This is a genomic window from Rheinheimera mangrovi, from assembly GCF_003990335.1.
Classification (GTDB): Bacteria; Pseudomonadota; Gammaproteobacteria; order Enterobacterales; family Alteromonadaceae; genus Pararheinheimera; species Pararheinheimera mangrovi.
Genome location: NZ_CP034683.1, coordinates 1991657 through 2049327, shown reverse-complemented (window position 1 = coordinate 2049327; position 57671 = coordinate 1991657). Strand labels below are relative to the sequence as shown.

General features: G+C 47.2%; 59 protein-coding genes (2 of these 59 running past the window's edge). 12 read left to right on the top strand and 47 right to left on the bottom strand.

Features of this window, described 5'->3' with window-relative positions:
* The 3 genes from EK374_RS09265 to EK374_RS09255 form a co-directional block, all read right to left on the bottom strand.
* Positions 1–1607 carry the 5' portion of an efflux RND transporter permease subunit gene (locus EK374_RS09265; RefSeq protein ID WP_127022341.1) on the bottom strand. The gene continues 1516 nt to the left of window position 1, outside the view, so only the first 1607 of its 3123 coding nucleotides appear in the window; the start codon lies at positions 1605–1607; its stop codon lies off the left edge, out of view.
* Between the two features lie 3 nt (positions 1608–1610).
* The gene (locus EK374_RS09260; RefSeq protein WP_127022338.1) at positions 1611–2753 is read right to left on the bottom strand and encodes an efflux RND transporter periplasmic adaptor subunit; all 1143 of its coding nucleotides are present in this window, start codon (positions 2751–2753) and stop codon (positions 1611–1613) included.
* Positions 2754–2954: 201 nt separating this feature from the next.
* On the bottom strand, positions 2955–3104 hold the full coding sequence (locus EK374_RS09255; RefSeq protein WP_127022335.1) for a BON domain-containing protein: 150 nt from the start codon (positions 3102–3104) through the stop codon (positions 2955–2957).
* Between the two features lie 107 nt (positions 3105–3211).
* Between EK374_RS09255 and EK374_RS20765 the strand changes: the two genes are divergently transcribed.
* The 5 genes from EK374_RS20765 to dacB all read left to right on the top strand — a co-directional run bounded on the left by EK374_RS20765 (position 3212) and on the right by dacB (position 7512).
* Positions 3212–3352: a hypothetical protein gene (locus EK374_RS20765; protein ID WP_206099320.1), complete on the top strand. Its 141-nt coding sequence runs from the start codon at positions 3212–3214 to the stop codon at positions 3350–3352.
* 9 nt (positions 3353–3361) lie between these two features.
* Positions 3362–3580 carry a BON domain-containing protein gene (locus tag EK374_RS20760; RefSeq protein ID WP_206099319.1) on the top strand — a complete coding sequence of 73 codons (219 nt, stop codon included), beginning with the start codon at positions 3362–3364 and terminating at the stop codon, positions 3578–3580.
* 274 nt (positions 3581–3854) lie between these two features.
* Positions 3855–5249, top strand: a complete 1395-nt coding sequence (locus EK374_RS09245) for a Na+/H+ antiporter NhaC family protein (protein WP_127022331.1) — start codon at positions 3855–3857, stop codon at positions 5247–5249.
* The gene (locus EK374_RS09240; protein WP_127022328.1) at positions 5246–6004 is read left to right on the top strand and encodes a M15 family metallopeptidase; all 759 of its coding nucleotides are present in this window, start codon (positions 5246–5248) and stop codon (positions 6002–6004) included. The genes EK374_RS09245 and EK374_RS09240 overlap by 4 nt, the downstream gene beginning before the upstream one ends.
* 11 nt (positions 6005–6015) lie before the next feature.
* Positions 6016–7512 carry a D-alanyl-D-alanine carboxypeptidase/D-alanyl-D-alanine endopeptidase gene (dacB, locus tag EK374_RS09235; RefSeq protein WP_127022325.1) on the top strand — a complete coding sequence of 499 codons (1497 nt, stop codon included), beginning with the start codon at positions 6016–6018 and terminating at the stop codon, positions 7510–7512.
* Positions 7513–7560: 48 nt separating this feature from the next.
* Here the strand turns inward: dacB and EK374_RS09230 are convergent, their stop codons facing one another.
* Complete coding sequence (locus EK374_RS09230) at positions 7561–9483, bottom strand: methyl-accepting chemotaxis protein (RefSeq protein ID WP_127022322.1); 1923 nt, start codon at positions 9481–9483, stop codon at positions 7561–7563.
* A 513-nt stretch (positions 9484–9996) separates the two neighbouring features.
* Here EK374_RS09230 and EK374_RS09225 point away from each other — a divergent pair.
* On the top strand, positions 9997–11634 hold the full coding sequence (locus EK374_RS09225; RefSeq protein WP_233280376.1) for a sodium:solute symporter: 1638 nt from the start codon (positions 9997–9999) through the stop codon (positions 11632–11634).
* A complete protein-coding gene (locus tag EK374_RS09220) occupies positions 11634–12812 on the top strand; it encodes an exo-beta-N-acetylmuramidase NamZ family protein (RefSeq protein WP_127022319.1) in 1179 nt (392 codons plus the stop codon). Before EK374_RS09225 ends, EK374_RS09220 begins: the two co-directional genes overlap by 1 nt.
* Before the next feature lies 1 nt (position 12813).
* Here the strand turns inward: EK374_RS09220 and EK374_RS09215 are convergent, their stop codons facing one another.
* From EK374_RS09215 to EK374_RS09195, 5 genes are all read right to left on the bottom strand, one after another.
* Positions 12814–13326 (bottom strand): GNAT family N-acetyltransferase, encoded by a 513-nt coding sequence (locus tag EK374_RS09215; protein ID WP_127022316.1) that lies wholly within the window; start codon positions 13324–13326, stop codon positions 12814–12816.
* Positions 13327–13446: 120 nt separating this feature from the next.
* Complete coding sequence (gene efp, locus EK374_RS09210; protein WP_008899474.1) at positions 13447–14007, bottom strand: elongation factor P; 561 nt, start codon at positions 14005–14007, stop codon at positions 13447–13449.
* A gap of 18 nt (positions 14008–14025) precedes the next feature.
* A complete protein-coding gene (earP, locus tag EK374_RS09205) occupies positions 14026–15180 on the bottom strand; it encodes an elongation factor P maturation arginine rhamnosyltransferase EarP (protein ID WP_127022313.1) in 1155 nt (384 codons plus the stop codon).
* Between the two features lie 10 nt (positions 15181–15190).
* Positions 15191–15562 (bottom strand): hypothetical protein, encoded by a 372-nt coding sequence (locus tag EK374_RS09200; protein WP_127022311.1) that lies wholly within the window; start codon positions 15560–15562, stop codon positions 15191–15193.
* Positions 15559–16086: a hypothetical protein gene (locus EK374_RS09195; protein ID WP_127022308.1), complete on the bottom strand. Its 528-nt coding sequence runs from the start codon at positions 16084–16086 to the stop codon at positions 15559–15561. The genes EK374_RS09200 and EK374_RS09195 overlap by 4 nt, the downstream gene beginning before the upstream one ends.
* 62 nt (positions 16087–16148) lie before the next feature.
* Here EK374_RS09195 and EK374_RS09190 point away from each other — a divergent pair, with 62 nt between their 5' ends.
* The gene (locus EK374_RS09190; RefSeq protein ID WP_127022305.1) at positions 16149–16772 is read left to right on the top strand and encodes an START domain-containing protein; all 624 of its coding nucleotides are present in this window, start codon (positions 16149–16151) and stop codon (positions 16770–16772) included.
* Here the strand turns inward: EK374_RS09190 and EK374_RS09185 are convergent.
* The 12 genes from EK374_RS09185 to EK374_RS09130 all read right to left on the bottom strand — a co-directional run bounded on the left by EK374_RS09185 (position 16762) and on the right by EK374_RS09130 (position 31600).
* The gene (locus EK374_RS09185; RefSeq protein ID WP_127022302.1) at positions 16762–17076 is read right to left on the bottom strand and encodes a rhodanese-like domain-containing protein; all 315 of its coding nucleotides are present in this window, start codon (positions 17074–17076) and stop codon (positions 16762–16764) included. The genes EK374_RS09190 and EK374_RS09185 overlap by 11 nt on opposite strands.
* Positions 17073–18137: a DUF6136 family protein gene (locus EK374_RS09180; protein ID WP_127022300.1), complete on the bottom strand. Its 1065-nt coding sequence runs from the start codon at positions 18135–18137 to the stop codon at positions 17073–17075. The genes EK374_RS09185 and EK374_RS09180 overlap by 4 nt, the downstream gene beginning before the upstream one ends.
* A complete protein-coding gene (locus tag EK374_RS09175) occupies positions 18109–18741 on the bottom strand; it encodes an ABC transporter ATP-binding protein (RefSeq protein WP_127022297.1) in 633 nt (210 codons plus the stop codon). Before EK374_RS09175 ends, EK374_RS09180 begins: the two co-directional genes overlap by 29 nt.
* Entirely contained in the window at positions 18742–19356 is a 615-nt protein-coding gene (locus EK374_RS09170) for a LysE family translocator (protein ID WP_127022294.1), read from the bottom strand.
* Positions 19357–19433: 77 nt separating this feature from the next.
* Positions 19434–20282, bottom strand: coding sequence for a substrate-binding periplasmic protein (locus EK374_RS09165; RefSeq protein WP_127022291.1), 849 nt, complete (start codon positions 20280–20282; stop codon positions 19434–19436).
* 103 nt (positions 20283–20385) lie between these two features.
* Positions 20386–22047, bottom strand: coding sequence for a glutamine--tRNA ligase (gene glnS, locus EK374_RS09160; RefSeq protein ID WP_127022288.1), 1662 nt, complete (start codon positions 22045–22047; stop codon positions 20386–20388).
* 102 nt (positions 22048–22149) lie between these two features.
* Positions 22150–22554 carry a VOC family protein gene (locus EK374_RS09155; protein ID WP_127022285.1) on the bottom strand — a complete coding sequence of 135 codons (405 nt, stop codon included), beginning with the start codon at positions 22552–22554 and terminating at the stop codon, positions 22150–22152.
* A gap of 66 nt (positions 22555–22620) precedes the next feature.
* Positions 22621–24279: a phosphoethanolamine transferase gene (locus EK374_RS09150; RefSeq protein ID WP_127022282.1), complete on the bottom strand. Its 1659-nt coding sequence runs from the start codon at positions 24277–24279 to the stop codon at positions 22621–22623.
* Positions 24272–24970, bottom strand: coding sequence for a phosphatase PAP2 family protein (locus EK374_RS09145; protein WP_127022279.1), 699 nt, complete (start codon positions 24968–24970; stop codon positions 24272–24274). Before EK374_RS09145 ends, EK374_RS09150 begins: the two co-directional genes overlap by 8 nt.
* A 145-nt stretch (positions 24971–25115) precedes the next feature.
* Positions 25116–27122 (bottom strand): LTA synthase family protein, encoded by a 2007-nt coding sequence (locus tag EK374_RS09140; protein WP_127022276.1) that lies wholly within the window; start codon positions 27120–27122, stop codon positions 25116–25118.
* A gap of 112 nt (positions 27123–27234) precedes the next feature.
* Positions 27235–30360 (bottom strand): multidrug efflux RND transporter permease subunit, encoded by a 3126-nt coding sequence (locus EK374_RS09135; protein ID WP_127022273.1) that lies wholly within the window; start codon positions 30358–30360, stop codon positions 27235–27237.
* 10 nt (positions 30361–30370) lie between these two features.
* On the bottom strand, positions 30371–31600 hold the full coding sequence (locus EK374_RS09130) for an efflux RND transporter periplasmic adaptor subunit (RefSeq protein ID WP_127022270.1): 1230 nt from the start codon (positions 31598–31600) through the stop codon (positions 30371–30373).
* Positions 31601–31694: 94 nt separating this feature from the next.
* Here EK374_RS09130 and EK374_RS09125 point away from each other — a divergent pair, with 94 nt between their 5' ends.
* Positions 31695–32252 (top strand): TetR/AcrR family transcriptional regulator, encoded by a 558-nt coding sequence (locus EK374_RS09125; protein ID WP_127022267.1) that lies wholly within the window; start codon positions 31695–31697, stop codon positions 32250–32252.
* Between the two features lie 37 nt (positions 32253–32289).
* On the opposite strand, the gene EK374_RS09120 is transcribed toward EK374_RS09125, so the two are convergent.
* The 15 genes from EK374_RS09120 to EK374_RS09050 form a co-directional block, all read right to left on the bottom strand.
* Complete coding sequence (locus EK374_RS09120) at positions 32290–33015, bottom strand: hypothetical protein (protein ID WP_127022264.1); 726 nt, start codon at positions 33013–33015, stop codon at positions 32290–32292.
* Positions 33012–33743 (bottom strand): hypothetical protein, encoded by a 732-nt coding sequence (locus EK374_RS09115; RefSeq protein WP_127022261.1) that lies wholly within the window; start codon positions 33741–33743, stop codon positions 33012–33014. Before EK374_RS09115 ends, EK374_RS09120 begins: the two co-directional genes overlap by 4 nt.
* Positions 33733–34140, bottom strand: coding sequence for a cupredoxin domain-containing protein (locus EK374_RS09110; protein ID WP_127022258.1), 408 nt, complete (start codon positions 34138–34140; stop codon positions 33733–33735). Before EK374_RS09110 ends, EK374_RS09115 begins: the two co-directional genes overlap by 11 nt.
* Positions 34137–35438, bottom strand: a complete 1302-nt coding sequence (locus EK374_RS09105; protein ID WP_127022255.1) for a sensor histidine kinase — start codon at positions 35436–35438, stop codon at positions 34137–34139. The genes EK374_RS09110 and EK374_RS09105 overlap by 4 nt, the downstream gene beginning before the upstream one ends.
* Positions 35439–35470: 32 nt before the next feature.
* Positions 35471–36136, bottom strand: a complete 666-nt coding sequence (locus EK374_RS09100; protein WP_127022253.1) for a response regulator — start codon at positions 36134–36136, stop codon at positions 35471–35473.
* A gap of 109 nt (positions 36137–36245) precedes the next feature.
* Positions 36246–36890, bottom strand: a complete 645-nt coding sequence (locus EK374_RS09095) for a tetratricopeptide repeat protein (protein WP_127022250.1) — start codon at positions 36888–36890, stop codon at positions 36246–36248.
* Between the two features lie 10 nt (positions 36891–36900).
* Entirely contained in the window at positions 36901–37686 is a 786-nt protein-coding gene (locus tag EK374_RS09090; RefSeq protein ID WP_127022247.1) for an SDR family oxidoreductase, read from the bottom strand.
* On the bottom strand, positions 37683–38375 hold the full coding sequence (locus EK374_RS09085; RefSeq protein ID WP_127022244.1) for a TenA family transcriptional regulator: 693 nt from the start codon (positions 38373–38375) through the stop codon (positions 37683–37685). Before EK374_RS09085 ends, EK374_RS09090 begins: the two co-directional genes overlap by 4 nt.
* A complete protein-coding gene (locus tag EK374_RS09080) occupies positions 38350–39837 on the bottom strand; it encodes an AMP-binding protein (RefSeq protein ID WP_127022241.1) in 1488 nt (495 codons plus the stop codon). The genes EK374_RS09085 and EK374_RS09080 overlap by 26 nt, the downstream gene beginning before the upstream one ends.
* Positions 39837–40550 carry a thermostable hemolysin gene (locus tag EK374_RS09075; protein ID WP_127022238.1) on the bottom strand — a complete coding sequence of 238 codons (714 nt, stop codon included), beginning with the start codon at positions 40548–40550 and terminating at the stop codon, positions 39837–39839. The genes EK374_RS09080 and EK374_RS09075 overlap by 1 nt, the downstream gene beginning before the upstream one ends.
* A gap of 141 nt (positions 40551–40691) precedes the next feature.
* Entirely contained in the window at positions 40692–41045 is a 354-nt protein-coding gene (locus tag EK374_RS09070) for a DUF7010 family protein (protein WP_127022235.1), read from the bottom strand.
* 125 nt (positions 41046–41170) lie between these two features.
* On the bottom strand, positions 41171–41827 hold the full coding sequence (locus tag EK374_RS09065) for an HAD family hydrolase (RefSeq protein ID WP_127022232.1): 657 nt from the start codon (positions 41825–41827) through the stop codon (positions 41171–41173).
* 170 nt (positions 41828–41997) lie between these two features.
* Complete coding sequence (locus EK374_RS09060) at positions 41998–42138, bottom strand: DUF2200 family protein (RefSeq protein ID WP_127022228.1); 141 nt, start codon at positions 42136–42138, stop codon at positions 41998–42000.
* 13 nt (positions 42139–42151) lie between these two features.
* On the bottom strand, positions 42152–42550 hold the full coding sequence (gene fos, locus EK374_RS09055; protein WP_127022225.1) for a fosfomycin resistance glutathione transferase: 399 nt from the start codon (positions 42548–42550) through the stop codon (positions 42152–42154).
* Between the two features lie 75 nt (positions 42551–42625).
* Entirely contained in the window at positions 42626–42943 is a 318-nt protein-coding gene (locus EK374_RS09050) for an antibiotic biosynthesis monooxygenase family protein (RefSeq protein WP_127022222.1), read from the bottom strand.
* A gap of 310 nt (positions 42944–43253) precedes the next feature.
* On the opposite strand from EK374_RS09050, the gene EK374_RS09045 reads away from it, so the two are divergent.
* On the top strand, positions 43254–44360 hold the full coding sequence (locus tag EK374_RS09045; protein WP_127022219.1) for an SGNH/GDSL hydrolase family protein: 1107 nt from the start codon (positions 43254–43256) through the stop codon (positions 44358–44360).
* Between the two features lie 37 nt (positions 44361–44397).
* Here the strand turns inward: EK374_RS09045 and dhiA are convergent, their stop codons facing one another.
* Both dhiA and EK374_RS09035 read right to left on the bottom strand, forming a co-directional pair.
* Positions 44398–44904 carry a type II toxin-antitoxin system antitoxin DhiA gene (dhiA, locus tag EK374_RS09040; protein WP_127022216.1) on the bottom strand — a complete coding sequence of 169 codons (507 nt, stop codon included), beginning with the start codon at positions 44902–44904 and terminating at the stop codon, positions 44398–44400.
* Complete coding sequence (locus EK374_RS09035; protein ID WP_206099318.1) at positions 44898–45107, bottom strand: DUF4160 domain-containing protein; 210 nt, start codon at positions 45105–45107, stop codon at positions 44898–44900. Before EK374_RS09035 ends, dhiA begins: the two co-directional genes overlap by 7 nt.
* Before the next feature lie 184 nt (positions 45108–45291).
* Between EK374_RS09035 and EK374_RS09030 the strand changes: the two genes are divergently transcribed.
* Positions 45292–46308 (top strand): IS110 family RNA-guided transposase, encoded by a 1017-nt coding sequence (locus EK374_RS09030; RefSeq protein WP_127019137.1) that lies wholly within the window; start codon positions 45292–45294, stop codon positions 46306–46308.
* Positions 46309–46552: 244 nt separating this feature from the next.
* Here the strand turns inward: EK374_RS09030 and EK374_RS09025 are convergent, their stop codons facing one another.
* From EK374_RS09025 to sdhC, 9 genes are all read right to left on the bottom strand, one after another.
* Positions 46553–46882, bottom strand: coding sequence for a hypothetical protein (locus EK374_RS09025; RefSeq protein ID WP_127022213.1), 330 nt, complete (start codon positions 46880–46882; stop codon positions 46553–46555).
* A 575-nt stretch (positions 46883–47457) separates the two neighbouring features.
* Positions 47458–48330: a succinate--CoA ligase subunit alpha gene (sucD, locus tag EK374_RS09020; RefSeq protein ID WP_127022210.1), complete on the bottom strand. Its 873-nt coding sequence runs from the start codon at positions 48328–48330 to the stop codon at positions 47458–47460.
* A gap of 10 nt (positions 48331–48340) precedes the next feature.
* Complete coding sequence (sucC, locus tag EK374_RS09015; RefSeq protein WP_127022207.1) at positions 48341–49507, bottom strand: ADP-forming succinate--CoA ligase subunit beta; 1167 nt, start codon at positions 49505–49507, stop codon at positions 48341–48343.
* 146 nt (positions 49508–49653) lie between these two features.
* The gene (odhB, locus tag EK374_RS09010; RefSeq protein ID WP_127022204.1) at positions 49654–50832 is read right to left on the bottom strand and encodes a 2-oxoglutarate dehydrogenase complex dihydrolipoyllysine-residue succinyltransferase; all 1179 of its coding nucleotides are present in this window, start codon (positions 50830–50832) and stop codon (positions 49654–49656) included.
* Positions 50833–50949: 117 nt separating this feature from the next.
* The gene (locus EK374_RS09005) at positions 50950–53757 is read right to left on the bottom strand and encodes a 2-oxoglutarate dehydrogenase E1 component (RefSeq protein WP_127022201.1); all 2808 of its coding nucleotides are present in this window, start codon (positions 53755–53757) and stop codon (positions 50950–50952) included.
* A 235-nt stretch (positions 53758–53992) separates the two neighbouring features.
* Positions 53993–54712, bottom strand: coding sequence for a succinate dehydrogenase iron-sulfur subunit (locus EK374_RS09000; protein ID WP_127022198.1), 720 nt, complete (start codon positions 54710–54712; stop codon positions 53993–53995).
* Positions 54713–54724: 12 nt separating this feature from the next.
* Positions 54725–56497 (bottom strand): succinate dehydrogenase flavoprotein subunit, encoded by a 1773-nt coding sequence (gene sdhA / locus EK374_RS08995; protein WP_127022195.1) that lies wholly within the window; start codon positions 56495–56497, stop codon positions 54725–54727.
* Positions 56498–56845 carry a succinate dehydrogenase, hydrophobic membrane anchor protein gene (sdhD, locus tag EK374_RS08990; protein WP_127022192.1) on the bottom strand — a complete coding sequence of 116 codons (348 nt, stop codon included), beginning with the start codon at positions 56843–56845 and terminating at the stop codon, positions 56498–56500. It abuts the gene before it with no gap.
* Positions 56836–57213 (bottom strand): succinate dehydrogenase, cytochrome b556 subunit, encoded by a 378-nt coding sequence (gene sdhC / locus EK374_RS08985; RefSeq protein ID WP_127022189.1) that lies wholly within the window; start codon positions 57211–57213, stop codon positions 56836–56838. Before sdhC ends, sdhD begins: the two co-directional genes overlap by 10 nt.
* Before the next feature lie 370 nt (positions 57214–57583).
* Here sdhC and gltA point away from each other — a divergent pair, with 370 nt between their 5' ends.
* Positions 57584–57671 carry the 5' end (the start) of a citrate synthase gene (gltA, locus tag EK374_RS08980; RefSeq protein WP_127022186.1) on the top strand. It continues 1190 nt past the right edge of the window, so only the first 88 of its 1278 coding nucleotides appear in the window; its start codon is at positions 57584–57586; the stop codon falls past the right edge of the window.

The window sequence follows — 57671 nt, the reverse complement described above, 5'->3', positions numbered from 1 at the left end:
ATCCACATCGACTTACGGTGTTTTAACGCCCAGCCAATCAGCTTGGAATAACGCTCAGCCTGATGATCAAACCAGATATTAAAGCCTTGCAACACTTTACCCAGACCACGGCGTTTGGCATTTTTATCATGATCCGGATCGTGCCAGTAGGCAGACATCATAGGGTCGAGCGTAAAGGAGATAAACAACGACACCAATACAGAACAGGCCACTGTTAAACCAAAAGGTTTAAACCACTGACCGGTAATACCATCCAGAAAGGCAATAGGAATAAACACAGCCACAATAGACATAGTGGTCGCAATAACGGCCATACCAATTTCACGGGTGCCGTCGCGGGCCGCCGTCATATTGTCTTTGCCCATTTCCATATGGCGCACAATGTTTTCCCTTACCACTATGGCATCGTCAATCAGAATACCTATAGCCAAGGACAAGCCCAGTAACGACATAAAATTCAGTGTAAAACCACAGGCCCACACCGCAATAAAAGACGCCAGTACTGAGGTAGGTAACGCCAGCGAAGTAATTAAGGTGGAGCGCCAGGAATTCAGGAACACAAAGACGGTGACAATGGTCAGTAAGGCGCCCATGGATAAGGCTTCTGTCACGTTGCGCATACTGGCGGCGACGTCTTCACCTGAATCACGCACCACCACCAGTTCAAAATCAGCAGGTAAAGTTTTCTTCAGCTCTTCAATTTTTACTTTGATGTCGTCCGTCACGCTAATGGTTGACGCATCACGGGCTTTAACTACATCTATACCCAATGACGCCACGCCATTAAAAATGGATAAACGGCGCTGCTCAGCGGCCCCATCCACTACATCTGCAACCTGCTCTAAACGAATTGCCTGATCACCACTACGTTTCACCACCATTCGTTCAAATTCACGCACATCGCGCAAGCGGCCCTGAATACGAATACCCTGCTCTTCCATGCCATTAACCACACGGCCGACCGGCGCGGCCACGTTTTGCGCCCGTAATGCATTCACCACATCCATAGCGGACACATTGGCTTCACGCATCGCATTGGAGTTTAAGAACACCGTCATTTCCCGCTCTTGTTCACCTTCCAGGTTTACCAGCGCCACCCCCGGCACAGAACGGATTTCGCGGGCGATCTGATGCTCGGCTAATTGTGATAATTCAATAGGGTCCATAGAGGTTGAAGACAACGCCAGCGACATAATGGGCTGAGCATTTGGATCTTCACGGCGCAAGAAAGGCTCTTTCATTTCTGTTGGCAGCTTGTCACGCACCACTGCCACTGCATCGCGCATTTCCTGCGAGGCTTCAATCAAGTCTTTATCAAATTCAAAAATTGCCACTATCACTGCATTAGATTCGCGGGCATAAGAACGGAGCTCACGCATGCCTGTGATAGTCGCCATCGAGTCTTCTACCCTGTTCAGGATTTCCCGCTCTACAGTTTCAGGGGAAGCACCAGGGTAAGGAATGTTCATCACCAATACAGGTGGTTGCACATCAGGGAATTGGTTGGTTTTTAAATTGGTCATCGCAAAATAACCAAAAATCATCATGGCCAGGGTAACAGCCACCACCACCATAGGGCGTTTGATACTAAAATCAGATAAGAACATGGCTTAGTTTCCTGTGCTGACTTTAGCTGCGGTTTGATCCAGCGTTGCAACTCCTGCGACCGCCAGTTCTGCTTTACCGCCATCGGTTAAAGCCCCTTGCGGATGACGTAAAATCTGAGCACCTGATGTGACACCGGACAACACCTCATGAGTGCCCCACCTTTCGTCCTTGCTGCCCAAGTCCACTTCAATCTTTTTCAGCTCGTTGTTGGCAAATTGCCAGACAAAGCTTTTGTCACCTTCACGAATAAGCGCAGATTCAGGCACCATCAGCGCATTGCTGTTTTGTGCTTCGACATGGCCTTCGGCATATAAACCCGCCACTAAAGACTGCTCTTTTAAGTCCATAGTCACCAGCAATTGCACCTGACGGGTGCTTTCGTTGGCTAACGGGTTAATACGTTCTACCGTGCCGGTAAAAAACTGACCGCTGTAACCATTGACTTTAAAAGTGACTTTATTGCCCACTTTAACCTGACCAACCCGATCTGCGGCGACATAACCTTCAAAACGAATACTGGCCGGGTCAATCAGTACCATCAGGCCCTTGCCAATCTGAGCTGTATCACCTGCAGACACTTTGCGGGTCGCAACTACACCGGAAAATGGCGCTTTGACATCGGTTTTTTCCATCTGCTGGCGGGCTTCTACTAAACGGGCGCGGGCTGAGGCTAAATCAGACTGGGCTTGATTGGCTTTGTTTTCAGCCGCTTCCAGTCCTTCCTGTGTGACTAAACTCTGTTTAGATAAAGACTGCATACGTTTGAGTTGACGATTGGACTGCTCCAGAGTGACCACAGCCGAACGTTCAGCTTCCTGAGCAGACAATAATTTGTCGCGATAGGCTGTTTGGTCCAGTTTCACCAGCACGTCACCGGTTTTGACTACATCTCCATTGTCTTTCAACACTTGCATAACAATGCCAGACACTTCTGCATTCAGTTCGGCTTTCACCACTGGCTGCAAAGAGCCCGAAATAACAGGACCACGGGCTAAAGTACTTTCAGATAAGGTCAGTAAATCCTGTGCCACCAGTTGTAAGGGTTTTGCAATTTCTTCCTGCACTTTGGCCACTTCAGGCTTAGAACAAGAGGCCAAAGTTGTTGCTAAACAAAACGCAATAAGTGTTAGTTTTATCGTTGTCATGGTCCAGACCCATCCGGTAAATCAAGCTAGCTTAGATACTTTTTTAGTAAGACCACTATAAAACAGTCGGAGGTTTCATTCCTGCGAAAAGGGTAACAAGTTGTAACCACTACAAAAGCAAAATACAGACTGTAAATCTGTATCTGAATGGAGTGAAAACAATTGCCTTAGGAAGACAAAGGACAGCAATAAAAAGCGGAATTACAACACGTAAATATGATCGGTGACATGAGATACACCCGGAGTGCTCCACACCGATACCAGCGCCTGATCATGCTCGGACCAGCTGTTTACTGTACCGGTCAGAACCACATCAGACTCAATCACTTCCACCACAATAGCAGATTCCATTTTTTGACTTTGTACTGACCCAACGCTTAGGCAAAAAAGGTCAGAGTGCGTTTAGCGGAAGTTTTTCAGGAGTTTATGACGGGTATGAAGTTATTAAGGCGCCAGGTATGAATACAGATCAGCTCAGTCCATACTTACGCCACGATGACATCACCGTCACAGTTGAAGATGGTAAAGGCGGCCCTAGTTATGCTGAGATTATTGACGATGCCGGCATCATGGCAGCAGTAAAGTATAAATTAGTGTAGAGCCGTTATGTGGATAGCAGCACGACTAAAATCACCACCAAAATCAAATCCACCTATATGTATTCTAACAATGTCGATAGTTCGGACATTGCAGTAAACACCACCAAAGGTGTCGTCACTCTTGATGGTATGGTTGACAGCGGTTCTGAAAAAGCACTGGCCGTGCAACTGGCAGAAAACATTAAAGGTGTACAAAGCGTGAAAGCTGGTGGCTTGACCTTTAAATAACTTAGCGCGTGTTGAAGTTTTTGTTTGAATAGCTGCAGATCCAGCCCAAAACTGCAGCTGTGAGAACAGTGAATTAGCTAGTATTCTAATCCAGGTAGTAGCTAATTTTTTTTATTGCCCCTCTTTCATCCTCTCAAGTGCAGTTTTACTACAGATCCCGGATAAAAATCCGCCAATACCCAAAATAAAGAGCCAAAGCTAACTGGAAAGCCACAGCTAATTGCTGCAGTATAAACAGCATCAATAGCTTAACTCCATGTAAAGGAAAGCTGCAGTGCCTGATAGTTTAAGTTTACTACCCGCCATTTTAGCCATAGCAGTCGTCATCTGGCGTAAAGAAGTTGTACTGGCGCTGATTTTAGCCGTCACTTGTGCTGAGGTTTTGTTGTATTTAAAGCAGCCCGAGCTGAGCGTATTTGGCGCTTTGTTGCAAGGCCCGGTGCAAAGTTTAGAACGTATTATCTCTGTCACGTCCTCTGCCGATAACAGCAGGATTTTATTGTTCTCCTTGCTGATAGGTGCGCTGATGGCCTATATGCGCGATTCAGGTGGTGTATCAGCTATGGTGGATTGGTTTATCCGCAAAGGGGTGGCCCGCACTAAACGCCAGGCTGGCTTTATTAGCTACGGCATAGGTATTCTGGTCTTTATCGAATCTAACCTGAGTGCTTTGACAGCCGGTATCGTATCTCGCGGTTTGTACGATAAATTCAAAATGAGCCGCGCCCGTCTGGCTTATATAGTAGACAGCACCAGTGCTCCTATATGTATCCTTGTTTTGCTTAATGGCTGGGGAGCTTATGTGCTGGGATTACTGAGCACCTATAATCTGCCGGAGTCTGCCGTTGCGGTATTAATTGGTTCTATACCGCTAAACTTTTATGCTTTGTTCACGCTTATTGTAGTGTTCTACACCATTTATACTGACAAGGTCTATGGCCCGATGAAGCAGGCAGAAATTGATCTGAATACCGTATCAAGCCACAGTGATATTGATACTCCACCAAGCAACATGTCACTGATGTTAGTCCCTTTACTGACTCTGGTGGTGGGGATGGTTGGTTTTATGCTGTGGACAGGTAATGGCAATTTAATCGAAGGTTCTGGTGCTAAAGCTGCGCTGTACGCCACTACTCTGGCCTGTGTGGTGGCTTATGGTTTGATGGCATGGAGTCGTCGTTTTAGTCACCAGCAACTGGTTAATATTGGCTTCAGAGGCATGGGCGAGTTGCTGCCTTTAGTCAGTATAGTGTTGTTGTCACTGGCCCTTGGCAGCGCCATGAAAGACTTAGGCACCGGGGTTTATGTCGCGTCTTTTGTCAAAGAGTCCACTCCATTAGTGCTTATTCCTGCATTACTTTTTATCGCTGGTGCCATTATCTCTTTTACCACTGGCACCTCCTGGGGGACTTTCGCCATTCTCATTCCTATTGGCATGCCGCTGGTTGAAATGCTGGGATTACCGCCCTCACTGATCCTTGCTGCTATTTTAAGTGGCGGCATTTGGGGTGATCACTGCTCCCCTATCTCAGATACAACAGTAGTCAGTGCCGTCGCTTCAGGCTGTGATTTATTGGAGCATGTAAAAACCCAACTGCCTTATTCCTTGTTCTGTGGCGCTCTGGCACTGCTCGCCTTTTTAATCAGCGGTTGGGTGATGATTGGATGAAAACACAAGCCTTACTGATGAGCTGTTGTTTAGTGCTGTCGTGCAGCAATACGGTGCAGCAGCAAAGTTCTGCGCCAGCAACCCAAACTGCTGCAACACAAATTGTAAAACCACAAGGTCCGGTTCATATTGAGGCAAATAAACCCGCCAATATAGTCGATTTGCGGACAGTGACAAGCAAAGTACAAATTAGCATGGCGTACGCCGGCACGAACAACTTTACCGGTAACCTGGTACCGGGATATCAAGCGAATAGCTGCTACTTAGAAAAAAATGCAGCCGCAGCACTGGCAAAAGTTGCACTGCAGGCAGAACGTTTAGGGTATGTCCTGCAGGTGCTGGATTGTTACAGACCGCAGCGTGCATCAAACCACTTTATGCAATGGGTTGCAGATACCAGCGATCACAGCACTAAAAACAGTTATTACCCAAACTTAGATAAAAGTGTGCTCAATCAAGGCTATATTGCTGCTCACTCAGGCCATAGCCGCGCTTCAACCCTGGATTTAACCTTGCTGCGAAAAAATGCAGCTGGCCAATGGTCTCCTGTAGATATGGGCGGCACTTATGATTTATTTGACCCTGTCTCCCACTTAAACAGCACAGCTATTACCTCACAGCAGAAAGCCAACCGTTTGTTACTCAAAGATTTAATGCAACAACAGGGCTTTGCCGCTTACGAGCTTGAGTGGTGGCATTTCACGCTACAAAACGAAACCTATCCAAACACTTATTTTGACTTTGTGGTGAACTAAAAGGAACTGTAATGCGCCCTCTTCGCCAGTTGCGATCTGGCATAGCATCATCGGCCCTGCTGTCGGCGTTACTGCTCTGTGCCTGCAGCAGTAGTTCTGCAACCCAGCAGGTTAAGCAGCAAGAGCTATTAACTCAACTGTCTGAGCAACTACATCAGGCTCAACTGCCAGCAAATGCTTTGGCTTTTGTCGCTTATCCACTTGATTCGCCAACAGAACAACTCAGTTATCAGCCCAAAAAAGCCATGCAGCCCGCCTCCACTATGAAATTGGTCACCAGTGTTGTGGCGTTGGAGCAACTAGGTCCAGGCTATAGGGCTAAAACTCAGTTGCGCTCTTATGAAGAACTTACGCCACAAATGCAACAGCCTTTGGTGCTGAAGGGGTTGGGCGATATGGACTTTACCGTGCAGCAGCTCTGGTCTTTGTTGCAGCAGGCTTATGATCAGGGCATACGGCATGTACCAGCCATCCAGATTGATCGCAGCTGGTTTAATCCGGCACGGCCTGAACTGACCGCTTTGCCTTTTGATGAAACCCCAAGGGAATACTACAACCTGTTGCCCGATGCGTTGTTTTTGCAACGCAATATGCTCGGCATCCGCTTGCAGTCCACAGCTGACAGCGTCACTGGCTGGTTCTATCCTGCGATACAAGGCCTGGAGCTGGTCACCACTGAAGTTCGTCTTGTCGACGGCGGCTGTGCTGATTGGTATCCGCATCCGCAGCAATTAGCCTTTAAACGTCAACCCCATAGCCTGCAATTGGTATTAAAAGGCGACTTTCCTAAAAGTTGCCAAAAACGTGATTATTTACAGCTGATCAACAGAGTGGATTTCAGCCGCCTACTGGTGCAGCAGTTATGGCAACAAATCTCAGGGCAACAGCAAGTGCCGGTGCTGGAACAGGCGGCACCAGAAGCCTCTGTGCTGCTGGCTGAACATCAAAGCCGCGCATTGGCTGAAGTGTTGCGGGATATCAATAAAAGCTCTGACAATGCCATCACCCGCCAGTTGTATTTGGCCCTAGGGGCAACACAAACTGAAGGTGCAAGTGAACTGACGGCCAAAAGATCAGAGCAACAAGTTCGCAGCTTTTTGAGCAGTATCAAGTTGGATCACAGCAGTCTGACATTAGAAAACGGCTCAGGCCTATCCCGCACTGAGCGTATTAGTCCAGAGCTGATGGCCGCCTTGCTGCAGCATGCTCACCAGTCCCCATATCAAGCAGAGCTTATCAGTAGCATGCCACTCGCTGGAGTGGATGGCACCTTAAAACGCCGTTTCACTCAGGGGCACACCAAAGGCAAAGCACGCTTAAAAACCGGCACTTTGCGTAATGTCACAGCCTTAGCTGGTTATGTCACAGACCAAAGCGGCCGTACCTGGGTGGTCGCCAGTTTTATCAACGACCCCAAAGCAGGACGAGGCCGGGTGGTGCTGGATAGCTTGATTGAGTGGATCACAACACAGTCTTCGACCCACGAGCAGAGCACAAAAACACAATGATAAAAAAGCAGGCCCAATAAGCCTGCTTTCTACTTAGGGTGAGAAGTTTTACACCTTAAATTTCGACAATACAGCGCTAAAATCCTCAGCTATCCGCTTTAAGCCCTGACTGGAGTCTTTTGTCGTGGCACTGTGTATTGCATTTTGTTGTGCCGCCGAATGGATATGGTTGGTTTTTTGGTTTACCCCGTCTGCTACATCACTTTGTTCTGCCGCAGCGGAGCTGATTTGGCTATTCAAATGATTAATTTCTTCTATGGCTTTAAGCACTAAATCCATAGCATGGCTGGCTTCACCGGCTTTTACTTCATTATCTTTTACGGTCGCCTGTGCTGTTGTGTTTAAGCTTTGTACTTCGTTTACCCCCTGCTGCAACTGCTCAATCATACGTTTGATTTCACCGGTAGACGACTGAGTGCGGCCCGCTAACAGACGAACTTCATCGGCAACTACACTAAAACCACGGCCTTGTTCACCCGCTCGCGCGGCTTCGATAGCAGCATTTAACGCCAACAGATTGGTTTGCTCCGCTATGGTGTTAATCACCTCTAGTACTTTGCCTATTTCGGTGCTTGAGGCCGATAAACTGGCAATAGAACGCTGAGACTGCTGAGAATCCAGTAACTGCTGTGCAGCGTTTTTAACTGCAGCGTCCAGAGTTTTCATCGCCCCCTGAGTCAGGCGGGAAGCTTCAACGCTGGCTTGTTCGGCCTGCTCCGCATTCTGAGCCACCACTGAAGCTGTAGTCGCTAATTCATGAATAGAAGAAGCTGTGACTTCTAAATCACAGGTTTGCTTCACAACCTCTGCACTGGACTCTTCAGCCACATGAGCCAGTTCTACTGATGCCTGCACCAGCCCATGAGTCATAGAACGCAGTTCCACTATAGTTAACCGCAGTTGCTCAAGTAACTGGTCAAAACAACGCGCCATTTCACCAAATTCATCAGAGCTGTAATTGGAGAAACGACGGGTTAAATCGCCCTCACCTTCAGTAATGGCTTTAATGGCTCTGATGGTGTCGTTCACTCGAGTGACGACTATGCTGTGGGTTAACCAGTACACGACCAGCAACAAAATAGCAGCACCTACAGCAATGGCAGCTGAGCGCTTAATCACGTTGTCGCGAACTGCAGCACTGAGTTCATCGTTGGGGTACGCTGATACGATCTGGTAACCCCAAGGCGTAAACTGTTCCGTTTGAATGGTCCAGTCCGGGTTTTTCGTTTTCAGAATTTGTTCCAGCTCTTCAGCTTTAATATGGCTGGACTGGGCACGGATAGCGCCGTTTCTGTCGAGTAAAGCGACAAAACCTGAAGTCAGTATACGGCTGGACGCCAGCAATTGATGCAAGGCTTCTAAATCCGCTTTGTAACCCACATACCCTATACCTACCACCGCACCTTGGGCATCGGTCAGAGGTTCATAGCCTGTGACAAAAGGGTTCCCTAAAATATCCACTGAACCATAAAACGCATTGCCTTGGCGTATGGCTTTCATCGCAGCACCAGTGGGGGCTAATAAAGTACCAGTGGCACGACCTGTGTCTGTGACAACGTTGGTGGAGATACGCACAAAATCATCTCCAGTTCGGCTAAAGAGGGTTGCAGTGCCGCCCATAATGCCGGTCAGATCGTCCACCAACTGATATGTGTTGCCCTGCCCTTGGCCTCCAAGTAATAAGTCAGGCACCTGTTGTGAACCAAAAGATAAAGTTTCGCCCTGCGATACAGGCCCCAGTTCCGCAATGCGCTTACGAAACAACTTCATACTACTTTGCACCTGTTGGCTCAATAAAGTATCTGTAAGGGCCAAAATGTTGGTAATTTCCCGGTTCAGCCGGTCTTTATCTGTATTTACAGAGCTTTGTATTTCCTGGTATTTAGTAAACGAAATTACAACTATGGAACCCAGCATCGCCAGTAGAACCAGGCCGGTGAGTGTTAACATAAATTTGCGCTGTACCGACATAAATATTCCTTAGTGCTTTTGTGGCTACCTCAACTAAAGGCGACCTGGATCAAAGTATTGCGTAGAAAAATAGTTTAGCCTGTAGATTTTTATTTCGCAGACGAGGTTTTCTAAAATCAAAAAAAGGCCAGTCACCAGGACTGGCCTTCGCAAACCCTATAGAAAAAGGGTTCTGCTGTTTCAGGACATTCATCAAGAATGCGGGCATACACCCTATTTCCGTAACTAAAATCCATTTTTGTTACGAAATATTTAGCCCGGTCGCACCCGGACTAAAATGATACAGAGCAATCAGCTCTGCTGAATTTTAGTCATTAGCACCGCAAATGAGTCAGCATACCAATAAAATGTTTCAATTTTACTAATGTAACCGTTTGCATAGATACTCTATTATGCCAGAGTCTGCTTTGAAACAGAACGCCAATTGTTAATTTCGTACATTAATTGCACAGGCTTTTACCTGATAATCGTCGCCTGAATCAGTCCTTGCCAACAGATTTTGAATAAGCTTCAATGGCAACTGAAATCAATCAACTGGCCCCCAGAGCCAGCCGAGGAACTATGACCTCCACCTTCACCGCTTTAGACTGGCTGATGTTTGTTATGTATTTTGTGCTGCTGGCCCTGACAGGCTGGTGGATCAACAGTTCTGGTGCAAAAAACAGTCAGGAGTATTTTATTGGCAGCAACAGTATGCCCACCTGGTTGGCTGCAATTTCGGTTCTGGCTACAGCACAATCTGCTGCGACTTTTTTGGGCGGGCCTGATAGTGGCTATCGTAGCAATCTAACCTACCTTGCCAGTAATATTGGTGCCCTGATGGCTGCCTTTTTTGTTGGTTATTTCCTGATCCCCAGATTTTATCGCTACAAAGTCAGCACAGTGTACGAATTACTTGAACTACGCTTTGGCAGCAGAGCAAAAAAACAAGCAGGTTTGATGTATCTGTTTGGCCGTATTTTTGCCAACGGCGCCAGGCTTTATATGGCAGCTATCGCAGTGTCGATGATTTTATTTACCGATATAGCTTTGCATCACGTGATTTGGTCTATCGCCCTGCTTTGTCTGGTCTCCTTGCTGTATTCAATTTTTGGCGGTATTAAATCTGTGATTTATGGCGATGCTTTCCAGTGTTTTGTTTATGTCGGCGCAGCAGTATTGGTGTTGTTGTACTTATGGAGCTCGATTCCAGCCGATTTTTCAACGCTCTGGCAAGCTTTGGAGAATCCGCCACATAACGCGGCCAGCAAACTAACCTTAATAGATACCAGCTGGGATTTTAGTTCAGCCAACGCTTTTACGCTTTACTCCAGTGTCACCGGCTTGTTTTTGCTTTATATCGCCTCTTTTGGTTTGGATCAGGATCTGACCCAACGGGCTTTAACCTGCAGAAATGCCCGTCAGGGTTCATTGGCTATTATCTGGTCTGTAGTTTTAGTGATACCTGTCACGCTGGTTTTTATGTTGATAGGTTTTTTGCTGTATATCTTTTACCAAAGGCCCGATCTGATGTCAGGTTCTGGCGCCGTTATGCAAAGTAGCCAATTCAGCGGTGAAAATATCACTGTGTTTATGTATTACGTTTTGCATGAAATGCCAGCTGGTTTGCGTGGTTTAGTTACAGTAGGCGTAATAGCTGCGGCAGTTTCTACTCTGACGTCCGGCTTAAACTCTATGGCTTCGGTGATTATTCAGGACTTGTATAAGCCCTGGCAGCAACAACGACACACTAAAAGCGAGCAATATTATGTGCGTGCTGCACGTGTTTCTATGCTGTTCTGTGCCTTAGCTTTGGCTTTGATGGCGATGCTGTGTTTTTACTGGCAGCAAAGCAGCGATATGCCACTTTTGCCCTTTGCTTTGGGTGTGATGGTATTTAGTTACAGTGGTTTACTTGGCGTCTATGCCAGTGCGCTCTTTAGTCAGCGCGGCAGTCCGGCATCTGTATTAGCGGCTTTAATTGGCGGTTTTGTTATCACCCTGCTGATGCAGCCTTATCTGCAACGCTATTATTTGCCGACCAACTGGCAGTTTGATTTGGCCTTTAGCTGGCAATTGTGTATAGGTTTTGCCTGCTCTTTTGTGATTTGCCAGTTGGGAAAAAACAGCGATGCAGTGGCACAAAAAGAACTCAATGGAGTACCAGCCTGATGCGTTGTTTGATGCTATTGCTACTCTGTTTAGCGGCGACACACTGTTTTGCTGACACTAAAGAGCTACAAACAGCAGCTCAGCAATTAGTCACTCAGCCTGATAGCTCCCCTATTGAGTTAAAAGCAAAACAGATAGCGCTAGTGGTAAACCAAAGCTCGCTTGTGGGCGACACTCATCTGCTGGAGCTACTGCTGCAACAAGGCTTTGATGTCAAAACCATATTCTCGCCTGAACATGGTTTTCGAGGCACCGCCGATGCAGGAGCAAAAGTGGACAACAGCATAGATCCAGACACTGGTGTCGCTGTGCTGTCTTTGTATGGTAAAAACAAAAAACCAACGCCTGAAACACTGAAAGGCATCGACCTGCTGATTTTTGATTTGCAGGATGTAGGTGTACGTTATTACACCTATTTATCCACTTTGCATTACGTGATGGAAGCAGCGGCAGAGCTAAATATTCCACTACTGGTGCTCGACAGACCCAACCCCAACGGCGCTTATGTTGATGGCCCAGTGCTTGAAAAGAACTACCAGTCTTTTGTTGGCTTACACCCTATCCCACTTTTACATGGTATGACGCTGGGCGAGCTGGCGCTGATGATCAAAGGTGAAGGCTGGATTAATAAGGCTGAGCAATTAAAGCTCTATGTGTTGCCGGTAAAAAACTATCAGCGGAATATGCCTTATGAGTTACCGGTGCGGCCAAGTCCGAATCTGCCGAATGCCCAGGCTGTGGCTTTGTATCCGTCTTTAGGATTTTTTGAAGCCACAGCTTTAAGTATCGGCCGGGGTACTGACTTTCCGTTTCAGGTGCTGGGCTACACCAATCCGCCTTTAGGCAATTTTGCTTTTAGCCCTGTATCCAAAGCTGGCGCTGCACTAAACCCTCCGCTGAAAAACCAATTGGTTTTGGGGCTGGATTTACGCAGCGTAAAAGCCGGAGGTTTGGATTTGAGTTATTTAATTCAGGCGCAGGCCCTTTTTGCAAAACATCAGTTAAAGCTATTTAACTCGCCGGACTTTATGGACAAACTGTCCGGCACAAATAAGCTAAGACAACAGATAGAACAGGGCTTTGGCGAAGCTCAAATTCGCCAAAGCTGGCAGAGTGAGTTAATCAAGTTCAGGCAACAACGCCAGCCTTATTTGCTCTATCCGGATCATCAGCTTTAATTCAAGCTGGGAACAGCTCTGCCATCTGAGTCAAAGTAGCGCCAGTCACCCTGTTAATGCGCCAGTCGTGCAGCATCACAGCACCTAAAGACTGATAGAAGTCGATAGCGGGTTGATTCCAGTCCAACACAGACCATTCCAGACGACCACAGTCGCGCTCTACCGCCAGCTTCGCCAGATAAGTGATCAAGGCTTTGCCCACACCCACACCACGGCAAGCAGGTTCAACAAATAAGTCTTCCAGATAAATTCCAGGTTTGGCTAAAAAGGTCGAGTAGTTATGAAAAAACAGCGCAAAACCTACGTCTTTACCCTGGTAATTCGCCAGTACCACTTCAGCATAACGGCTGTCAGCAAATAAGGTATCGCGCAGTTTTTGCTCAGTGGCTACCACCTGATCCGACAATTTTTCATAGTCAGCCAGTTGCTGAATAAAACTTAAAATAGTGGGTACATCAGCTTCTGTGGCTAAACGCAGTTCAAGGCCATCGATACGGGTTGAAATAATGCTCATCAGAATTCCTTCAAAAAGAAATGGGTCAGAAAAATAACGCCACAAAAACAAAGGGGTCAGAGTCATTGATCCGCTAGCAGCACATCAATGACTCTGACCCCTTGGCCGGCAACGGGCTAATTACTTAGCGCGGCTGCGGTATTCGTCAGTACGGGTGTCGATTTCAATCTTGTCGCCGATTTCAACGAAAGCAGGAACCATTAATTCGAAACCTGTGTCCAGCTTAGCTGGCTTCATCACTTTACCTGAAGTATCGCCACGGGCAGCAGGTTCAGAGTAAACCACTTCACGTACTACGAATGGAGGTAAGTCAACAGAGATAGCGCGCTCGCCGTAGAAAACTACAGAACACTGCATATCCGGAACCAGATATTTCAGTGCATCAGTCATGTTGTCTGCTTCGATTTCGTACTGGTTGTACTCAGCATCCATAAATACATACATTGGGTCTGCGTAGTAAGAATAAGTTACTTCTTTAGTATCTAACATAACTTGTTCGAACTTGTCGTCAGCACGGTACACAGTCTCGAGACCGCCACCAGTTAACAGACCTTTCATTTTCATTTTTACAACAGCAGCGTTACGGCCAGATTTGTTGAATTCAGCTTTCTGAACAACCATTGGCTCGTTGTTGACCATGATCACCTGGCCAGCGCGTACTTCTTGAGCAGTCTTCATCATAATTGAAATATCTTCTTGTTAGGAAAAATTGCGCGACATTATAAGTTTATTTTCAGCAAAACGCACGAGGTTGCTGGCAAGATCTTGCTGTTGAATTAAATATTCCTGCCATTTTTTGTTATGCATCTGAATTTGTTCACTAAAATTACTGAATAAAGCGAATTCTGCACTGATATCCTGCTCCAGATTCCAGACCATATGCAGCTTTTCTATGCAGGCTTTTTGTTCCGCAGGTGCATGCTGCAGGTACTTGTCTAAAAATGCCTCTAGTTTGACTATATGTGCCAGCTCTTCCTGCCGGTAAATTTGCCAGAGAAAAGGTTTGCCCGCCCAATGGGCTCTGATCACTGAGTCTTCACCCCGGACAAAATTAATATCGCAGCAGGCCAGAAGCTTATCGTACATAGGCTGTGGCATAAAATCTAAAATACGGATACTTAAAGATTTATTGTCAAAACGGCCTGTTTTTAGTTCGGAGAAAAGTTGGGTTAAATCTGTCGCCAGCTGCCCTTGTGGCACCAATAATAAGGTCCTTTGTGTAGCGTTCGCTAATTGTTCCAGCCAAGGGCGGATCTGCGCCTGACTATAGGCAAACAAAGAGATTTTTTGCTGATAATCCATAGCATCCAAAAGGCCTAACTTGTGCCAAAACTGCTGTTGTAGCTCAGTTGAATCGGTTAATTCGGTCAGAGCTTCCATCAGGCCTTGCTCTCTTAATAAACCACCGGTTTGTGGGGTAAAACCCGGGAAAAAGAAATACTTTTGTAGTGGTAACTGTGGATGAGGTGATGGCAAGGCATGACAGCCATGCACCCAATCTTCCGCCGACAGGTATTCCAGATTTAGCCACAAAGGTTTGTTGTCAAAAGAAGCCATCCACTGTAAATAAGAAGGCGGAATAGTGCAGGCTAAAGCTTCAATCACCAAATCTGGTCTGTCTGCAGCTGTAAGCTCAGGTAACACAGCAGTCCAATGCCGTACCAGCACGTCATTTTGCAACTGACTGGCGAGATTTGGATTGATACTATGGCAAATTTTCTGAAAGCTGGCTAAATCATCTACCCACAAGGTGACCTGCCATTGATGTTCAGTCTGCAACTGCCGGGCTAAACGCCAGCAAATGCCAATGTCACCAAAATTATCTACCACTGAGCAAAACAAATCGCAGCGCATGCATTACCTTTTAGAGCAGTTGGCTAATCAAAGCTTTCAGTGCTTTGGCCATTAAATACAGGGTGGCGATACTAAGCAGCAGGCATCCCCAAAGCAAGGCTTGGTACCATAATTTATGCGCTGCTTGCTTTAATTTTTGCCAAACACTTTGCGGCTGTTGCCAGTCGGGTAATTGTCGAAACAGCAATAACGTCAGCCAAGCCAATAACACCCACCCCAATAGCACTACAGATAATAACAAGGCAACTTCAAACACCACAGACGGGCCTTGCAGCAGATAATAAACCCCAAAACCAATCGCATAAAAGCCCAGAAAGACCAAGCCAAAACGCCAGACATAAAGCCGTTGAGCCAGTTGCTGCGCTTTACTAAGCAGTTTCACCTTTCCCCCTTTTCCAGCGTCAAAGGATACAAAGGCACAAGCCCAGCCTGCCCTGTCATATCCGCCACCAGCCAGATTTGTTCAAACGGATGTTTGGACGGAATTTGTAATAAATGCGGAGTTTGTTCCAGCTCTTCGGCGTGCCAGTCCGGATGAGCATTACGGATCACCAGCCAGACTTTTTCAGAGTCATAACTTTTTTGCGCCTTGTTCATGATCAGCTTATCCAGCGCCTGCAACAAACGTTCAGCCACAGGAAAATGGCTCAGCGACTGCAAAGCGTCCAGTGTGCCGCCTTTAAGTTCACGACCCAAAATTTTCATGGCTTCAGCTTCGCTGCCATACAAATGGGCAATTTCCAGATCCAGCCGTTGCTGTTCAAGATAACAGGACACATCTGGCTTCGCTGGTTCGTTATGCCAGATATGCTGCATTTTGACGCCGAATTTGTGCTGGTACAGTCGCATAAAAAGTTTGGCGGCCTGATGTTCCAGCGCTATTTTTTCATCGATACTGCTTTTCATCACACCCAACAAAGTTGTGTTTCGTATAAGCTTGTATCTTAACGAAAAAAAGTCAGGTGGTTATGCATTTTTTAACAGCAGTGGTTTTGTGTGTAGTGCTGTCTCTGCCCGCTGTTGCTGCAGAGCCTGATTGGACTTCATTAAAAACCAAAGCAGGCATCAGTTTGAGTTACAGATACAACCCAGAGCTGGAAGTCAAAGCCAGCGCTTTTTATCCCGGCAAACCAGAGAGCTTTTTGCTGTTACTCAAAGACACTAAGTCAGTGCGGCGCTGGCTAAAACAAAGCGAGGACGCCAGGCTTTTGGAGGGAAGCACAGAACATCATTGGAAGGTTTATACCCGCTTTACCTCAGTATGGCCTGTCAGCCCCAGGGATATGGTGACCTGTGCAGATGTCAGTCATATGGAAAAAAGCCTGCTTATTAATATTACCGACTGCTCAGAGTTAGTGCCGGAAACTAAAGGTTATGTGCGCATTCGGGATGTAAAAGCGCTGTGGACTTTAACCTCAAGAGATCAAGGTTATGACATGCAGTATCAGGGCAGTGCTAACCCTGGCGGTGAATTGCCAGAATGGCTGGTAAAACAACTCACATTAAGCTCGTTACGCGCCAGTTTTATCGCCTTTAAAACTGAATTAAAGCGCCCTGCTTATCAGGAGAAAACGCCCCAGGCTAGTCGTTAGATTTAACTTGTTTTTGTTTCAGCTGCTTATAAGCACCGGCGTTCGTCACCTTGCTATAACCCATATTTGTTAAGCTTTCCAGCGCAATACCTGAGCGGCGTCCACTGCGGCAATACAGCTGAATATCGGCCGTCTTATCAGCACTGACAGCTTCAATTTTTTGTTCAATTTCGTCATAAGGAATGTTGATCGCGCCTTCTAAATGCCCTGCGTTGTATTCCTCGGCAGTACGTACATCAATCCACAAGCTTTGCGCTACCGCCATTGGCCCCCACAATAACAGCGACATCAGTAATTTTTTCATGTCCAAAGTCCTTGTCCATTGAGTAACAACAAAAGCAAAAAGCAGCAAAGAGCAGCTGACAATAAACGCAACTTAGAGCAGAAGCTTAACGCAATGGCCAGCACAATTGTGCAAACTGCGGATACCGCATCCAGAAAAAACAGCGCCAACACAGAGCCTGTCAATACAGGTAAAACATTCATTAGTTTTAAAATATTGCGCTGATTTGAAGTACAGCAGCTTAACCAAAAGTAATGCTGCGATAACAACTGCCGCTGCCAAAGTTTTTGCTGGGCATAACACAAAAGTGCTAAAACCCAGATAAATACCGAATTTATAAAAATCAAAGCTTCAGCTTTTAGTGGTTGCACCAGCCAGTATTGCCACAAAGCCAGCACAAAAATAATTAGTAATAACAGTGCTTTATTTTGCTGCTGCCCGATAAACCAATACAACCAATACCGAAATAAAGAACCAGCCGAAAATGGGGTGCCCCTCAACTGATGTTGAATAACTCTTTCCAACAGCATCAAAGCTACTAGCGGTAAGCTCCAAAACGTCATAGCAGGCAGCATAAATACCGTGAAGAGAGCCAGCCAACTGGTCTGGCAGGCATGAAAACTCCAACAGAGCACAAGTAGCACCAACAGCAACTGCGTGGCATCCAGCCATGCCATCGTCTTTCCACTGAACAGCAGATAAACCAATACCGGCAAGGTTAAAAACCAGAAGGGCAACTGGTTTAGCAGCGCCATTAACTTATTGCTAAGCCATGCTACGCCTGCCGAAGGTGCCAGGCTTTCAACAAAATACTGTTCTGCCACAGATTTTTGTTGCCAGGCTATAGAGCCCTGCCAACAGAACATAATGACCAGTAACATTTGCAGATAGGGCCAACGCTCAACGGTAGCCAGCTCTGGGTTAAATAACTGAAACCCTAATAAAACCAAAGGCGCCCAGAGCCCTATCAGCGCATGGCCAGCAATCAGCAACAGCATCAAAGAAAACTGTTTCAGTGGCGCAAAAGCATCCTCAGCCTGTTGCCGAAATAGCTCATAACGGAGCAAAAGATAAGTGCCCACCGGCCTTTAACTCCAGATGTTGACTAAGCTCAAGCTGAAAACTTTGGGGTGATAAATGGCTGGCGATCAGCACCAGGGCCCCCCGATCTTTCGCCGCCTGTAACTGCGTGCAGCAATAGACTAAAGAATCCGGGTCCAATGCGTTAAAAGGTTCATCCAGCAATAGCAGTTGTGGTTTTGCCGCCAAAGCCAAAGTTAAACTCAGCTTCTTTTGTTGGCCTAACGACAATACAGCCACTTTTTGCTGCAACAAAGGCTCTAATGCAAAAGCTTTGGCATGCATTAGCAACTGCTCCATCGAAGTGCCGCGACAACGCGCTACCAACTGCAGCACGCCAAGCACTGTATTGTCCTGCAAAGGCGCCACCGCATCAGCGCTAATACTAACCAAAGCCTGATAAGCAGTGCTGCCAACCTGATGCTGATGAAAGCTGATACTGCCCTGCGATGCTTTATCAAGAGCGGCTAAAATTCGCAACAAACTGGATTTCCCAGAGCCATTAGCACCACTTAACCAGTGTAAACCCGGTTCCAACTGCAGGTTTAAATGGGAGAATAGCTGCTGTTTGCCATAACTAAAACTGAGTTCCTGAACGCACAACATTTACAGCATCCACTCTGCATAAAGCTCAGCCAATACAGGCCCTACTGATAACACCAATAACAGTGCCATAGCCCAGTTAAACATACGCTGATACAAAGGAGTATTGAGCAAGGTACGAAGCAAAGCGCCGCAGGTTAACCAGATCCCCACACAAGGGAAACTAACCAGCAAAAATGCAGCTGTGATTTGAGTCACGTCCCACCAGGCATTGCCAGCTACAGTAGTAAAAGCGGCCACAGCACCTGATGCCATGATCCAGGCTTTGCCATTCACCCATTGAAATAAAGCCGCTTGCAGAAAACTAAAAGGTTTAGCATCAGAGCCTTCAATACTGCTGGGCGTGCTGGAAGCAATTTTCCAGGCCAGCCACAGCAAATACAGCACACCTGCAACTTTGATCCAGATATGTAGCTGGGGGAAGCGTTCAAATACCACACCAAAACCCAGACCAACCAGTAACACCATCAAAGGGAAACCAAAACAAATACCAAAAAAATGCGGCAGACTGGCTTTGACGCCATAGTTCACACCCGACGACAACATCATGATGTTGTTCGGACCAGGGGTGATAGTGGTAGAAAAGGCAAAAAACAATACGGCGAAAAAAACGTCCACTTCAACTCCGGATCTCAAGGGTTTAATGCATTGAATCTAAAGCAGATCAGGGCGAGAACACAATAGAAAAAAAATAGTTAATCCGGCTTGTACCAAAGGATTGATTCCGCCAGCGGAGTTTCAGGTGGTAATAATGGATTCTCAAGCTCAACTAATTTACGTCCCGACAGCTTCATTTTCCTTAACTGACCGTCAAAGTGTTTTTGGAACATTAAATCAAAGCTACCGTCTTTTACGGCTTTGCGTAAACCCAACTCAATTTTTTCTGCCAATTGCGAATTTTTATTCGAAACAAAAAAATACACAGCACCCGGATAATGCAGCAGCCAATCGGTTTCGACATGCAAACCCTGAGCTGCAAAAAGTAACTGCTCGGCTTCTATTTCCATCACACTGCGTGGCACTGCTTCCACTCTTTTATGCAGCAGCATTTGGAACAAACTTTGATAGCTGGAGGCATTTAGTACTTTAAATTTATTATGCCGCAGCACATCCGTATCGACCCAGTCATGTACTTGCGACATTAATTGCTGTTTGAGCGCAGTTTCATCTTTTAAAGCGCTGAACTTGGTCTGATCCTCACCGCGAATAAGCAATAACCTATAGCTGCCAAGACCTTTATATAGAGGAACACGTATGGGTAAAAAACGTTTTTCCCGCTCAATGGACGTCATAGTCCAGACCACATCCACTTCCACCCCGGTTTCTAATAAATGCAAAGCCCGGCTTTTGGACACCCGCGCAGAGGTGCTTTGCAAAGTGGCGGTGCTACCGGCATTTTTCAGGGCAAGTTCAAGTAAAGCAATAGGATAGTTTGAACGCTGATCACCTGCATCTTCGATGGCAGGATAACGCACAGTGTCAGCAAAAGAGCTTAAAGGAAAAAACGTCAGGCAAAGCAGCAGATATAAGCACGATCTGTACATCAGGCATATCCTGAAAAATGAACTGCTTAGAGTCTAGAAGAATTCGGGTCAGAGTAAAATTAGACCAGTAGGTTTAATTTTACTCTGACCCGAATTAAAAGTTTTAGTCTTCGAAGAAGGTATCGCGCAGCGCTACAGTACGGTTAAACACCAAATGATCCGGTGTTGAATCTTTGTTGTCGGCACAGTAATACCCTTCCCGCTCAAACTGGAAGGCTTTTTCCGCTTGCGCTGCTTTTAAGCTTGGCTCAACTACACCTTGCTTCACTGTTAAAGAAGCAGGGTTAATCACAGCTAAAAAGTCTTCTTCAGCGGCAGGATTCGGCACTGTGAATAAACGATCGTAAATACGGAATTCAGCAGGCACAGCTTGCGACGCTTCAACCCAGTGAATTACACCACGCACTTTACGGCCATCCGCTGGATTCACTCCTAAAGTATCCGGATCGTAAGAACAAATCAGTTCAACAATATCGCCTGCTTCGTTTTTAATCACTTCGTCTGCACGAATCACATAAGCGCCACGTAAACGCACTTCGCCACCTGTGACCATACGTTTGTACTTTTTGTTGGCTTCTTCACGGAAGTCCGCTTTATCAATGTACAAGGTACGACCGAAAGGCACTTTACGGCTACCCATGCTTTCTTCTTTTGGATGGTTATGCACTTCTAACCATTCCACATCGGCGGCGTTGTAGTTGCTGATGGTCACTTTTAACGGATCGATCACAGCCATAGCACGAGGCGCATTGGCATCCAGATCTTCACGGATACAGGAATCCAAAGCGCTGATTTCAATCATATTGTCTTGCTTGGTCACACCAATACGTTTAGCGAACTCACGCAATGAAGCTGGCGTAAAACCACGACGGCGTAAACCTGCAATAGTAGGCATACGTGGGTCATCCCAACCTGCGACATGACCACCTTCAACTAAGGTGTGCAGCTTACGTTTACTCATCACCTGATACTCGAGGTTCAGACGAGAGAATTCGATTTGCTGTGGATGACAGGCAATAGTGATGTTGTCCAAAATCCAGTCGTATAAACGACGGTTGTCCTGGAATTCCAGCGTACATAACGAATGCGTAATGCCTTCCAGCGCATCAGAGATACAGTGGGTGAAGTCGTACATTGGATAAATGCACCACTTGTCACCTGTCTGGTGGTGATGGGCAAACTTGACGCGGTAAATCACCGGGTCGCGCATACAGATAAAAGCTGAGCTCATATCAATTTTAGCGCGCAGTGAGCATTCGCCTTCTTTAAAACCACCAGCGCGCATTTTTTCAAACAAGGCCAGGTTTTCTTCAGGTGAAGTGTCACGGGTTGGGCTGTTTTTACCAGGCTGAGTTAAGTTGCCACGGTATTCGCGCATTTGTTCTGCGTTTAAAAAACAAACATAAGCCAAACCTTTGTTAATCAGTTCAACGGCATAACCATACAAGGTATCAAAGTAATCTGACGAATAACGTACATTGCCAGACCAGTTATAACCTAACCACTGCACGTCCTGCTGAATAGAATTTACAAAATCGATGTCTTCTTTTTCAGGGTTGGTGTCGTCAAAACGTAAGTTACACTGGCCCTGATAATCTTCAGCAATACCAAAGTTCAGACAAATCGATTTGGCATGACCAATGTGCAGATAACCGTTAGGCTCCGGCGGGAAACGGGTCACAGTGGTGTTGTGTTTACCTGAAGCCAGATCAGCATCGATGATCTGACGAATAAAGTTAGTGGGGCGATGTTCAACGTCCGCCATAAAATTCAAATCCTTATCTAAATGCACCGACAACAAAGGCGTCAGTTCGGAGATATAAAATACCGACGGATTATATACTCAACTAAGCAGAAGAAGCGAGTTTCAAACAGAAGCCTGCAGCATTTCCATATAGACCAGCTCCCAGACATGACCATCTAAATCCTGAAATCCATGAGCATACATCACTCCGTGATCTTGGGGCTGGTTATAGGTGTTTCCACCAGCTTTTACCGCCTTTTGCACCAACTCGTCCACTTCCGCTTTGCTGTGGCAACTTAAGCAGTTCAGCACTTGTGTCTGTTGATGGCCATTCACCAGCGGATGTGGACTAAAACCAGCAAACTTTTCTTTCGTCAGCAGCATCAGATACAAGTGATCAGCAAGCACAATACAGCTGGCGCTGTTGTCACTAAATTGCGGATTAAAACCAAAACCCAACTGCTGGTAAAAGTCAGTGGCGGCTTTAACATCGGCTGCCGCCAGGTTGATAAATAATTTACGCTGCATGCTTTTTCCTTTAAAGGCTATCGGCAGCCAGAGTACCTGAAGCCTGTCCCGACGAAAAGGCAGTTGTCAGTCGTTGCAGGGCTGAAACAGATCCAGTTGCCGCTGATGCACTTTGCTGCTGATTTGGAACAGACCCAATAAGCTATGGAACAAATTGTCGTGACTTAGTTTTTGTTTGGTCCTTTGCGCTATGCATTCAGCGTTTAACTGCTGCACTCTGGCATAGGCATCAGACATCCACCACAGCATAGGTACTTTGGTCTGAGCTTCGGGCGCCATCCAATACGGCAGACCATGCAGATAAACGCCGTTTTCACCCAAAGACTCACCGTGATCGGACAGATACAGCATGGCCGTCTGATAGTCCTGCTCGCCTTGTAGCTGCTGAATAACACGGCTAAGCAGCTCATCAGTGGCCACTATGCTGTTGTCATAGGCATTAATAATGTCCTCTTGCTGACAAAGTTGCAGTTGCTTGTTAGTGCATTCGGGTAAGAAGTGTTTTTGGCTGCTGGCACTGCGTTTGAAGTACTCAGGACCGTGGCTACCCAGTTGATGCAACACAATCAACCTGTCCTGCGCAGAGGTTTTATTAAGTTCTGTTTCCAGCGCCTGCAGTAAAATTTCGTCTTTGCACTGGCCGTCTTCGCATAAGGGATTGCTGCTGTCGTTAAATAAAAACTCTGACGGCACTCTGTCACAAACGGTTTTGCAGCCGGAATTGTTGTCAAACCAGCGAATGTTTATGCCTGTTCTCTGCAGTATATCCAACACATTGCTGGTGTTTTTTGCTACAGACTCCACATACTGATCTCGCCTCATAACAGAAAACATACAAGGCACAGAATGAGCTGTGGCCGTGCCGCAGGAGCTAACATCGGTAAAACTGTAGACAGGTAAAACGGATAAAGCCGGATTGGTGGCTCTTGGATAGCCGTTAAGCTGAAAATGATCCGCTCGTGCTGTTTCTCCTAACACCAGCACTATCAAGCGTGGTTTTGCTGTTTTGGCCGTCACAGGCTGCACAGCATCAGTACCTGACTCGATAAATGACTCAGGAAAACGGCTTTTTAGCCAGGAGCCGGAAAAAGACACAGCGGCCGATACCGGACTGACGGGTAATGCCAGATGCTTTACATCTCTGAAATTACGGAAAAAAGGCGCAAGCTCTGAATAAGCGCAAGCCGCAACACTAAAAAGCGCAGCAAAAATCAGCACCAGACAGAGCAACCAATGCCACAAAAACTTTTTAAGCGGCATGACCCGGACTTTGATCAGACTGCTGCACAATAGTGGAAACAACATCACAGTGCTGACAGTCCAGAGCATAGATAGACTCAACAAGCCCCTCGCCTCTGCGGTATCGGTTTCCATGGCGTTTTGCAGCATAGAGGTGTCTATCACTATGCCAAAGCTGGTAATAAAGTAATAACTGACAGCGCCTGCGACAAAAAGCAGCAGCATCACAGGCTTTTGGATCCTGCTGAAACTTACTAAAACCGCCAGCAAAAAATTTAACAAAAACAACAATAAAATCAAACAGAGTTGCAGTTTAAACTGGCCCGGAACTTTGGCCTGAATACTGGACAAAAATGGGCCATTGAGCAGCAAGGTCATGCCAAGTGCTGAGATCAGTGCAAACCATAACGGATGCCAGAGTTTTTGCAGCTGTACTGAACTTTGACTTGAGCTGACCGTGCTTAAGGTGGCAATGACATCAGGCATTGTGGTCTACTCCAGCCAACCTGGCCTGAGCTGTTGGCTTGGGCAACCTGATGAAATAAATGGCAGTACAGACTGTCCAGCACAAAGCAGCAGTGAAGATATCGTGCGAGAAAAAATGCGCCCCCCTGATTTGCTGAACGGCACCCAACACTGTGCCTGCCAGCGCAGCACCAGCCAGCGCTTTGTTCGCCCACTGAGGTTTCAGATCGAGAAAAAAGTAATAAAGCCCAAGCCAGGCAAACCCTATGCTGGCGTGGCCTGCCGGAAAACATAAATGAACAGGTGCAGCGTCCGGCCTTTGCTGCAACAGCCCATAAAACGGCATATCGCCACCAAACTGCAGCAGATCCCAGGGGCATTCCATCGGCAACAAGTGCTTTAACAATGACACCAGCGCAAAACAGCTCAGCACTGCATACAACAAAGTCCAGAGTGCGTGGCTCAAGAGCGCAGCTTTTCCGATCCAACGCTGCCATAGCGCGTAGCCTAGCAGCGCCAACACCAGCAGCAGGTTTAAGTTCCTTACTCTGTCATGCAACAGGCTTTGCATCAGCCAGTGGTGCTGCAAGGCCCATTGGCCGCCCTGCAGTTGATACCACCAGTCTGCCAGCACAAAATCCAGTTTTTGCTGGTAAAACAGCTCAAACAGCAGACTGAACAACAGCAAAGGCAAGATAAGTGTTTTAAGCAAAGAGCTTCTGTAAGACGAAGGGAAAGGCAACACAATAACTACTCCGGGTCAATGACAGCTATGATGGCTTTAAGCTAAAACTAAAAACTTAAGGCATACTTAAAACATAAAAAAACGGCAGTATCAGACTGCCGGTTTTGACCTTTTAGTGCTGTTCGCCGCACGGTGCTGAGCTGGAGTTTTTCTGCTCCCGATACAAATAGGAGGGTAACTGCACTAAAGCCAGGGCTTTATTCTTTTCTGCCACAGACAGCGCGTGGTCGCTTAAATGAAGCTTCTGCTCTTTGGGCTGATACTGGCCTTTTATACCATTGCCATCAGGTTTTAATATCACTAACTCCTGCGGCCCTGCGCCTTGTTGCATCAAGGCAAAGTAATTTTCAAACTGCAGCAAAGCCCGGCCTGGACTGGTGTGGTCCAGCATAAAATCACGGCCTGTCATGGTATGGCAACTGGATACGCCCATCATAGATAACAAAGTAGGCGCTAAATCAATCTGACTGGCTAAGGGTTTCAGCAGCGCTGCTTTTGTATCCGCTCCTAAAATCAGCGCCGGAATATGAAACTTTTCGACTGGGATCAGGTTGTCGCCATAGACTCTGTTGTCATGATCGGCCACGATCAAAAACAAAGTATCCTGCCAGTAGGCGCTTTGTTTTGCCTTTTCAAAAAACTGCCCCATAGCCCAGTCAGCATATTTCACCGCGTTATTGACCGTAGCTTTTGGCTCTTCCTTTAATTCAATGCGGCCATCCGGAAACTCAAAAGGCTCGTGATTGCTGGAGGTGAAAATCAGACTAAAAAATGGCTTATCCTGCTGATGTAAAGCCGTTAATTGTTGGTGCGCAGCAGTAAATAGATCCTCATCACTGGCGCCCCAACTGCCGGTAAACACCGGGTTTTGCATCTGGCTTTGATCGACAATCTGATCCACTCCATTGCCGGTAAAAAAGCTGCGCATATTGTCAAAATGGGCTTCGCCACCATAAATAAACTGGGTCTGGTAGCCTTGATTTTTAAGGATGGATGCAAGAGTAGTGAAATGTTGCTGGCTATTGGATAACTTCACTGTACTTTGGGCTGGTGTCGGCGGAAAACCAGCGACAACGGCTTCAATACCACGCACAGAGCGGGTGCCAGTGGCATACAAATTCTCAAACCAGATGCCCTGTTGTTTTAACTTTTCAAGCTCTGGTGTGACAGCCACTCCGCCTAAGGACTCTACAAAAGTCGCGCCCAGACTTTCCTGCAGCACTATGACCAGATTCAGCGGTTTTGCGCGCTTGACCAGGGCCTGCTGCCAATGTGCTGTTGGGTACTCTGGATTGGTGAAGTTGTAGGACTTTAGCCAAGGCCAGTCCAGACTTTGTTGCAGCATTTGATTAGTCGGCAATTTGCCATAGATCTCGCTGGAGTGCGCTTCATGCTTTAAATTGTACAACGCATAAAGCACTGAATAAGCTGAACTTAATACCAGAGAGTTGACCATAGAATCCGATGTGATAGCAAAAATCGCCGGATTCGCAGGCCTGTGGTCTGTGGTGGAACGAATACCGGCAAATAACAACAACAAAGCCAGACACCACAGCCCAAGGCTTTTGAACACAGACCAGCGGTTCAGACTGCATTTCCCGGCACGAAATATGCGCCGCATCAACCAGGTCAAAGCCAGAGTGGCGAGCAGACCAAAGACTAAAGGCCAGCGAAAACCAAACCATAAGGTTGATAACACTTCTTTTGGGTATTTCAGATACTCGACAAAAAGCCGGTTTGGCCGCACATCGTACTGCATAATAAAAGCCGGCGTCGCCAGCTCCATAAACACCAACAGCACTAACGCCAGCAGGCACCACAGATAGCTGAATTGAAACCAGACTTTATTCAGTCCCCGCACTGAAGCCAGCGGGATCAACAGTACTGGCACCACCAAAAACAATGACACCACAATAATATCGGCGCGTATCCCCTGGACTAAGACGTCAAACAGCAATGCCGTGCCTTCCACTCTGTCAAATTGCCACAACACCAGTGCCAGCCTGCTTAAACTGAGCAGCAGCAAGCCAAGTACCGCAGTACGGATCAGATAACGATAAGGACCTAAGCAAAACAAATTGGCAAGAAAGGAGGATTTTTCGACGCTAACAACAGACATAAAGAGGCCTCAGTTTTTAATTGAGGCCAGCATAGAAGTTGATACTTAAGACAAACTTAAGACTTAATTATGAAATCGGAAGCACTTTTTGCATATCCAGACCTGTGGATAGTCAGGTGTTCACTGAGTTATCTACTACAACTTTCTTTTTAAACAAGGCCATCACCCAAACGTAAAACACCGGCACCAGTACAACACCCAATATAGTAGCGCTGACCATACCACCCATCACGCTGCTGCCCAGAGCTTGCTGACTAGCCGCGCCCGGACCTGTGGCCACAGTAAGAGGCAGTACGCCAAGCATAAAAGCAACGGACGTCATTACTATGGGCCTGAATCTCATGCGAGCCGCTTGCAACACGGCTTGCGCATAAGACGCCCCCTGATGATGCAGCTCTTTGGCAAACTCTATGATCAGAATAGCGTTTTTCGCCGACAGTCCAATAATAGTAATAAGCCCCACTTTGAAATACACATTGTTAGTCAGTTCCAGCACAGCCACAGCCAGTACTGAACCAAGCGCCCCAACCGGAACTATCAGCAGCACTGAAAGTGGAATAGACCAGCTTTCATACAAAGCCACCAAGACTAAAAACACCACCAGAATCGACAGACTGATCAAAAGCGAGACCTGAGAGCCTGATAATTTCTCCTGATAAGACAAGCCAGTCCACTCATAACCTACGCCTTGAGGCAAGGCCGAGATGATTTGTTCCATTTCCTTCATGGCCTGACCACTGCTGGCACCTTGCTTGGCATCTCCGGAAATGCTAAATGACGGATAGCCATTGTAACGGGACAGTTGCACAGGTGTATTTGTCCACTCAAGGCTGGCGAAAGAACTGACAGGGACTTGATTGCCATTACGGGATGGCACGTGCAGTTGCAGCAGACTCTGTGGCGTCATACGTTGCTCACTCTGCGCCTGAACCACCACTCTTTGCAGCCTGCCTTGATTGTTAAAATCGTTCAGCATGGCTGAGCCAAAAGCTGTTGATACCGCATCACTGATCGCATTAAAGGACACGCCCATAGCATCAGCTTTGGCTCTGTCCACAGCAAGTTGCAATGTAGGAGAATCCTGCAATCCTTCCATCATGGCATAGGCAATAGCAGGCGACTGATTGGCTTTGCTTAACACTGTATCCAAAGCCAACTGCATTTGTTCGCGACCTACTCCGGTTCTGTCCAACAGGCGTAAGGAAAAACCGCCCGAACTGCCTAATCCCTCTATGGCCGGAGGCGCCATCGCCATCACAGTAGCCTCCTTAAAGTCAGCAAATTCGGCATTTAACAGCTCAGTTTCAGCGGCAACAGACTGCTGCTCAGTGCGTTCTGACCAGTCTTTTAAATCCGGAAACAAAATAGCGGCATTTTCCCCGGTTCCGGAGAAACTAAAGCCCATCACTGAGGTGACCCACTTCATGCTGTCACGGCTGCTTAAATAATCTTCGACCTGAGCCACAGCCTTTTCGGTGCGGCCAAAGGTTGCGCCTGCCGGAAGCTGAACATCCACCATCAGTGAGCCTTGATCTTCTTCAGGCACAAAAGACTCAGGCACTGTGCGATAAGCGTAAACTAAAACACCAATCAACAGACTATAAAGCAACATAGAGCGACCAGCCCGCTGGATCAGGCGCTGGTTAACCTTGCTATAACCAGAAGTCAGTTCGGCGAAATACCTGTTAAACCAGCCAAAAAAACCTGCTTTCTTCAGGTGCATAGCACCATCTACTGGTTTTAACAAACTGGCACAAAGCGCAGGTGTTAAGCTCAAGGCCAAAAAACCCGACAGTAGAATAGATACAGCCAGCGCCATAGAAAACTGCTGATAAATAACGCCGACTGAACCACTCATAAAGGCCAAAGGTAAAAATACCGCGCTCAGCACCAGCGTGATGCCCACTATGGCACCTGACACCTGCTTCATCGCCTTTTGCGTTGCTTGCTTAGGCGTCAGTCCCTCCTCCATCATCAGGCGATCGACGTTTTCAACCACCACTATGGCATCGTCCACCAGAATACCTATGGCCAGTACCATACCAAACATCGTCATCATATTGACGGAAAAACCCAGCAGGTACATCACCGCAAAGGTCCCCATCAGACAAACCGGTACCACCAGTATTGGGATCAGCGTATAACGCAGGTTTTGCAAAAACAGTAACATCACCAGAAAAACCAGAGCTATGGCTTCCAGTAAGGTGTACACCACTTTCTCAATAGCCGCTTTGACAAACCTTGAGGTGTCATAAGGTACTGATATTTCCATATCGGACGGCAGATACTGACTCAACTGATCTAATCTGGCTTTGACTGCATCTACAGTACGGATAGCGTTGGCACCTGGCGCCAATTGAATGGCCGCTATGACCGCATTTTTACCATTGAGCCTGGTATTGAAATTGTAATCTTGCATACCAATTTCTATACGGGCCACGTCTTTGAGGTAAAGCGCCGCACCATTGGTTGTGGTTCTGAGCAGGATCTGGCCAAAGTCTTCCACTGTTTTAAGCGTGCCATCCAGCACTATAGATGCACTGACTTCCTGCTCTGTGTTGCCAGGACTGCTGCCAAAGCTTCCGGCTGGCACCTGAATATTTTGAGTCCGGATCGCACTACTGACATCCTCAACAGACAAACCATAGGACACCAGCTTTTGTGTATCCAGCCACACTCGCATTGCGGCTTCTGAGGAGAAAAATTGCAGCTTTCCTACACCATCTACCCTGCGTATTTCTTTATTAAGCGAGCGGGTGGCAAACTCAGACAAGGCCACCATGGATTTAGAACCATCATCCTCTTTGTAACTCAGGGCGTAAAACATCAGAAAACCAGCACTGGACTCCTCCACTTGCAAGCCTTGCTGAGTCACAGCGGCCGGTAACCTTGATTCGGCTTTTTTCAGGCTGTTCTGCACTTCCATCTGAGCGACAGATACAGAGGTTCCGGGTTTGAAGGTGACCGTAATGTCCGAAGAACCAGAAGAACCACTGGACGACTCAAAATAAAGCATATCTTTGATGCCATTGAGCTCTTCTTCTATCACAGAGGTAACAGACTCAACCATCACTTCGGCAGAAGCACCGGGGTAAGTGGCAGTTACAATAATTTGCGGTGGCGCGACCACCGGAAACTGAGCAACAGGCAGATAAGGCAAGGCGAACAATCCTGCCATGCTGATAAAAATGGCCACTACCCAGGCAAATTTAGGGCGGGATATAAAAAATTCAGACATATTTTTTATCTCAGTGTGAAACAGAATTGGAAGGCGCAGTAGCAGCTGCGTGCTTAACATCATCAGCCAGCTGCACCTGAACTTTATCTCCAGATTGTAGCTGTGCGGTGGCGCTGGTCAGCACAATATCGCCTGCAGCAAGACCTGCAGTGATCTGCCAATCCTTCCCTACCATCACGCCAGTGCTGACTTCCCTGGGTTCAGCTTCACCTTTATTGTTCTGTACCCACACCCATTGCTGACCCTGGTGATCCCGGCTCAAAGCGCGCTGTGGTATTAGAATAGCATCTGGCACAAAACCAAGTCGGGTCCGGACTTTGACATACATGCCGGGTAACAACTGCTGATCTTTGTTGGCAAATTCGGCTCTGAGCGTTAAAGTTCCGGTGTTTTGATCGACCTGACTTTCAGCAAATAACACCTGTCCCTGTTGCGCTGGCTGCCCGGCGTTATCCAGAATATTCAATTGATTAACTTCCTGACCATAACCTTGTTGTATGGCATGCTGGCGCTGCATTTCACTGCCTGAGGATAAATTCATGTCAACGTACACAGGGTCCAGCTGATGAATGACGGCCAGTTGAGTCGCCTCATTCTGCCCCACTAACGCACCTTCACTAACCAAAGCTCTGCCGATACGCCCTGCAATAGGAGCAGTGACTCTGGTGTAGCTAAGATTGAGTTTGGCATTGTCCAGATCCGCCTCTGCAGCCTGCACTGCAGCAGCTGCGCTGAGCAGGTTGGTTTTTGCGTTATCAAATTGATGCTGACTGACTGTAGCTGTGGCCAGTAGTGGCTTATATCGCCTTAGCAAATCGTCGGCTTCGTGCCGGGCCGCTTTGGCTTTTGCAAGTTCAGCCTGAGCCTTTGCCAGCGCCACTTGCAGAGGGGCAGGATCGAGCTGGAATAAAACCTGACCAGCACTGACCAGACTTCCTTCGGCAAATTCACGTTTGAGCACTATGCCTGCAACCCGGGCACGCACTTCGGCCTGCCGAACCGCAACCACTCGTCCCGGCAAATCTTCGGTGATGTCCAGCGGAGCCTTTGTCACTACTAGGGCATCAACGGTTTTAACCACAGTGTCAGCTTCAACCACAGGCTCTGGTGCACAGCCAATCAGGATCATGGCCATAGTGATAGCCACCAGATTCTTACCCTTACCCATCACCACTACCTCATTTAACCAGCTTAATTTGAATGAGTGCACGATACCACCAAGAATCAAATGAATCAACATAGATTCATTTGATTCTTTTCAAAAGCAAAAGTATAGTGATCCGGAATGTTTAACCGCGTAGAATGCTTCAGGCAGTTTTGTTGATATGGATAAGATGATGATAAAAAGTGAAGCTACAGATCCCTTGTTGTTGGCTGTTGCTATGGCTATGGTGGACAACCCCAGAGCATCTTTGCAGGAGCTGGCGAAAGCTGTTGGCGTCAGCAAAGCCACTTTGTATCGAATGTGCCCTACCCGTGACAAAATTACTGAACGGCTGTTTTCTGAATCCGTTCGCCAGTTTGATTTGGCCATTGCCGCTGCTGAACTGGAAACTGCTCCAATTCCGCAGGCATTCCGAGCTTTGATTGAAGGGCATTTGCGCCATAAAGAACTTTTTGTTTTTGTGTCCAATACCTGGGAACCACAACTGCTGGAAGCATCAGACACAGAACATCGCTGGGTCGAGTATGAGGCCATCTTTGATCAATTCTTTTTGCGAGGACAACAGGAAGGTTTTTTCCGTGTTGATATCGGCGCAGCAGCCTTATCTGAGTTGATGATAGGCATGTTATCCGCTTTGGTAAATTCGGAACGATCCGGTCGGATCGCCCGCAAAGATATGCTGGATACCATGGAAAAGATGTTTTTATCAGGTGCCAAGAGACAATAAGCCGAAGGAAGAACCGCACATCGGCTTTATTGCATTGTTAAAACTCATACTCCAGCGCAAAACGTAAGGTGCGATCTACTGTGTTGTTGTCTATGGATACTATCACCGCCAACTCCCATTTTAACTGTTCTTGTTTGTCGAACTTATGCACGCCCATTAAGCTTGGGCCTGCACCTTTGTAGTTTTCACCAGCGTACAATTCAATAGCAGGCTGCACGGCCGGTAACCAGCGGTAGCGGTATTGGGCGCGGAACTCGCCTTCCCATTCGGCGTCCAGTGACTGGCCCCATTCATACACAGCCAGAGCGTTTAAGGTCAGGCTGGTTGGGCCAAATTCTTTTTCCATTAATAGCCCAGTTGTAAATTCGTAGTTATCCTGATTATTTTGCCGCTCCAGTTCAAACAACATGCCCCAGTCGGCGCTGTATTGGCCCTGCTCTGTCAGCATCCAGCGCAGTTCCAGCTCGTAACCTGACAATTTGTAGTCTTCAGGATGAATACGATCTGCTACCACATAAATTTCCAATGCGGCACGTTCAGCGGCTGAAAAGCCGTACCCCAGTTTTTGCCCCATGGTGTTGTTGTCCGGATGATCGGCTTGACGCTGGTAAAAGTAGCGGTATTCAAATTCACGCTCCAGTGGCTGCACATAAGGGTGATACACCTTGTCCACCACGCGCCCGTCCGCCATAGCCGACATGCTGCTGCCAAGACAAACAAAACACAAAGCCTTGATCACTGCTTTTTTGCCGTAAAGCTTCATCTTTTTTTCTCCATAAAGCTGCAACACCAGAACAACACCCCAAAACACACCAGATACAACAGAACTTGCGACAGACTGGGGGTGGCTTCATAACCCATCAGCGCCTGTAAAAAGAAACCCAATTCAGATTGCTCCGACAATAACTGTTCGGTTTGCCAAAGCTGCGGACCTGCCACAAGCCAGTCGGATTGGATCAGCAAGGCTGAAGCCATCATCACTTGACGAGCGCCAGACAAGGCTAATAACAAGGCAAAACTTTGGATGCGCCACTGTTTCAGCTCGGTCAGCAGGTAATACCAAAGCACAGCTATGCTGGCCCCTATACCTACACCCAAAGCTGAACCTAACAGCAGATCGGCCGGTGTGTTTTCCGCTTGGCTCGGCAACCATATATATAACAATAAATTAGTGCCACTGATGCTAAACAAACAAGCAGCGGCAAGCGCTGAACTTAACAGCGCCCACTGGGCTTTCAGGGCCGACAAGCAAAGCAATACAAAACAGCTCAGATATAAAAAACTATATAAAAGCTCCAGCCCAAAACCATCCAGTTGCTCTGAGATCCATACCATCTGAAGGCTGATCAGGCTTAGCATCAACAACGAGGGCAAGGCAAAATACAAGGCAAAACTACGCCAAACACTTCTGTGCCACACCAGCAAAGTCGCCAGCAGCAAACAAAGCGGTAGCAGTTCGCGTAAAAACATCAACACCGTATTAATAAGCATGATTAGCCTTATGCTGTAGCCATTCTGCTTCAGGCAGAGCTATTAACACGCCCTGCGCGCTGTCCGGATTGTATTCGCCAAAAAATTCGTACTTGCCTGGTTTTAAAGGCCCCACAAATAAGGTGGCTTTGCCTTTGCCTAAAATCACTTTTTCGCGGTTTAAGCTAAAGCTTTCGAACTCTTCAGGTGATGGATCCTGATTCAACACCAGCAATTTCACTTTCTCACCAGCGGGTACGTACAACACTGATGGTTGAAACAGATGATCTTTAATCTGCAGCTCAAATACACTTTGCTCCGCTACAACAGGCAGAGTCAGCAATAACAAGGCCGTTATAGGCAATGTTTTTTTACTGTTTTTTCTTAACTGACTTTTTTTCAACTCTATGTTTTTCAAAGGGGCAGTTCCACTGTCACTTTTAATCCGCTGCTAAAATCAGAAGCTCCAAGGCTGATGCGGCCCAGATGCAAAACCACTATATCCCGCACTATGGCTAAACCTAAACCTGAACCCAGGGTGCCGGATTGATGCCTGTCGCCACCCACACGGTAAAAACGATCAAATACCCTACTGTGTTCTTCCGGCGCTATACCAGGGCCATTGTCCTGCACCACCAGAACAGCTTTATGCTGAGTGACCGACAAAGCCAACTGAATAGAGCCGCCCTGTTGTGTGTATTTACTGGCATTGCCCACCAGGTTACTCACCAATAACCGCAATGCAAAAGCGTCGCCTTTCAGCGACAAATGCTCAAGACCCACCAGCTCTATTTGTTGCTCTTTGCTGTCAATTTGTGGATACCAGTCGGCCACCACCTGACGGCATAAACCCGCTAAATCCAGCTGTTCAGTGCGGGCCTGAAAATGCTCTGGGTTAGTGCGATTGAGTAGCATAATTTGTTCGATCAGCGCACTCATCCGCTCTACACCAGCCTGCAAGGCAGGCATAGAACCTTCAGGGTCGCTAATACCACAACGCTGCCATTGCTGCGACGCATTATGCAAATTCACCTGCAATACGCTTAATGGGGTACGCAGCTCGTGCGCCACATCGGAGGCAAAACGCTTTTCCCGTTCAAAGGCATCAGCTAAACGGGCAAATAACAGATTGGTGGTTTTAAGCATTTGATCCAGTTCGGCCGGCACCTGATCCAGTTCTACCGGGCTTAAATCATTGGCTTTTTTCGACGACAGCTGGGCAGAAAAACGTTGAATGGGCGATAAGGCTTTACTCACGACCAACCAGATCAATAAAGCCTGCAACGGTAAACTCAAGACCACGGGGTAAATGGAGGCGGTGATCACTTCATCTGCCAATTGCTGGCGCTGTTGCAGCGGCTGCGCCACTATCACTGTTAACTGGTCGGTAGGCGTCTGGCGAAACACCCGCCATCTTTTACCGGAAAAGTTATGCTCACTAAAACCTTCAGCCTCCGCCATTGGGCTTTGTGGCGCCAAAGCGCTGCGATACACCAGCTCGCCCTTTTGCCAGACTTGTAAGGCCAGGCCTAATTCCTGCTGAGCACCGGCCTGATACTGCTGCGACAAACTGGAAGCCAGCACCTCTAAATCCTGATCAAACAAAGCTTCAGCCCGGACTGCGCTTTGTTTATAGCTTTGCAAAGCCGCAACAAAGCTAATCAGTGTGAAAAGCGCGATCAGCACTGTGACTAAATAGCGACGCAACGATCTCATAGCAGACTCATAGCTGGTTCATATAGTTAGGCTCATGCCACATTCACACTCACGCTATAACCCACGCCTCGCAGAGTTTTAATAAAATCTTTGGGCAACTTTTTGCGCAAATTGGATATATGTACCTCCAGTGCATTGCTGGCCACTTCTTCACCCCAGGCATATAAACTGGCTTCAAGCTGCTCACGGGTTTTAATGCGGCCTGCCGACTCCATTAATTCTTTTAGCAGCATATATTCACGGCGGGACAAACCAACAGATTCACCTTCAACCCGCACCAAATGCGCACTGGTATCCAGTTCAACTTGTTGTAGTTTAATTAAGTGCGTAGCCGCAGTACCCAGTCGCCGCTCAATCACCCGCAAACGGGCGAACAATTCAGGCATAGCAAAAGGTTTCACCAGATAATCGTCGGCGCCTAAATCCAGACCACGGATCCTGTCATCCACCCCATCGCGGGCGGTCAGTACCAGCACAGGTAAATGGCCTTCTCTTTGACGACTTTGTTTGAGGACATCCAGACCGTCCATATCAGGCAGACCTAAGTCGAGGATCACAGCATCGCAGTCTTTGGCTTTGATGCTGCTTAAGGCATGTTGACCTGTACTGACGTGATTAACCGCAAACCCCTGACTAGACAACGCCAACACCAGGCCTTTGGCTAAATCCAGATCATCTTCGACCAGTAATAGTCTCATACATGCCCCTGTGTTCGAACCTGAATATAGATTGGGATAAACCCTAAACAGCACCTGATTAAAATTTGATACAGGCGGAGACAAGCCCCGCCCCTACAGGTTTCACAGATTAATGTTTAAGCTTTTTCGCAACTTTGGTTTCCAGCACTGCAATTTCCTGTAAGCGGCCTTGATCAGCACTTAGACGATCCGGACGAGGCGCAGCCTGTTTTGCCTTTTCAATGTAACTCATAGCCGCTTTATAGTCGCGCTCTTCTGTTAAAAATTCTGCATAAAAATAATTAGGATCAATACCTTGAGGGTTAATGCTCAGGGCTTTTTCCAGCATTTTTCTGGCATTTTTGTCACTGCCAAAGCCAATAGGCCAGCCTGGCACTTTGTAGTACAACACACCTAAACTGGTGTAAGCCGAACCTTGCAGGGCCTGACTATCAATTTTAAGTGCGGCTTCCAGATCAGCTTTGGACTCTTCCGCCAGCGACATAGCGCCTAAGCCACCTTTGACCCCGGCATAGCTGGATTTGATAATGCCACGCCAAATCAGGGCTTCGGCTTTGTCCGGATTAGCCGCCACTACTGCATTGGCTTGTTTCACCAGCTCTGGAAAAGCTTTTTCCTTCTGGTCTTCACTCATACTGTAATTGACTTCAGCCCAGCGGTCCTGCAGTGGTTTAATATCCTGCAGTACATCGGCCTGCGCGACTGCTGCCAAAAATAAAGCCGGAATCAAAGCTGTGAATTTAAATCTGTTCATCTTGACCTCGTTAGCGGGTTTTACCCACTGCAAATAATTCAATTAGTGTTAATTTACTTTTTAACCCCATATCCACCAGCGCAGGAAATACCCCATTCAGGCGGACAAATATCCGTTCTGGCCAGCCGAGAAAACGGCGCAGCTCGCTGGATTTCAACTGTTTGATCAGCTGCTCTGCAACCCAGTGTGGGCTATCCATACTGTTGCCAAGCTGCTGATTTAACAGCACTACTTCAGTTGAGTTAATGCTGGTTTCTGTCGCTCTTGGTGCAAAATACTTCACCTGCACGCCACTATCGGCCAGTTCACGCTGCAAGGCTTCAGTAAAACCACGTAAACCAAATTTAGTCGCGCAGTAACCGGTAAAACCAGGATGACCAATACTGCCAAAGGCAGATCCGACATTGACGATTTGGCCTTTATGTTGGCGCAGCATAGGTAAAAACAGCTGACACAATTGCATAGGCACCAGCAGATTAATGCTGACCAGCTCACTAAATTGCTGTTGCTGACATAAGCCAAACTGACTGATACCAGCGTTGTTAATCAGTACATCTATGCCGCCCTGCTGCTGGCAAAACTGCAGCAAACTCTGTTGCTCTACTGTATTGGTTAAATCACAAGAGTAAATCAAAGTTTCAGCTGCCAGTTGGTTTTGCAGGGCGCGCAGTTTTTCAACGGCGCGGCCAGTTAATATCAACCGTGCTCCCTGCGCGCTTAACTGTTTGGCCACTTCAGCTCCTATGCCACCAGTCGCGCCAGTCAGCAGCACAGTTTTGCCAGCTAAGAAACTCATGCTATTGCCTCCTCAGCCACAACTTTTTTAGTCAGACCATGTGGCTGTTCCAGGCTGCGAAATACATCACCGTATAAGTGGAAAAAGCGTTTTGCGCTATGGATGATCAGCGCCTGATCGGCTGGGTCTGTGATCTTATCCATCAGGCTTTCGAAGAACTTGATATGGTCCTGATCTAAAGCACCGTGCGAATTCAGATAGCTAAAAGCTTTACGTGGCAACTGCAAAGTACCGGCAATTTTACTGGCGGCCTGCTCTGCTAAAGCGATGGACGTACCTTCAAGTACCAGCACCATGCCAAAAAAGCATAATGGATTGATACGGCGTACCGAGTCATAGGCATAAGACACCATCAGCTCGGTAGCAAAAGCCGGAGTGCTGGCGCGAGCCTGCTCTTTATCATACCCACAAGCTGCAATGTCGTTTAATACCCATTCCTGATGGCCTAATTCTTCTTCAATGTATTCAGCCACAGCTTCACGTAACCACTCTTTGGATTCAGGTAACAAAGCGCCCACCGACATCAACAGCGGTACTGTGTGTTTGACGTGGTGATAAGCCTGAGTCAAAAAAGCCACATAGTGATCCAAGGTAAAATCGCCGGCGAAAGTACGACGGATCATCGGAGCTTCCAGTAAATAAGCACGCTCTTGTTCGGTGGCATTAACGAGCCTTTGATAAAAACTCATAGGATTCTCCTGTTACAGCATTAGAAACAAATAAATCGTTGATTTCACTTTGATATTTTTTAAATACTTCGGCACGGCGTGGCCTGCCATTGGCTGTTAAAGTACCGTCAGCCAGTGACAAAGGTTGAGTTAACAGCTGATAGGCTTTGATTTGCGCATAATCCGGTAATTGCTGGTTGACGTGAGCCAGATAAGCAGGCAGCTGAGCTACCGCTTTGGCATCAGCCAGATACAACAAGGCAGCACAATAAGGTTGAGCATCGCCCACCAGCACGGCCTGACGAATTAAACCGCTTTGAGTTAATAAAGCTTCTGGCCACTCAGGGGAGATATTGCGACCCAGGCTTGAAATTAATAAGTTTTTGCGACGGCCAAGGATACGTAACCTGCCTTGTGCATCCAGTTCACCTAAATCGCCGGTAAAGACCTTGTCGCTTAGCGACGCTGCATCGCCCAAATACCCGAGAAATGGCTGTTTCACTACTATCTCGCCATCGATAATTTCAATATCTCGATGGGCTAAAGGCATGCCCACCAACTCCAGTTCATTGCTCGTACTTTGCCGTGCATCGACACTGGATAAAGCCACCACAGAAGCACATTCGCTTAAGCCATAGCCCTGATACACAGGTAAACCAAGACTTGCAGCCTGTTGCAATAAAGCTGTGGATACATGAGCACCACCTACAGCAATAAACTCCAATGATTCTGGTGCTTGCCAGCCTTGAGCGCGCGCCATCACCAAGAGTTGCAATAGCTCAGGTACTAAAATCAGGCTTTTTGGTGCTGTACTGCTGATTAGTGTCAATAAAGCCTGTGGATTCGTTAGCTGACTACCGTTAAAACCACGCAAAGAGTCAGGAGCTATCAGCACTTCGCCACCTGCTAATAAAGGCGCATAAATACCAGCGATATTTTCCAGCAAGGTGCTCAAAGGCAATAAACATAAGTGTTTAGGCGCTTGTTGAGCAATGCGCTCCAGCAGGCTGTGCGCTACATCCAGCTGACTTTGCGCTGATAAACACACACCTTTTGGTTGCCCTGTGGAGCCGGAGGTAAAAGTAATCTTCTGACAAGTGGCAGGAATAGCAGCACCAGAGCTTTGTAACTCACGGCGATACAGCAATAAATCGCCTACTTGTTCTAACAATGTAAATTCAGCTGAGTTTTGTTCCTGATCTGAGATATAAAAATCAGGCTCCAGTTGCGCCATGACATGGGCAAGCTGACTTTCAGATAAGTAAGTAGGCAGCGGCACAAGGAGTAAATCTGCATCCAGACAAGCTAAATCCAGCAAGGCCCACTGGGCTGAACTATTGGCCGCTAAAGCGATACGCTGTGCGCCGTAACCTAGTAATAATTCCTGCCATAAAATCATTTGCTTTTTGATTTGAGCCTGTGAATAAGCTAAACCTGTCGCTAGATCTTTTAATACCGCTGTAGTTGGTAATTCAATACGCATCAGCAGTCTCCTTCTGGTAAACGAGCCACTAACTGATGCAACTGCGGCCAGTGCTGATGGGCTAAAGCTGTTAATCTTTCATCGCTATGAATAAGGCGCGTAACGGCAGCTAAATCCATCACACAAACTTTTGGATTGGTGTCGTAATAACTACCCCAGTTGGCAGCATCTTTGCCTAAAGCTTCAGCTTTAGCTTCACCAAGCTCTGTCAGTTCAATGCCATGACGGCTTAGGATACTGCGCACCACAGTGGTCGCAGCACAGAGCAAATAACGGTAATTCAGCTGGTCCAGCGCATAAGCCATTAGTACAAACAACTGCAATAAGCTTTGTCTGTTGGATGCATACAAGTGACCAATTTCAATCAGTTGAGAACGTTCGGCCTGCATGCCGTAACTGGCAAGTAATTGCTCGACAGGAGCTGGTAGGTACTGTTCGATAAATAAATCTGTATGAGCGGCACCTGCTGCTGCACAACGAAGTCCAAGCACAGCCTGCCATTCACCTGCACGGCTTACACCTAATAAGTTGGGCATAAATTTATGCACATCGGCCTGATAAGCTTTGGCAAAACCTGACGCGATAAACTGCTCAATAGAAGCACGTTGTATGTCAGAGCATTTTACTAACTGCAACAGCGCTTTGGTGTCAGCGTCTGATTGCACTGGCAATCTGACCGCAACAGACTGGTCGAACTGATAAGAAGACAACATAAGCACACTCCTGCATACCGATTTAGCATGCAGTGTGCGTCAGGAAGCTTAAAGAAAACTTAAGGAAAAAGCGGGGTTCAAGATTTTATTAAAATGGGGTTGAAGCCATAAGGTTAAATAGCGGTTTAAGCTCTATGCCGTTTAACCGCTAAAAGCGCAGCACCAAACAACCAATACCAACGGGTGCCATAGACGCTGGCAAAAATTAAATAGCGGCAGGCACATCAGCATAAAGACAGTGCTTTCCATCGCCAGCGGTGCTAGCTTGTTTCCGGCCGAGTGTTTGCCTGCAGCACCCAGAGCACGGTCTATTAAGTTCGCCACTGGCACTATGAAAGAAGCGCCGATAAACAAAGTCCAGATCGCATGTTGTGGCAAACTAAAACAGGCCACTAGCCCAGCTGTTAGCCAGACCAAACCTGAAGTCATAATACCTGTTGCGCCCCATAAATAACCACGACGCATATCTTGTTCAAAGTCAGTCAGAGTGTCCATGCAATACCTCATGTGCGGTAAGAAAGCTGCTGCCGGACCTGATGCAGCTTCATTTTGATGCTAAATAACAACGCAGGAAATTTATGCCCCCTCGCTAAAACCCAGTACTGTCATCAGTCACCCCCTTATTTCAGTTGACTAAGCAGCTGCTCGCCATGCTGAAGATAATCTTTCACAGCAAGCTGCTGCGCTGCCCATGCCGGGTTATGTGTTGTATGAGTTGCAGTCACCACCACTAAAGTACCACCACAAGCCAAAGCTGCCGCTATACCTATGTCCGCATCTTCAAAAATCAAACAATCTGCGCAGCTCACACCAAGCCGTTTTGCTGCAAGTAAATAACAATCAGGGTTGGGTTTACCCTGTTCAACATCTTCGGCCGTGATTAATACTTGTGGAATTGGTAAACCAGCCGCTTTGAGACGGGTTAATGCCAGTTGGCGTGGAGCTGAAGTCACTACAGCCCATTTGGACGGAGGAATTTTGTTTAAAAATGCGGTTGCACCAGGTATTTCCTCAATACCTTCCACTTCAGCTATTTCCGCTTGGGTGATGTAAGCCGCTTCTGTCGCCGCATCCACCCCTGGCAGATTTAAACTGGCGATAGTGTCTATGGCTCTTCTGCCATGAATAGTCGGCAAAAAGGTTTCAATATCAATACCATGTGCTCTGGCCCAGTTGGCCCAGACCTTTTCCGCTGCAGCAATAGAATTTAGGATAGTGCCGTCCATATCAAACAACATAGCGGCAAAGCCTTTATCCGGAAATAAATCAAGAGTCATAAGATTGCAGCCCTCTATCAAAACGGTTTAAAACTCAGTGAGTTACTTTGCCATAAACCAAGCCTGGGGAGTAGAAGAAACGAGCAAAAGCTCAACAAGGTGGCAAATACGAGTTAACGCAGGATTTTAAAAGAATATTTAAAATCAGTGCCTTGCACCAGAAGCAGCTGTCATTCGGCAGTGCTATAGCCTGTCAGCCAACTGATAATTTGATCCATCTTTGCCTGAGTGCGGCCTTTAGGTTCAGCTTTTTGCAGATAAAGCGGATAAACAGAGCAATACTTGATACTGAAAATACGGTGTCCTGCCATGCAGGCCCCTGTGCTATAACCACATCAGTCCGGAATAAGGCGTAGTTTTTAGCGAATCCAGCCGGCTTTGCAAATCGCCGCAATGTATTTCCAGTTGATGGCCGTCCGGATCCAGAAAATACCAGGATTGTCCTTCACTTTTGTTTTGTTTCCACTCTTTGACTCCGGCCTGCCTTAACTTAGCAGTAAAAGCCGGAAAGTCCTGTTCAGCTATATCAAATGCCAGATGGGAATAATCTTGAGCAGGTGACACCTGATCGCAGGACAGGCAAAACCATAAATCATTCAGGCTAAGGTAAGCCCCTTTATCCCAACGCACATGGGCCTGCATACCCAGCAGTTGGGTGTAAAACCGCAATGAAGTTTCAAGATCACTGACAGCAATGGTGATATGGTTTAATCCTTTGAGCATCAAAAGTACCCTGGCTTTATGTATTAGATTGGCAGCAGTTTGGGTCGAAACATAAAACTATTAGTGACAAGCGGGTTAGATGCCATATTCGCGTTCCACTTTCGCAATACGGGTTCTGAAGCTGCTATACCACTGCTGATACCCTAACTGCTGCGCCACAAGATGCTCAGCATTATTTTTCCACTGCCGTATCGACTCCAAATCTTGCCAATAGGACAGGGTAATACCTAACCCCTCCCGCGCCGACTCTATACCAAGAAAGCCTGGCTGTGTCGCAGCTAAAGCCACCATCCTATCCGCCATTTCGGCGTAGCCATGATCACCATCCGTGCGAAGGGAACTAAAAATCACAGCGTAATAAGGTGGCTTTGGTGTATTGGCGATTTCTGACATTTAGATCCCTGCTCTGTTTTTGTTCAAGGCTTGCCATCTTCTAGCATAGCCACTGTGTTTTCAATAAAACTTAATCAGACCTTTTAAGGCACAAAGACTGCTCTTTGCCTTGTGCCAAAACGCTGAAAACAGCTTTTGAGCAGCTGGCACTGCATAATAGCGCTCTACAACATGAAAGAAGATACATGATCAAGGGGTCAAAGCAGTGGACCCCGCTGAACCGGCAATCCTATAAAGTTGGTAATTTTGCAGTTTTTTTGTACTGCTTTTATTGCTACCCTCTTTGCACACTCACCAAAGGCTTTTGATTATGAATGCTATTATTTCGCGTACCAAGTCCCTCGGGCAGCCCCTATTGTTTGCTTTTTTGCTGTTAAGTCTTTGCAGCCCAGCGGCTGCCAGCTCTTTTATTACCCCAGACCATAGTCAGTTTTTATATACCGGCCGCATCGATTTTAGCAATGCTAAATCGCCTACTCTGTCTTGGCCTGGCAGCAGTATCAAAGCTAACTTTAGCGGTAAAAGCTTAGCTGTGGTGCTGGACGACTCTACAGGTAAAAATTTCTTTAATGTCATTATTGATGGCAAGGACAGCCACCCTTTTGTGCTACAAGCCAAACAAGGCGAACACAGTTACCTGATTAGCAGCAGCCTGACCGACGGACCTCACAGTCTTGAGATCTACAAACGTACTGAGGGTGCCGAAGGCGCCAGTCAGTTTAAAGGCCTGCTGCTGGACGATAAAGCTGGTTTACTGGCGCCGCCAAAACGCCTTGAGCGCCGGATGGAGATCTACGGCGACTCGATCAGCAGCGGCGCGGGCAATGAAGCGGCAGATAACGCTGAAGACGATCTGGCCTCAGAAAAAAATAACTACCTTGCTTATGGTGCCATAACGGCCAGAGCCCTGAATGCCGAACTGCACACTATTTCGCAAAGTGGCATAGGCGTGATGATCAGCTGGTTTGATTTTATCATGCCGCAGTTTTACGACCAGTTAAGCGCAGTGGGCAACAACAACAGCAGCTGGGATTTCAGCAGCTGGACTCCGCATCTGGTGCTGATTAACTTAATGCAAAATGACAAATGGCTCATTGACAATGAAAAACGGCTGCAGCCTATGCCTACCGACGCTCAGCGTATTGCCGCCTACCAGCAATTTATTAGCACTATTCGCAGCAAATACCCCAAAGCACAGATAATTTGCGCTTTAGGCAGCATGGATGCTACAGAAACAGAGCAATGGCCAAACTATGTGCGCCAGGCGGTAAAAAACTTGCAGGCCCAGGGTGATACTCAACTGGACACTGTGTTCTTCCCTTTTACCGGCTATGGCAAACACCCTCGCGTGGCGCAACATCAGGCCAATGCCGAGTTACTTACCGCCTTTATCCGGAAAAAAATGCAGTGGTATTAGAGCTGATTTAAAAAAAGCCGGCGCTGGGTCTCACCTATCAGGCTTGTTTTAACTTATCTTTGGCCAGCTCAATCACAGCATGACCCAGCTGCACCAGAGTGGCAAAATTGGGTGTGGTTTCTGGCTTTAAGGAGCGATAAGCACTGGTTCGGCTTTTAATACCTGCTTTGGCAATAACCTGGCTATGACCAAATTGCTCGACGTAAGAGCGAACAGCAGCCTGCAAAATATCAGGACGCCCTTCCTGCATCGAATCCCATGACGCCTGTTTAATCACAGTTTCCATCTCTTTGACATCAAAGCTGGTCTCTAAAGTTTTGTGCTCGCCTTGGGTGATAGCCCGCAATGTCGCAGCAGATAACTCTTTGCCACTCCAGTTTAATGAGCCGTCAGCGGTTAAAGAGAACTTCTTAAAGTCTAAAATCTCCGCGAATGGTGCTTTGCTGAAATACAACGACAAATCAGCCTGCCCCTGATAGCCGTCGTTAAAGGTCAACTCAAGTTTATGGTCGCCAATCCACTCTACATCTATGACTTTTAACATACACCACCCATATCTTCTAACTTGCCGGTTTTTTTGCCAATAACTGCTTTTTGCCACATCAGCATCAATTGTTGCCGATGCTCAGCGATATGACTTTCCGCTCTTTTACGCTGTTTATTGGGTAAATACCCTTCCAGACTTTCACCTGTTTCAATACCGATGATCAGTTCATAACTGCCATATTTAACATGCAGATCTGGCAACTTATGCTGCTTGTTATCAAAGAAGTACAAGCAAAATGACAGACCTAAAAGGCATCAATCTCTGGCATAAAGAGGTTGAACTGGTTATTCCAGCGCGTAAGAATCCAGTGTCAGGTCTAATGTGATGACTCGCCTCCCATCCTGACTTAGGATGAGGTGACCAAACCGAAAGAGGCGAATCATCATGCTTATCAAAACATTAGGTGTAGATCTTGGCAAGCTCAGTTGTCATGTGATTGGGCAAGATCAGCACGGAAAAGTAGTAGAAAAGCGCAAAATACTGATCAGTAAGTTTGCAGAATATCTGGCAAATTTACCGCCATGCGCTGTGTTTTTTGAAGCCTGTGGTGGCGCACATCATTGGTGCCGTAAAGCCAGAAGCCTTGGCCATCGGGCTGACATGATACCGGCCAATTTCGTGAAGCCTTTTGTAAAGTCGAACAAAAACGACTTCAACGATGCCGAAGCCATTTGCGAAGCGGCACAGCGGCCGACGATGCGTTTTGCGCATGTTCGCAGTGAAGAGCAACAAGCCTTTGGCTGTTTACTCAAGTTACGTGAGCAGTTGGTAGAAGAGCGCACAGCGGTCAGCAATCAGGCGCATGCGTTTCTGTTGGAATTTGGTATTCAGCAGAAAAAGGGCCGTGCTTTTATCGGCACTGTAGCGGATATGACTGAAAATCCTGATATTAATTTACCTGAAGCGCTGCGTCTGGCGCTGTTCCGTCTGGTGGAGCGTTATAAAGCGGTTGATAAAGAAATCAGTGAGTTGGAACGGGATATCACGGCGATTAACAGCCAGAACGAGAACTGCAAGCGTATGCAAAGCATTCCGGGTGTAGGTTTAATTACCTCGAGCTTTATTGAATCATGGGCTGGCAGTTGCAACCAGTTTAAAAGTGCCAGAGACTTTGCGGCCTGGGCAGGATTAGTACCAAAACAGCATTCAACAGGCGGAGTAAGCAACCTGCTTGGGATCAGCAAACGCGGTAACAGCACGTTGCGTAAATACCTGATCCACGGTGCACGCTCGGTTATCCAATGGAAGCTCGAAGAAGATCATGCCTGGAGCCCGTGGATTAAAAAGCTGTTAAGCAGTAAGAAAAAAACAGTGGCGGTGGTCGCTATGGCCAATAAACTGGCCCGCATTATCTGGGCCGTATTAACAAAAGAGCAGAATTACGCAGCAGTCGCTGCATAAACCGGGTCACACCGAGTTTGCAACACGATGGCAATAAGGCAACAACCATGATCGGAAACCTGTCAGGGGCAAAAGCACATAGATGCTGAAGGTCTTATTAGGGCGATGATGGGCGAACAACATAGCGGGCGGGCACAACAATAAAGTGCCAACAGACTCCGGATAGATTGACGCAGACTTATTTGCTAACCGTGCTTGCAATATGGAGGCGAGTCATAGATTTCCCTTTGCCCCAAGGAGCAAATTAACTCCTGAACTGGCAAAGGTCGTTCACAACGGCTTGAGTTTCTTCAGAAAATAACTCCATCTGTTTATCAGTCAATACACCGTTATGCTTAAGCGCCGCAATTTTGAAGTAGGCGCTATTGCGTGACAGACCATCAAACATGTCAGCTATGGCCATATCTTCTTGTTTGATCAGAGTGTAAAGTTCAAGATAACTCTTGTGCTGCGGCCCTGTTCTTTCAGCTGAAAGTTTTTCAACGCGTTGGAAGATTTGTTCACAAGCGACGTTGAGTAATTCGTCTTTTAAATCCCTGATCCTTTTCCAGTCTCGTTCGGGTATGGATTTCATTTGATGATCTCCGGGATGCAATAAGGCAAGAGTGATGAACCTGCGACCCGAGTCTTATTTTTGTTCAATTTGTTTGTAACAAATTAGCGCTGATGTACCTGTATTTCAATAGGTTTTTTCTAGGCGCTTTGTCCGAGTGACTGTAAAAGTCATTTAGCATTGCTGGTAACAGAATAGAAATTGATGCAGGGTGGGTACAAGCCTAATAAAGATTTGTTTGGAATTTTAGACGGGCGGGTGCAAGACCCGCCCCTACCGGTTCGCTGTAAGGTATTCAATAGCGTCAAGTAATCGGCGGTAAGGTTTTGCGGCCTTTGCTCTTTTAATCACTGCAGCAGAAAACGCAGGCATGTCGCGTAGTGGCTTATTTTTCTGTTTGTCTTTTGGATTGATTGGAGATTTAGCCATAGGATCAACTCTCAAACAAAGCATCTGATTATCCATAGCTTTTAATCTGGTTGCAGGGCAACAACTTTAACAAACACAGAACTGTAAAATCCAGAAATAATAAGGGCGGGTATAAAACCCGCCCCTACGGCAACTGGTTCATCAGGAGGAAGGATCCCCCGAATGAATTACCAGCCAGTCAGTTCTTTCAGTGCTTTACCGATGTCAGCTAAGCTCTTCACGGTTTTCACGCCTGCGTCTTCCAGTGCAGCGAACTTCTCGTCAGCTGTACCTTTACCACCAGAGATGATGGCGCCAGCGTGGCCCATGCGCTTACCAGCAGGTGCAGTTACACCAGCGATGTAAGAAACAACAGGTTTAGTCACGTGTTTTTTGATGTAAGCAGCAGCTTCTTCTTCAGCTGAACCACCGATTTCACCGATCATCACGATGGCTTCAGTCTGTGGATCGTCCTGGAATAATTTCAGGATGTCGATGAAGTTAGAACCTGGGATTGGGTCGCCACCGATGCCTACACAAGTAGACTGGCCGAAACCGTAATCCGTAGTTTGTTTTACTGCTTCATAGGTCAGAGTACCTGAACGTGAAACAATACCTACTTTACCTGGCAAGTGAATGTGGCCTGGCATAATACCAATTTTACATTCGCCTGGAGTGATCACGCCTGGGCAGTTAGGGCCGATTAAGCGTACGCCTAATTCGTCACATTTTACTTTGGCATCCAGCATATCCAGAGTTGGAATACCTTCAGTGATACAAACGATCAGTTTGATACCGCCGTTAGCAGCTTCCAGGATAGAATCTTTACAGAAAGCAGCTGGTACGTAGATCACTGATGCTTCTGCGCCAGTGGCTTCTACCGCTTCTTTTACTGTGTTAAATACTGGTAAACCTAAGTGAGTCTGACCGCCTTTACCCGGAGTCACACCACCAACCATTTTAGTGCCGTAAGCAATGGCTTGTTCAGAGTGGAAAGTACCCTGAGCACCAGTGAAGCCCTGACAAATTACTTTGGTATCTTTATTAATTAAAACGCTCATGGATTACCCCTTATGCCTTAGCCGCTGCAGCTACAACTTTCTGTGCAGCGCTTGTCAGGTCTGTGTCAGCGATAATGTTCAGGCCGCTTTCACCCAGCACCTTAGCACCCAGTTCAGCGTTGTTACCTTGCAGACGAACTACTACTGGTACTTTAACGCCAACTTCTTTCACTGCGCCAATTACACCTTCAGCGATCATGTCACAACGCACGATACCACCGAAGATGTTGATGAATACGGCTTTCACAGCGTCATCAGACAGGATAATTTTGAATGCTTCAACAACGCGTTCTTTAGTCGCGCCACCGCCAACGTCCAGGAAGTTAGCTGGTTGGCCACCGTGTAATTTCACGATGTCCATAGTACCCATAGCTAAACCTGCACCGTTCACCATACAGCCGATGTCGCCACCTAAAGCTACATAGTTCAACTCCCACGAAGCAGCGTGAGCTTCACGTGGATCTTCCTGTGAAGGATCCTGCATAGATTTTAATTCTGGGTGACGGTACAGAGCGTTGCCGTCGATCACCAGTTTGGCGTCTAAGCAGTGCAGATCGCCAGCTGGAGTAATAACCAGAGGGTTTACTTCCAACAGAGCTAAATCTTTTTCCTGGAACAATTGAGCCAGACCCATGAAAATTTTCACGAACTGGTTAATTTGCTTGCCTTCCAGGCCTAATTTGAATGCTAATTCACGGCCCTGGAATGGCTGAGCGCCAACCAGTGGATCGATAGCAGCTTTCAGAATTTTTTCTGGAGTTTCGTGGGCAACAGTTTCGATTTCCACGCCGCCTTCAGTAGAAGCCATAAACACGATACGACGTGAAGAACGGTCTACTACAGCACCTAAATACAACTCTTTAGCGATGTCAGTACAGGTTTCAACCAGGATACGACTTACAGGCTGACCTTTTTCGTCTGTCTGATAAGTAACCAGGTTCTTTCCAAGCCATTTTTCAGCGAAAGCGCGGATATCTTCTTTGCTTTTCACCAGCTTCACACCGCCCGCTTTACCGCGACCACCAGCGTGAACCTGAGCCTTGACAACAAACATGTCGCCGCCGATTTTATCTGCAGCTTCTACCGCTTCTTCAACAGTTGCTGCGGCGATGCCTTTCGATACAGGCAAACCATATTGGGCAAACAGTTGCTTACCCTGATACTCGTGCAAATTCATGGCTATTTTCCGTTCATTTTGACATTGAAGGCCACACCGGTGGTGCGACCTGACCTTTAGATCGGCGCGTATTATAGTGCCAATCAGTCTGATAAAAAATGCTGTTGCCCGAAAACAACAGCATTTTTAGTTACTTTTTCCAGATATTAGATATCCAGCAGAATACGGGTTGGATCTTCCAGCAACTCTTTGATAGTAACCAGGAAGCCGACTGACTCTTTACCATCGATGATACGGTGGTCATATGACAAGGCTAAGTACATCATTGGCAGAATTTCCATCTTGCCGTCTACCACCATGACGCGGTCCTGGATTTTGTGCATACCCAGAATAGCGGATTGTGGCGGGTTGATGATTGGAGTAGACATCAGAGAACCGAACACACCACCGTTAGTGATAGTGAAGTTACCGCCAGTCAGGTCGTCCATAGACAGCTTACCGTCACGGCCTTTGATGGCTAAATCTTTGATAGCTTTTTCGATTTCAGCCAAGTTCATTTTGTCACAGTCACGCAGAACTGGAGTCACCAGACCACGAGGCGTAGACACAGCGATGCTGACGTCGAAGAAGTTGTGATAAACAATATCATCGCCATCGATAGCAGCGTTCACTTCAGGGAAACGTTTCAGCGCTTCAGTCACAGCTTTCACGTAGAAAGACATAAAACCTAAACGGATACCGTGTTTCTTCTCGAACACGTCCTGGTATTGCTTACGCAGGTCCATGATTGGCTTCATGTTCACTTCGTTGAAGGTCGTTAACATGGCTGTCGAGTTTTTCGCTTCTAACAGACGGTTGGCAATAGTTTTACGTAAACGTGTCATAGGCACACGTTTCTGTGAACGATCACCTTGTACCGGCGCAGGAGCAGCAACTGCAGCGGCCGCTTTAGCTGGAGCAGCAGGAGCACCACTTAAGAATTTCTCTACGTCTTCTTTAGTGACACGGCCATTTTTACCAGAGCCCTGGATCTTGGCAGCATCTAAGCCTTTTTCAGCAATGAGGCGGCGAACAGATGGAGTTAACACATCATCTGACTCTGCAGCAGGAGCCGCAGCGGCCGGAGCAGCTTCAGCTTTAACAGCAGGCGCGCCACCGGCAGTCATATGACCAATCACTTGTTCTGCATTTACAGTAGCGCCTTCAGCATGGACGATTTCGCCCATCACGCCATCGGCTTGCGCCACAACTTCAAGGACTACTTTATCGGTTTCAATGTCCACCAGGACTTGATCACGGCTAACGGCTTCACCTGTTTTTACATGCCAGGTGGCGATTGTTGCGTCTGCAACTGATTCTGGTAGTACCGGGACTTTAATTTCCACTTTGTCACCTTTTTTTTAAAAATTGGGTTTTGTTTCGTTACTAAAACTAAAGTCAGAGCGCCTTGCGGCAGCACTGACGGAATACAAAAGGGCGCAGCTGATGCTGCGCCTTAATTTTTAAGCAATAGTTAACGCTGCGTTGACTAAAGCCTGTTGCTGTTTGTTGTGCACAGACAAGTAACCTACTGCAGGTGAAGACGAAGCTTCACGGCCGGCGTACGTCAGCTTTCCAGTTGCTGGTATTGAAGACCAGAAATGGTGTTGACTGCAGTACCAGGCGCCCTGGTTTTGAGGTTCTTCCTGACACCAGACAAAATCTTTTACATGCTGGTAATCTTTCATAATGACCGCCATTTCCTCCGCTGGGAACGGATACAGCTGCTCAATACGGACTATAGCTATGTCAGTGATATTACGTTTACGGCGTTCTTCTAACAGATCGTAGTAGACTTTACCGCTACACATCACCACACGTTTCACATCAGCAGGCTTGATTGGGTCAATCTCACCAATGGCGTTATGGAATACACCAGAGGCGATTTCTTCTAAAGTAGAAGTGGCTAACGGGTGACGTAATAACGACTTCGGTGACATCACAATCAGAGGACGGCGCATTGGGCGTACCATCTGACGGCGGATCATGGCATACACCTGAGCCGGAGTGGTCGGAACCACAACCTGCATATTGTGATCAGCACAAAGTTGCAGGAAACGCTCTAAACGGGCTGAGGAGTGCTCCGGGCCCTGACCTTCATAACCGTGAGGTAATAATAAGGTCAAACCACATAAACGGCCCCACTTCTGTTCGCCTGAGCTTAAGAACTGGTCAATCACCACCTGAGCGCCGTTGGCGAAGTCACCGAACTGGCCTTCCCAAATCACTAAAGCGCGAGGTTCAGCTGTGGCATAACCGTATTCGAACGCTAAGACCGCTTCTTCAGACAAGGCTGAGTCGTACACCTGGAAAGGACCTTGAGAGTCGCTGATATGTTCCAGTGGTGTATAGGTCGTCGCATCGTTCTGATTGTGCAGCACAGCATGACGGTGGAAGAAAGTACCACGGCCAGAATCCTGACCGACGATACGAATGCGGTTACCTGCACCGACGATAGAAGCGTACGCCAGAATTTCTGCGAAACCCCAGTCAATTTTCTTCTCGCCTCTTAGCATTAAAGCGCGGTCTTCATAGACTTTGCCAACCTGACGCTGCAATGCATGGGTTCCAGGAACTACAATGGCTTTTTCGCCTAAAGCAACCAAATCAGCCACTGACATGCTGGCATCGTAAGCAGCTGTCCAGTCATGGCCGATATATGGAGTCCAATCGACTGACACTTCAGTCATAGGACGCCACTCTTCAACCACACAGTCGCCTTTATCTAAAGCATCACGGTAACCGTCTATCATCTGCTGCACTTGTTCAGCAGTCACCACGCCTTCAGCAATCAGCTTCTGAGCGTATAACTCACGTGGAGTTGGGTGTTTTTTGATTTTCTGGTACATCAACGGCTGAGTTGCATTTGGCTCGTCCGCTTCGTTGTGACCGTTGCGACGGTAACAAACTAAGTCAATGACCACATCACGTTTAAAGGTGTTGCGATAGTCTACCGCCAGCTGAGCAACAAAAATAACAGCTTCCGGATCATCACCATTGACGTGGAAAATTGGTGCCTGCACCATTTTCGCAATGTCAGTACAGTATGGTGTAGAACGGGTGTCTTCAGGGTTAGAGGTAGTGAAACCGACCTGGTTGTTAATCACCAGACGGATAGAACCACCCACTTTGAAAGCACGGGTCTGAGAGATGTTAAAAGTTTCAGCCACAACGCCCTGGCCTGCGAAAGCAGAATCACCATGAATGGTGATAGGCAGAGCTAAAGTACCGTCTGTGCTGCCACGGCGGTCTAAACGGGCGCGTACTGAGCCCATAACCACTGGGTTCACAATTTCTAAGTGAGACGGGTTAAAGGCCAGCGCTAAGTGAACATTGCCGCCTTTTGTTTCGAAATCAGACGAGAAACCCATATGGTATTTCACGTCACCAGCGCCAACCACTTCGTATTTACCGGCAAATTCGTCAAACAATTTGCTTGGATTTTTACCCAGCACGTTGATCAGCGTATTTAAACGGCCACGGTGCGCCATACCGATAATACAGTCCTTCGCACCCTGCTCGCCTGCCCTGTGGATCATGGCTTTGAGCATAGGGATCATGGCGTCACCGCCTTCTAAACCAAAACGCTTGGCGCCTGGAAATTTAGAAGCCAGATATTTTTCCAGACCGTCGGCTGCTACTAAGCCTTGCAACAGTTTGGTTTTTTCTTCTTTACCGAGCGCACGTGAAGCCTGTTGGCCTTCTAAACGTTGTTGGATCCAACGTTTTTCGTCCGTCGAAACAATATGCATATACTCAGCACCGATAGAACCACAGTAGGTGGCCTCCAGCGCTTTGTATAAGTCGCCTAACTTCATACTGGTTTCGCCACCAGCAAAAGAGCCGACATTAAATTCGGTATCAAAATCAGCCTGAGTCAGGTCGTGATAGGACAACTCCAAATCACGTACACGAGGTTGCTTCCAAAGGTTCAGCGGGTCAAGGTTTGCATGCTGATGACCACGGAAACGGAAGGCATTGATTAATTGCAGAACTTTCACCTGACGCTGATCTGAACCACCTGCATTCACCGTAATCACTTCACGGTGTTTGTTTTTGGCAAGTTCAGCGAACTGCTGGCGAATGTCGCTGTGACGGGATTCGAGTTCTACGCCGTCAATTTTTGGCAGACTGGCAAAAAACTCACGCCATTCATCACTGACGCTGGTCGATTCAGCTAAGTAGGATTCATAGAGTTCATCTACATAGGCCATGTTGCCACCGCCTAAATGAGAAGACTCTAACCACGCCTTCATTACACCTTCGTGCATTTAGTTTCCCTTATTCGAAGCACCTGGAAAAAAATTCGCAAAAAGCGCCCCAGGTTTTGGGCGCGCCTCATTTTATACCAATCAGACCAACTATACCCTTCTTACTTGAAGCCGTAGCGTTGTTGACTACGTTTCCTCGCCCCAATCACATAGGACAACTATGTTCATGGGGTCTCGTCAACTTGTCGCCTAGCTACACCACCAATTAATTTGGGTATGCTCTGACAAAGGGCGCTTAAAGCGCCCGGTTTAACAGCATAGATTTGATCTGACCTATAGCTTTGGTCGGGTTCAAACCTTTTGGACATACGTTGACACAGTTCATGATGCCATGGCAGCGGAACACGCTGAATGCATCATCTAAATCGTTTAAACGCTGTTCAGTGGCAGTATCACGGCTATCGGCTAAGAAGCGGTAAGCGTGTAATAAACCAGCTGGTCCGATAAATTTATCCGGATTCCACCAGAACGAAGGACAAGAAGTTGAACAACATGCACATAAAATACATTCGTACAGGCCGTCTAATTTCTCACGTTGTTCCGGTGATTGCAGGTATTCGCCTGCTGGTGGTAATTCGTCATTGATCAGGTAAGGTTTGACCTTTTCATACTGAGTGTAGAACTGAGTCATATCAACAACTAAGTCACGCACTACAGGTAAACCTGGTAATGGACGGATCACCAGCTTGCCACCTTTGCCTTTGCCTAACGCAGACAAAGGAGTGATACAAGCCAGACCATTTTTACCGTTCATGTTCAGACCGTCTGAACCACAGACACCTTCACGGCAGCTGCGACGGAAAGATAAGGTTGGGTCTTGCTCTTTCAATTTCAACAGTGCGTCTAACACCATCATGTCACGACCTTCCGGATTATCCAGAATATAGTCCTGCATACGTGGCGCTTTATCAACGTCAGGGTTGTAACGATAGACAGAGAATACTAACTTCTTCATTCTGCATCCCTCTTAGTACGTACGTGCTTTAGGCGGGAAAGCATCACGGAACTTAGGTTCCATGTTCACTTTACGCTTAAACATTGATTCAGTATCTGGCGTGTAGACGCTGTGGCATAACCAGTTTTCGTCATCACGGTCCGGGAAGTCAAAACGAGCGTGGGCGCCACGGCTTTCAGTTCTGTAGTTGGCAGCAACTGCAGTTGAAAACGCGGTTTCCATCAAGTTATCCAGTTCTAAACATTCAATACGCATGGTATTGAAGTCTGAGCTCTTGTCATCCAGACGTGCATACTTCAGACGTTCACGGATTTCTTTTAACTGAGCTAAACCTTCAGCCATAGCCTCACCTTCACGGAATACCGAGAAGTTCAGTTGCATACATTGCTGTAAGTCTTTCTTGATTTGAGCCGGATCTTCACCCTGACCTGGTTTGCTGTCTTCCCAGCGCTGAGTACGGGCTAAAGCAGCCTGCAGATCAGAATCAGAAGCCGCACGGTATTCAGAGGTAGCTGCCAGAGCTTCGCCCAGGTGTAAACCTGTAGCACGACCAAATACCACTAAGTCTAACAGTGAGTTACCACCTAAACGGTTAGCACCATGTACAGACACACAAGCGATTTCGCCACAGGCAAATAAACCTGGAACTACTGACTCAGAGCCATCCGGTTTTGGATGAATGACCTGACCATGGACGTTGGTTGGAATACCACCCATCATATAGTGACAGGTTGGGATAACAGGGATTGGTTCTTTCACCGGGTCTACGTGAGCGAAAGTACGGGACAGCTCACAGATACCAGGTAAACGGCTTTCTAAAACTTCTTCACCTAAGTGATCCAGTTTCAGTTTGATGTGTGGACCCCATGGACCATCACAACCACGGCCTTCACGGATTTCAGTCATCATAGAGCGAGCTACAACGTCACGACCCGCTAAGTCTTTGGCGTTTGGTGCATAACGCTCCATGAAACGCTCGCCGTCTTTATTTAATAAGTAACCACCTTCACCACGACAACCTTCAGTCACCAGAACACCGGCGCCTGCAATACCTGTCGGGTGGAATTGCCACATTTCCATATCCTGCAGCGGTACACCAGCACGTAACGCCATACCTACACCGTCACCTGTGTTGATGTGAGCGTTAGTAGTTGAGGCGAAGATACGGCCAGCCCCACCAGTCGCCAACACTACAGCGCGGGATTTGAAGTAAACAATTTCACCGGTTTCGATATCAATGGCAGTACAACCCACCACAGCACCATCCTGGTTTTTCACCAGATCCAGTGCATACCACTCAGAGAAAACCTGAGTTTTGTTTTTTACGTTTTGCTGATACAGCAGGTGCAATAAGGCGTGACCTGTACGGTCTGCCGCTGCTGCTGTACGGGCAGCCTGCTCGCCACCGAAGTTTTTAGACTGACCACCAAAAGGACGCTGATAAACACGGCCGTTCTCAAAACGAGAGAAAGGTAAACCCATATTTTCAAGTTCAGTAATGGCTTCAGGGCCTGTCTTACACATGTATTCAATAGCGTCCTGGTCACCGATGTAATCGGAACCTTTGACCGTATCAAACATGTGCCATTCCCAGTTGTCCGGGTGAGAGTTACCTAACGCAACAGTGATACCACCTTGCGCAGATACAGTGTGAGAACGGGTTGGGAATACTTTGGATAACAAAGCACAGGTTAAACCTGATTCAGTAATTTGCAGAGCGGCGCGCATACCGGCACCACCTGCGCCTATTACCACGGCATCAAATTCGCGTACTGGAATATTCACTTAAACACCCCACAGAACAAAGAGACCAACAGCTACATAGCCAAAAGCTAAGGTGTATAACAGGAACTGTAAAACGCCACGCAATGCTGCGTTTTTGACGTAGTCAGTTAATACCTGCCACAAACCAATTTTGGTGTGAACTGCGATACAAACTAAGGCTAATAAAGTGAAAGCTTTCATCAGCAGGCTGGAAAACAGTGTTTTCCAGACATCGTAGGTTACTTCAGGAGTAACCAGGAAAAATCCCAGAATAAACAGAGTGTACAGCGTCAGAATAACAGCTGTGGCACGTAACGAGACGTAGTCCTGGACACCGTCGCGCTTTAAACTGGCTTGATTCAGAACCATAACCAAACTCCTGCTAAAACAGCTAAAACAATCCACAGTACGATAGTCACGACTGCGCTGGTGTTACCGGACTTAAGTTCTTCCCAGTGCCCCATGTCCATAATCAAGTGACGGATGCCACCAATCATGTGATACAGCAATACTGTGATAGTACCCCAGGCGATAAACTTGGCGATGAAGGATTGTAATACCAGTCTGACTTGCTCAAAGCCTTCCGGAGAAGACAAAGAGACTGCCCAAGCCCAAATCACAAACACCAGTGCGAAAAACATGGCTACGCCAGTAACGCGGTGCAGGATCGACGCTAACGCAGGAGCAGGAAAAGATATTGTTGTAAGGTCTAGATTTACAGGTCTTTGCTTTTTCACAGTTTCTTGCCCATCGACGCTCTTTATAGAGCTTTGTTGTCATTATGTGTTGCTGAATAATCAGTCAACGCCCAATGGATATACAGGCTACAGCTAAGTGTGGTTCAGCCTATTTTTTTATCTATCAAACGCTGAACAGGTTTAAAACCCGCGACAGTATATAATTCACCACTTCGGATTACAATTTATGTTTGATTTGGTTGTCGAATTTCTGCGAAGTCTAGCCTACAGCATTCAACTTTGATGGCAATACGACCAGAGTCGAATACTTATTATCCAATCGCGCATTAAAATTGACTTTTAGGCTGCACTTGACGTTAGAATAGGTGCGATGAAGGTTTAACCCAATTAAAACAACAGGAGAAATCCAATGGCAGATAAAAAAGCTGTCGTGCAGATCGAAGGACAGGCACCATTTGAACTTCCTATCTATTCTGGCACTGCAGGCACTGATGTTA

What these genes read in the sequence shown, in the direction of transcription:
- EK374_RS09260 (WP_127022338.1), bottom strand. Translation starts at nt 2,753, where the DNA reads ATGACAACGATAAAACTAACACTTATTGCGTTTTGTTTAGCAACAACT.
- EK374_RS09255 (WP_127022335.1), bottom strand. Translation starts at nt 3,104, where the DNA reads ATGGAATCTGCTATTGTGGTGGAAGTGATTGAGTCTGATGTGGTTCTG.
- EK374_RS20765 (WP_206099320.1), top strand. Translation starts at nt 3,212, where the DNA reads ATGAATACAGATCAGCTCAGTCCATACTTACGCCACGATGACATCACC.
- EK374_RS09240 (WP_127022328.1), top strand. Translation starts at nt 5,246, where the DNA reads ATGAAAACACAAGCCTTACTGATGAGCTGTTGTTTAGTGCTGTCGTGC.
- dacB (WP_127022325.1), top strand. Translation starts at nt 6,016, where the DNA reads ATGCGCCCTCTTCGCCAGTTGCGATCTGGCATAGCATCATCGGCCCTG.
- EK374_RS09230 (WP_127022322.1), bottom strand. Translation starts at nt 9,483, where the DNA reads ATGTCGGTACAGCGCAAATTTATGTTAACACTCACCGGCCTGGTTCTA.
- EK374_RS09225 (WP_233280376.1), top strand. Translation starts at nt 9,997, where the DNA reads ATGGCAACTGAAATCAATCAACTGGCCCCCAGAGCCAGCCGAGGAACT.
- EK374_RS09220 (WP_127022319.1), top strand. Translation starts at nt 11,634, where the DNA reads ATGCGTTGTTTGATGCTATTGCTACTCTGTTTAGCGGCGACACACTGT.
- EK374_RS09215 (WP_127022316.1), bottom strand. Translation starts at nt 13,326, where the DNA reads ATGAGCATTATTTCAACCCGTATCGATGGCCTTGAACTGCGTTTAGCC.
- efp (WP_008899474.1), bottom strand. Translation starts at nt 14,007, where the DNA reads ATGATGAAGACTGCTCAAGAAGTACGCGCTGGCCAGGTGATCATGGTC.
- earP (WP_127022313.1), bottom strand. Translation starts at nt 15,180, where the DNA reads ATGCGCTGCGATTTGTTTTGCTCAGTGGTAGATAATTTTGGTGACATT.
- EK374_RS09195 (WP_127022308.1), bottom strand. Translation starts at nt 16,086, where the DNA reads ATGAAAAGCAGTATCGATGAAAAAATAGCGCTGGAACATCAGGCCGCC.
- EK374_RS09190 (WP_127022305.1), top strand. Translation starts at nt 16,149, where the DNA reads ATGCATTTTTTAACAGCAGTGGTTTTGTGTGTAGTGCTGTCTCTGCCC.
- EK374_RS09185 (WP_127022302.1), bottom strand. Translation starts at nt 17,076, where the DNA reads ATGAAAAAATTACTGATGTCGCTGTTATTGTGGGGGCCAATGGCGGTA.
- EK374_RS09175 (WP_127022297.1), bottom strand. Translation starts at nt 18,741, where the DNA reads ATGTTGTGCGTTCAGGAACTCAGTTTTAGTTATGGCAAACAGCAGCTA.
- EK374_RS09165 (WP_127022291.1), bottom strand. Translation starts at nt 20,282, where the DNA reads ATGTACAGATCGTGCTTATATCTGCTGCTTTGCCTGACGTTTTTTCCT.
- glnS (WP_127022288.1), bottom strand. Translation starts at nt 22,047, where the DNA reads ATGGCGGACGTTGAACATCGCCCCACTAACTTTATTCGTCAGATCATC.
- EK374_RS09155 (WP_127022285.1), bottom strand. Translation starts at nt 22,554, where the DNA reads ATGCAGCGTAAATTATTTATCAACCTGGCGGCAGCCGATGTTAAAGCC.
- EK374_RS09150 (WP_127022282.1), bottom strand. Translation starts at nt 24,279, where the DNA reads ATGCCTGATGTCATTGCCACCTTAAGCACGGTCAGCTCAAGTCAAAGT.
- EK374_RS09140 (WP_127022276.1), bottom strand. Translation starts at nt 27,122, where the DNA reads ATGTCTGTTGTTAGCGTCGAAAAATCCTCCTTTCTTGCCAATTTGTTT.
- EK374_RS09135 (WP_127022273.1), bottom strand. Translation starts at nt 30,360, where the DNA reads ATGTCTGAATTTTTTATATCCCGCCCTAAATTTGCCTGGGTAGTGGCC.
- EK374_RS09130 (WP_127022270.1), bottom strand. Translation starts at nt 31,600, where the DNA reads ATGTTGATTCATTTGATTCTTGGTGGTATCGTGCACTCATTCAAATTA.
- EK374_RS09125 (WP_127022267.1), top strand. Translation starts at nt 31,695, where the DNA reads ATGATGATAAAAAGTGAAGCTACAGATCCCTTGTTGTTGGCTGTTGCT.
- EK374_RS09120 (WP_127022264.1), bottom strand. Translation starts at nt 33,015, where the DNA reads ATGAAGCTTTACGGCAAAAAAGCAGTGATCAAGGCTTTGTGTTTTGTT.
- EK374_RS09115 (WP_127022261.1), bottom strand. Translation starts at nt 33,743, where the DNA reads ATGCTTATTAATACGGTGTTGATGTTTTTACGCGAACTGCTACCGCTT.
- EK374_RS09105 (WP_127022255.1), bottom strand. Translation starts at nt 35,438, where the DNA reads ATGAGATCGTTGCGTCGCTATTTAGTCACAGTGCTGATCGCGCTTTTC.
- EK374_RS09100 (WP_127022253.1), bottom strand. Translation starts at nt 36,136, where the DNA reads ATGAGACTATTACTGGTCGAAGATGATCTGGATTTAGCCAAAGGCCTG.
- EK374_RS09095 (WP_127022250.1), bottom strand. Translation starts at nt 36,890, where the DNA reads ATGAACAGATTTAAATTCACAGCTTTGATTCCGGCTTTATTTTTGGCA.
- EK374_RS09090 (WP_127022247.1), bottom strand. Translation starts at nt 37,686, where the DNA reads ATGAGTTTCTTAGCTGGCAAAACTGTGCTGCTGACTGGCGCGACTGGT.
- EK374_RS09085 (WP_127022244.1), bottom strand. Translation starts at nt 38,375, where the DNA reads ATGAGTTTTTATCAAAGGCTCGTTAATGCCACCGAACAAGAGCGTGCT.
- EK374_RS09080 (WP_127022241.1), bottom strand. Translation starts at nt 39,837, where the DNA reads ATGCGTATTGAATTACCAACTACAGCGGTATTAAAAGATCTAGCGACA.
- EK374_RS09075 (WP_127022238.1), bottom strand. Translation starts at nt 40,550, where the DNA reads ATGTTGTCTTCTTATCAGTTCGACCAGTCTGTTGCGGTCAGATTGCCA.
- EK374_RS09070 (WP_127022235.1), bottom strand. Translation starts at nt 41,045, where the DNA reads ATGGACACTCTGACTGACTTTGAACAAGATATGCGTCGTGGTTATTTA.
- EK374_RS09065 (WP_127022232.1), bottom strand. Translation starts at nt 41,827, where the DNA reads ATGACTCTTGATTTATTTCCGGATAAAGGCTTTGCCGCTATGTTGTTT.
- EK374_RS09060 (WP_127022228.1), bottom strand. Translation starts at nt 42,138, where the DNA reads ATGGCAGGACACCGTATTTTCAGTATCAAGTATTGCTCTGTTTATCCG.
- fos (WP_127022225.1), bottom strand. Translation starts at nt 42,550, where the DNA reads ATGCTCAAAGGATTAAACCATATCACCATTGCTGTCAGTGATCTTGAA.
- EK374_RS09050 (WP_127022222.1), bottom strand. Translation starts at nt 42,943, where the DNA reads ATGTCAGAAATCGCCAATACACCAAAGCCACCTTATTACGCTGTGATT.
- EK374_RS09045 (WP_127022219.1), top strand. Translation starts at nt 43,254, where the DNA reads ATGAATGCTATTATTTCGCGTACCAAGTCCCTCGGGCAGCCCCTATTG.
- dhiA (WP_127022216.1), bottom strand. Translation starts at nt 44,904, where the DNA reads ATGTTAAAAGTCATAGATGTAGAGTGGATTGGCGACCATAAACTTGAG.
- EK374_RS09030 (WP_127019137.1), top strand. Translation starts at nt 45,292, where the DNA reads ATGCTTATCAAAACATTAGGTGTAGATCTTGGCAAGCTCAGTTGTCAT.
- EK374_RS09025 (WP_127022213.1), bottom strand. Translation starts at nt 46,882, where the DNA reads ATGAAATCCATACCCGAACGAGACTGGAAAAGGATCAGGGATTTAAAA.
- sucD (WP_127022210.1), bottom strand. Translation starts at nt 48,330, where the DNA reads ATGAGCGTTTTAATTAATAAAGATACCAAAGTAATTTGTCAGGGCTTC.
- sucC (WP_127022207.1), bottom strand. Translation starts at nt 49,507, where the DNA reads ATGAATTTGCACGAGTATCAGGGTAAGCAACTGTTTGCCCAATATGGT.
- EK374_RS09005 (WP_127022201.1), bottom strand. Translation starts at nt 53,757, where the DNA reads ATGCACGAAGGTGTAATGAAGGCGTGGTTAGAGTCTTCTCATTTAGGC.
- EK374_RS09000 (WP_127022198.1), bottom strand. Translation starts at nt 54,712, where the DNA reads ATGAAGAAGTTAGTATTCTCTGTCTATCGTTACAACCCTGACGTTGAT.
- sdhD (WP_127022192.1), bottom strand. Translation starts at nt 56,845, where the DNA reads ATGGTTCTGAATCAAGCCAGTTTAAAGCGCGACGGTGTCCAGGACTAC.